At 60.7% G+C, this 57,671-nt stretch carries 41 protein-coding genes and 1 tRNA gene (1 of these 42 only partly in view); 30 read left to right on the forward strand and 12 right to left on the reverse strand.

The genetic code is table 11. The annotated features are described in order from the left end of the window. Positions 1–317, reverse strand: partial view of a LysR family transcriptional regulator gene (locus BMY73_RS05610; protein ID WP_092405643.1) — the 5' end (the start) only. The gene continues 631 nt to the left of window position 1, outside the view; 317 of the gene's 948 nt are visible here — the first part of the coding sequence; its start codon is at positions 315–317; its stop codon lies off the left edge, out of view. A 192-nt stretch (positions 318–509) separates the two neighbouring features. On the opposite strand from BMY73_RS05610, the gene BMY73_RS05615 reads away from it, so the two are divergent. Then, positions 510–1,742 carry an acyl-CoA dehydrogenase gene (locus BMY73_RS05615; protein WP_092405645.1) on the forward strand — a complete coding sequence of 411 codons (1,233 nt, stop codon included), beginning with the start codon at positions 510–512 and terminating at the stop codon, positions 1,740–1,742. A 150-nt stretch (positions 1,743–1,892) separates the two neighbouring features. Here the strand turns inward: BMY73_RS05615 and xthA are convergent, their stop codons facing one another. After that, complete coding sequence (xthA, locus tag BMY73_RS05620) at positions 1,893–2,705, reverse strand: exodeoxyribonuclease III (protein ID WP_092405647.1); 813 nt, start codon at positions 2,703–2,705, stop codon at positions 1,893–1,895. A gap of 213 nt (positions 2,706–2,918) precedes the next feature. On the opposite strand from xthA, the gene BMY73_RS05625 reads away from it, so the two are divergent. The 9 genes from BMY73_RS05625 to BMY73_RS05665 all read left to right on the forward strand — a co-directional run bounded on the left by BMY73_RS05625 (position 2,919) and on the right by BMY73_RS05665 (position 19,933). After that, positions 2,919–3,569 carry a GNAT family N-acetyltransferase gene (locus BMY73_RS05625; RefSeq protein WP_062381755.1) on the forward strand — a complete coding sequence of 217 codons (651 nt, stop codon included), beginning with the start codon at positions 2,919–2,921 and terminating at the stop codon, positions 3,567–3,569. Between the two features lie 67 nt (positions 3,570–3,636). After that, on the forward strand, positions 3,637–5,367 hold the full coding sequence (locus BMY73_RS05630) for an autotransporter assembly complex protein TamA (RefSeq protein WP_092405649.1): 1,731 nt from the start codon (positions 3,637–3,639) through the stop codon (positions 5,365–5,367). A 14-nt stretch (positions 5,368–5,381) separates the two neighbouring features. Then, positions 5,382–9,056: a translocation/assembly module TamB domain-containing protein gene (locus BMY73_RS05635; RefSeq protein ID WP_092405651.1), complete on the forward strand. Its 3,675-nt coding sequence runs from the start codon at positions 5,382–5,384 to the stop codon at positions 9,054–9,056. Positions 9,057–9,165: 109 nt separating this feature from the next. Further along, complete coding sequence (gene tpx / locus BMY73_RS05640) at positions 9,166–9,666, forward strand: thiol peroxidase (protein ID WP_062381750.1); 501 nt, start codon at positions 9,166–9,168, stop codon at positions 9,664–9,666. 195 nt (positions 9,667–9,861) lie between these two features. Then, positions 9,862–11,208, forward strand: a complete 1,347-nt coding sequence (locus BMY73_RS05645) for an MdtA/MuxA family multidrug efflux RND transporter periplasmic adaptor subunit (RefSeq protein ID WP_092405799.1) — start codon at positions 9,862–9,864, stop codon at positions 11,206–11,208. Then, a complete protein-coding gene (locus tag BMY73_RS05650) occupies positions 11,205–14,300 on the forward strand; it encodes an MdtB/MuxB family multidrug efflux RND transporter permease subunit (RefSeq protein ID WP_092405653.1) in 3,096 nt (1,031 codons plus the stop codon). The genes BMY73_RS05645 and BMY73_RS05650 overlap by 4 nt, the downstream gene beginning before the upstream one ends. Before the next feature lie 106 nt (positions 14,301–14,406). Next, entirely contained in the window at positions 14,407–17,514 is a 3,108-nt protein-coding gene (locus BMY73_RS05655; RefSeq protein WP_092405655.1) for an efflux RND transporter permease subunit, read from the forward strand. A gap of 77 nt (positions 17,515–17,591) precedes the next feature. Beyond that, positions 17,592–19,001 carry an efflux transporter outer membrane subunit gene (locus BMY73_RS05660; RefSeq protein ID WP_371914951.1) on the forward strand — a complete coding sequence of 470 codons (1,410 nt, stop codon included), beginning with the start codon at positions 17,592–17,594 and terminating at the stop codon, positions 18,999–19,001. 185 nt (positions 19,002–19,186) lie between these two features. After that, positions 19,187–19,933, forward strand: coding sequence for an SDR family oxidoreductase (locus BMY73_RS05665; RefSeq protein ID WP_062381739.1), 747 nt, complete (start codon positions 19,187–19,189; stop codon positions 19,931–19,933). Between the two features lie 32 nt (positions 19,934–19,965). On the opposite strand, the gene mapR is transcribed toward BMY73_RS05665, so the two are convergent. Together mapR and BMY73_RS05675 are read right to left on the reverse strand one after the other, a co-directional pair. Continuing rightward, positions 19,966–21,417, reverse strand: coding sequence for a GntR family transcriptional regulator MpaR (gene mapR, locus BMY73_RS05670; RefSeq protein ID WP_092405659.1), 1,452 nt, complete (start codon positions 21,415–21,417; stop codon positions 19,966–19,968). A 121-nt stretch (positions 21,418–21,538) separates the two neighbouring features. Continuing rightward, complete coding sequence (locus BMY73_RS05675) at positions 21,539–21,787, reverse strand: DUF3203 family protein (protein ID WP_092405661.1); 249 nt, start codon at positions 21,785–21,787, stop codon at positions 21,539–21,541. Positions 21,788–22,207: 420 nt separating this feature from the next. Here BMY73_RS05675 and BMY73_RS05680 point away from each other — a divergent pair, with 420 nt between their 5' ends. Then, positions 22,208–22,753: an MgtC/SapB family protein gene (locus tag BMY73_RS05680; protein WP_092405663.1), complete on the forward strand. Its 546-nt coding sequence runs from the start codon at positions 22,208–22,210 to the stop codon at positions 22,751–22,753. Between the two features lie 77 nt (positions 22,754–22,830). On the opposite strand, the gene BMY73_RS28255 is transcribed toward BMY73_RS05680, so the two are convergent. Then, positions 22,831–23,007, reverse strand: coding sequence for a hypothetical protein (locus BMY73_RS28255; RefSeq protein WP_175500137.1), 177 nt, complete (start codon positions 23,005–23,007; stop codon positions 22,831–22,833). Between the two features lie 331 nt (positions 23,008–23,338). Here BMY73_RS28255 and BMY73_RS05690 point away from each other — a divergent pair, with 331 nt between their 5' ends. The 11 genes from BMY73_RS05690 (at position 23,339) to BMY73_RS05745 (ending at position 41,836) form a co-directional block, all read left to right on the forward strand. Further along, on the forward strand, positions 23,339–25,375 hold the full coding sequence (locus BMY73_RS05690) for an alpha-1,4-glucan--maltose-1-phosphate maltosyltransferase (protein WP_092405665.1): 2,037 nt from the start codon (positions 23,339–23,341) through the stop codon (positions 25,373–25,375). Positions 25,376–25,391: 16 nt separating this feature from the next. Beyond that, on the forward strand, positions 25,392–28,712 hold the full coding sequence (gene treS, locus BMY73_RS05695; RefSeq protein ID WP_092405667.1) for a maltose alpha-D-glucosyltransferase: 3,321 nt from the start codon (positions 25,392–25,394) through the stop codon (positions 28,710–28,712). A 2-nt stretch (positions 28,713–28,714) separates the two neighbouring features. Continuing rightward, positions 28,715–30,952, forward strand: a complete 2,238-nt coding sequence (gene glgB, locus BMY73_RS05700) for a 1,4-alpha-glucan branching protein GlgB (protein ID WP_092405669.1) — start codon at positions 28,715–28,717, stop codon at positions 30,950–30,952. Positions 30,953–31,357: 405 nt separating this feature from the next. Continuing rightward, positions 31,358–34,423 carry a formate dehydrogenase-N subunit alpha gene (fdnG, locus tag BMY73_RS05710; protein WP_139214111.1) on the forward strand — a complete coding sequence of 1,022 codons (3,066 nt, stop codon included), beginning with the start codon at positions 31,358–31,360 and terminating at the stop codon, positions 34,421–34,423. Continuing rightward, positions 34,423–35,370, forward strand: a complete 948-nt coding sequence (gene fdxH, locus BMY73_RS05715) for a formate dehydrogenase subunit beta (protein ID WP_092405673.1) — start codon at positions 34,423–34,425, stop codon at positions 35,368–35,370. The genes fdnG and fdxH overlap by 1 nt, the downstream gene beginning before the upstream one ends. After that, on the forward strand, positions 35,367–36,047 hold the full coding sequence (locus BMY73_RS05720; RefSeq protein ID WP_092405675.1) for a formate dehydrogenase subunit gamma: 681 nt from the start codon (positions 35,367–35,369) through the stop codon (positions 36,045–36,047). The genes fdxH and BMY73_RS05720 overlap by 4 nt, the downstream gene beginning before the upstream one ends. A 4-nt stretch (positions 36,048–36,051) precedes the next feature. Continuing rightward, positions 36,052–36,984, forward strand: coding sequence for a formate dehydrogenase accessory protein FdhE (gene fdhE / locus BMY73_RS05725; RefSeq protein ID WP_092405677.1), 933 nt, complete (start codon positions 36,052–36,054; stop codon positions 36,982–36,984). Positions 36,985–37,178: 194 nt separating this feature from the next. Next, a complete protein-coding gene (selA, locus tag BMY73_RS05730) occupies positions 37,179–38,609 on the forward strand; it encodes an L-seryl-tRNA(Sec) selenium transferase (protein ID WP_092405679.1) in 1,431 nt (476 codons plus the stop codon). Continuing rightward, complete coding sequence (selB, locus tag BMY73_RS05735; protein WP_092405681.1) at positions 38,606–40,537, forward strand: selenocysteine-specific translation elongation factor; 1,932 nt, start codon at positions 38,606–38,608, stop codon at positions 40,535–40,537. The genes selA and selB overlap by 4 nt, the downstream gene beginning before the upstream one ends. A gap of 28 nt (positions 40,538–40,565) precedes the next feature. After that, a tRNA-Sec gene (locus BMY73_RS05740) sits at positions 40,566–40,661 on the forward strand. 497 nt (positions 40,662–41,158) lie between these two features. Then, the gene (locus BMY73_RS05745) at positions 41,159–41,836 is read left to right on the forward strand and encodes a TIGR04211 family SH3 domain-containing protein (RefSeq protein WP_062381708.1); all 678 of its coding nucleotides are present in this window, start codon (positions 41,159–41,161) and stop codon (positions 41,834–41,836) included. Positions 41,837–41,896: 60 nt separating this feature from the next. Here the strand turns inward: BMY73_RS05745 and BMY73_RS05750 are convergent, their stop codons facing one another. After that, positions 41,897–43,111 carry an MFS transporter gene (locus tag BMY73_RS05750; protein WP_092405800.1) on the reverse strand — a complete coding sequence of 405 codons (1,215 nt, stop codon included), beginning with the start codon at positions 43,109–43,111 and terminating at the stop codon, positions 41,897–41,899. Positions 43,112–43,530: 419 nt separating this feature from the next. On the opposite strand from BMY73_RS05750, the gene ggt reads away from it, so the two are divergent. From ggt to BMY73_RS05765, 3 genes are all read left to right on the forward strand, one after another. After that, complete coding sequence (gene ggt, locus BMY73_RS05755; RefSeq protein ID WP_092405683.1) at positions 43,531–45,258, forward strand: gamma-glutamyltransferase; 1,728 nt, start codon at positions 43,531–43,533, stop codon at positions 45,256–45,258. Positions 45,259–45,417: 159 nt separating this feature from the next. Continuing rightward, entirely contained in the window at positions 45,418–46,356 is a 939-nt protein-coding gene (gene folE2 / locus BMY73_RS05760; protein WP_092405685.1) for a GTP cyclohydrolase FolE2, read from the forward strand. Continuing rightward, positions 46,353–47,576 (forward strand): acetyltransferase domain-containing protein, encoded by a 1,224-nt coding sequence (locus BMY73_RS05765; protein WP_082060790.1) that lies wholly within the window; start codon positions 46,353–46,355, stop codon positions 47,574–47,576. Before folE2 ends, BMY73_RS05765 begins: the two co-directional genes overlap by 4 nt. A gap of 30 nt (positions 47,577–47,606) precedes the next feature. On the opposite strand, the gene BMY73_RS05770 is transcribed toward BMY73_RS05765, so the two are convergent. Then, positions 47,607–48,755, reverse strand: a complete 1,149-nt coding sequence (locus BMY73_RS05770; RefSeq protein WP_092405687.1) for a MalY/PatB family protein — start codon at positions 48,753–48,755, stop codon at positions 47,607–47,609. Between the two features lie 226 nt (positions 48,756–48,981). Between BMY73_RS05770 and BMY73_RS05775 the strand changes: the two genes are divergently transcribed. Together BMY73_RS05775 and BMY73_RS05780 are read left to right on the forward strand one after the other, a co-directional pair. Beyond that, a complete protein-coding gene (locus BMY73_RS05775) occupies positions 48,982–49,614 on the forward strand; it encodes a hypothetical protein (RefSeq protein ID WP_092405689.1) in 633 nt (210 codons plus the stop codon). Next, positions 49,607–50,326 (forward strand): hypothetical protein, encoded by a 720-nt coding sequence (locus tag BMY73_RS05780; protein ID WP_092405691.1) that lies wholly within the window; start codon positions 49,607–49,609, stop codon positions 50,324–50,326. Before BMY73_RS05775 ends, BMY73_RS05780 begins: the two co-directional genes overlap by 8 nt. A 53-nt stretch (positions 50,327–50,379) precedes the next feature. Here BMY73_RS05780 and BMY73_RS05785 read toward each other — a convergent pair whose 3' ends face one another. Next, entirely contained in the window at positions 50,380–51,537 is a 1,158-nt protein-coding gene (locus BMY73_RS05785) for an aminotransferase class V-fold PLP-dependent enzyme (RefSeq protein WP_092405693.1), read from the reverse strand. A 211-nt stretch (positions 51,538–51,748) separates the two neighbouring features. On the opposite strand from BMY73_RS05785, the gene BMY73_RS05790 reads away from it, so the two are divergent. Continuing rightward, positions 51,749–52,225, forward strand: coding sequence for an Lrp/AsnC family transcriptional regulator (locus BMY73_RS05790; RefSeq protein WP_062381694.1), 477 nt, complete (start codon positions 51,749–51,751; stop codon positions 52,223–52,225). A 33-nt stretch (positions 52,226–52,258) separates the two neighbouring features. Here BMY73_RS05790 and pcsA read toward each other — a convergent pair whose 3' ends face one another. Further along, on the reverse strand, positions 52,259–52,978 hold the full coding sequence (pcsA, locus tag BMY73_RS05795) for a phosphatidylcholine synthase (RefSeq protein WP_062381691.1): 720 nt from the start codon (positions 52,976–52,978) through the stop codon (positions 52,259–52,261). A 296-nt stretch (positions 52,979–53,274) separates the two neighbouring features. Here pcsA and BMY73_RS05800 point away from each other — a divergent pair, with 296 nt between their 5' ends. Beyond that, a complete protein-coding gene (locus BMY73_RS05800) occupies positions 53,275–53,604 on the forward strand; it encodes a hypothetical protein (RefSeq protein ID WP_092405695.1) in 330 nt (109 codons plus the stop codon). A gap of 35 nt (positions 53,605–53,639) precedes the next feature. On the opposite strand, the gene BMY73_RS05805 is transcribed toward BMY73_RS05800, so the two are convergent. From BMY73_RS05805 to BMY73_RS05815, 3 genes are all read right to left on the reverse strand, one after another. Then, complete coding sequence (locus BMY73_RS05805; RefSeq protein ID WP_092405697.1) at positions 53,640–54,209, reverse strand: GNAT family N-acetyltransferase; 570 nt, start codon at positions 54,207–54,209, stop codon at positions 53,640–53,642. A gap of 144 nt (positions 54,210–54,353) precedes the next feature. Continuing rightward, a complete protein-coding gene (locus tag BMY73_RS05810; RefSeq protein WP_092405802.1) occupies positions 54,354–56,348 on the reverse strand; it encodes a peptidase U32 family protein in 1,995 nt (664 codons plus the stop codon). A gap of 121 nt (positions 56,349–56,469) precedes the next feature. Continuing rightward, positions 56,470–56,850 (reverse strand): RidA family protein, encoded by a 381-nt coding sequence (locus tag BMY73_RS05815; protein WP_092405699.1) that lies wholly within the window; start codon positions 56,848–56,850, stop codon positions 56,470–56,472. Between the two features lie 497 nt (positions 56,851–57,347). On the opposite strand from BMY73_RS05815, the gene BMY73_RS05820 reads away from it, so the two are divergent. Beyond that, entirely contained in the window at positions 57,348–57,563 is a 216-nt protein-coding gene (locus tag BMY73_RS05820; RefSeq protein ID WP_062381681.1) for a hypothetical protein, read from the forward strand. Positions 57,564–57,671: the final 108 nt, after the last annotated feature.

The following is a 57,671-nucleotide window of genomic DNA, read 5'->3' on the forward strand; positions in this document are numbered from 1 at the left end:
AGGTCGGTCATGCTGATGCGGTAGTTCTTGTTGGCCTGCAGCGGATTGAAGGTACGACTCTCCTGCACCGAAACCCGTAACAGCGAGAGGGCATTACGCACGGGACCGATGATGTTCTGCGCCATCGGCGTGGGCACCATGCCTTGAGCCGTGCGGACGAACAGAGGGTCATTGAAGGTTTCCCGCAAACGCGCGAGGGCATTGGAAACCGCAGGTTGGGTGATGCCGACGATCTGACCGGCGCGGGTCAGATTGGCTTCCGTATAGATGGCGTCAAACACAATAAAGAGATTGAGATCGACCTTGCTCAGGTTCATTGCTGTGCGCCTCATGCTGCTTTTGTTATAGGTCTGTCGTTTGGTCCCGACTTGGCACTGTCGTTCAAGAAGTGGCGTGATCATATATCGGTTATGAATGTTAATACACGCCGAGAATAGGTTAGATAAATGGAAAGGCCTGCTCTAGCATCGTCCCATGACTTGAATCACCTCATCAGAAGGTAGCTGCCCATGGATTTCGCTTACTCCCCCAAGGTCCAGGAACTGCGCGAGCGCGTGACCGCGTTCATGGACGCACACGTTTACCCGGCCGAACCTGTGTTCGAACGGCAGGTGGCAGAAGGGGACCGTTGGCAGCCGACGGCGATCATGGAGGAGCTCAAGGCGCGGGCAAAAGCCGAAGGGTTGTGGAACCTGTTTCTGCCCGAATCGGAACGGGGTGCCGGGCTGACCAACCTTGAATACGCACCGCTGGCGGAGATCATGGGCCGGTCTTTATTAGGGCCTGAGCCGTTCAACTGCTCGGCGCCCGACACCGGCAACATGGAAGTGCTCGTGCGTTACGCCAGCGAGGCGCAGAAACAGCAATGGCTGGAGCCGTTGCTGCGTGGCGAAATTCGCTCGGCGTTCGCGATGACCGAGCCGGACGTCGCCTCGTCGGACGCCACCAACATGGCGGCCCGTGCGGAGCGCGACGGCGACGAGTGGGTGATCAACGGTCGCAAATGGTGGACGTCGGGCGCCTGCGACCCGCGCTGCAAAATCATGATTTTCATGGGCTTGAGCAACCCTGACGGACCTCGTCATCAGCAGCACTCGATGATTCTGGTGCCCACTGATGCGCCGGGCGTGAAGATCGTGCGGCCGCTGCCGGTGTTCGGCTACGACGACGCGCCCCACGGTCATGCTGAAGTGCTGTTCGATAACGTACGCGTGCCGTACGACAACGTGTTGCTGGGCGAGGGCCGCGGGTTTGAGATCGCTCAAGGGCGTTTAGGCCCTGGGCGGATTCACCACTGCATGCGTTCAATCGGCATGGCTGAGCGTGCACTGGAGTTGATGTGCAAACGGTCGGTTGAGCGTACGGCGTTCGGCCGACCCCTGGCGCGGCTGGGCGGCAACATCGACAAGATTGCCGACTCGCGCATGGAGATCGACATGGCGCGCCTGCTGACGCTGAAAGCGGCGTACATGATGGACACCGTCGGGAACAAAGTCGCCAAAAGCGAAATCGCGCAAATCAAGGTGGTTGCGCCGAATGTGGCGTTGAGGGTTATCGACCGGGCGATCCAGATCCACGGCGGAGCGGGGGTATCTGGCGATTTCCCGCTGGCCTACATGTATGCAATGCAACGCACCCTGCGATTGGCCGACGGCCCGGATGAAGTCCACCGCGCTGCGATCGGTAAATACGAAATCGGCAAGTACGTGCCCAAAGAAATGATGCGCAGCGAGCATCGCTGATCCGGCCAAGCCTTTGGGGCATCAGGGGCCAGGGAGGGCGGAGAACAAGCCTGCGGCGTTACGGCGAGGTGACAGCCACTCACGGGTCAGTGGCTGTTCAGGATGGATGCCGGACGAAGGAGCGCCGCCGAGACTCAGCCCCCACTCAGTTCAACTCAGTTCAAGCCAGATCGGCGCATGATCCGAGGGTTTCTCCATGGCGCGCAGGTCGTAATCCACGCCAGCGGCCTGGATGCGTGGCTGCAGGCCATGGGACGCCAGAATCAGGTCGATGCGCAGGCCGCGCTTGGGCTCGTCTTCGAAGCCGCGGCTGCGGTAATCGAACCAGCTGAACTGGTCCACCACTTCCGGGTACAGATGACGGAAGCTGTCCACCAGCCCCCAGTTCTTGAGCCTGGCCATCCACTCGCGCTCTTCCGGAAGGAAGCTGCACTTGCCGGTTTTCAGCCAGCGCCTGGCGTTGTCCGGACCGATGCCGATGTCGCTGTCTTCTGGCGAAATGTTGACGTCGCCCATGACCACCAGTGGCTGATCGTTGGAGAACCGGGTTTCCAGCAGTTGCTGAAGGTCGGCATAGAACTTGGTCTTTGCCGGAAATTTGGTGGGGTGGTCACGGCTTTCGCCCTGCGGGAAGTAGCCGTTCATGATCGTCACTGGCAGGCCGTTGCGGTCGGCGTAGGTGCCCCAGATGAATCGCCGCTGGGCGTCTTCGTCGTCGGTGTCAAAGCCTTTATGAAGCGACAGAGGCGCCAGGCGAGAGAGCAGGGCAACGCCGTAGTGACCTTTCTGCCCGTGGAAGTGCACGTGGTAGCCCAGCGCTTCGATTTCGGCTTGCGGGAACTGATCGTCCGAGACCTTGGTTTCCTGGAGGCCAATGACGTCAGGCTGGTGTTTTTCAATCAGCGCCGCCAACTGATGCGGGCGGGCACGCAGGCCGTTGATGTTGAAAGACACAATTTTCATAGACGGCAGTCCTGGCAAAAAACAAACAGCGATGCTAGCTGACCTGCCTGCCAACGGCCAGTCTCACGGCCAATCTCCGTCATCGTCGGACTGCTACGCTGTGGGGAATGACTGGAAAGTCGTTGGAACTGTCATCACGGCCCACCACTCGAACGCTTGGTACCATGAACCCGCCCTTACGTGGCGGGTCGTCATCGAAAGGGACACGATTACATGCCTGAATCAGCGAATGCACCGGCCGACATCCGTCAACTGGACAGCGGTTATTCCCGCGAAGCTCGGTCGTTGCTGTACCAGGCGTACCGGCATGAGCCGAGCTTCGGTTATTTGTTCGAATCGGGCCGGCCCGGGTATGAACACCGGGTGCGCGCAACCGTTCGCGAATTGGTGAAGCAGCACTTCCTGCAGGACATGCCGGCACTTGGGCTGTTTGTCGAGGACCGGCTGGTGGGCGTGGCCCTCATTGCGCCGCCGCAACGGCGTCTGGGCATCACCGAAAGCTGGGCGTGGCGGCTGCGGATGGTGATGAGCACCGGACTTCGTTGTACCCAACGATACCTGGAGTATTACCAGGCCGTACTGGCGTGCCTGCCTTCCGATGCCGTTCACGTCCTTCCACTGCTCGGCATTCACCCCGATTTCCAGGGTCAGCACTACGGTGAGCAATTGCTGCAAGCGCTGCACGACTGGTGCGCCGTGGACGAGCACTCAAAGGGGATCGTGCTGGACACCGGCAATGAACATTATCTGGCGTTCTACAAACGACAGGGTTATGAGGAAATTGGAGAAGTGGCTGTAGGACCTATCCGAGAGCACGTCTTTTTTCACCCAAATCCTCAAGTTTCAATGGCTTCCATGGCCTGACCGCGAATCTTTTGTCCACCCCTGCGGGTTCCAGAAGCACCCGCCGCTCGTGTTAGCATCCGCGCCTATGAAGTTTCCCGGTCGATTCACCAGTGGTTTTATCCTCATGTTTTCCAGCTGTGCGGCGTTCGCTAATGCTCAGCTGGATGTGCGGATCAAACCGTCCAATTCCGAGCTCAAGTCCAACATTGAAGGGTACGTGGGCAGCCTCGGCGAGCGTGATGAACAGGCGCTCGAGCGTTTTAGCGTAGGCGCTGTCGAGCAGGCGCAGAAAGCCGCCCAGGCACTGGGTTACTACCAGGCGCAGATCGACAGCCAGGTCAAACGCATCGACAAGGATCTGCACCTGGTCCTGACGGTGGAGCCCGGCGAGCCGGTGCATTTGCGTAACGTTACGGTTCGGATCGAAGGCGACGCGCGTCATCTCAAGGCCTTCAAGGTGCCCAAGAGCGACGCGCTCAGGTCGGGGGCGGTGCTCAATCACGGACGCTATGAGGACGCCAAGCGCCTGATCCAGAATCAGGCTGCGCGCTACGGATTTTTCAAAGGCCGGTTCGTGGTTCAACGCCTGTCCGTTGACCCTCGCGCCGGTGTCGCTGACATCGATCTGGTGTACGACAGCGGACCCCGGTTCTCCCTCGGTAAAGTCACGTTCAGTGGCGATGCGCCGTTCGATGAAGACCTGCTCAAACGCATGGTGCCCTTCAAGGAAGACACGCCGTACGATTCCCAACTCATCGCCGACCTCAATCAGGCCATGCAATCGAGCGGGTACTTCGAGGGCGTTCGTGTCGATGCTTCACCCACCGACGCACAAGGTCAGGTGATCCCGGTCGATGTCCAGCTGCAAACCCGCAAGCCGCGCACCATGGGGCTGGGAGTCGGCTACTCGACCGACGTTGGCCCGCGCGTAAAAGCCAACTGGACCCGGCACTGGGTCAATCCGCAAGGCCACAGCTACGGCATCGAATCGGAACTGTCGGCGCCGCGCCAGAACGTCGGCCTGTTTTATGACATCCCGCTCGACCCGCCGCTCACCGATAAGCTGCGATTCGCCGGCGGTTATCAATACGAAGAGATCGCGGACACCGACAGCCTCAGCAAACTGCTGACGGTAGGTCCTGAATGGCACAGTAAATTGCCCAGCGGTTGGGAACGGGTCATTTCCCTCAAATGGCAGCGCGAAGAGTACCGGCTGGGCGACGATGAGGGCTTGAGTACCTTGTTGATGCCCGGCATCAGCTATTCCTATCTGCGCAGCGACAACCGGATTGACCCGCACCACGGTTACCGTTTGCAGTTCGAAACCGAGGTGGCGAAGGAAGGCCTGGGCTCGGACGCCAACGTGTTGCACGGCACCGCCCTGGTCAAGGGCTTGACCACGGTCGCGCAGAACCATCGATTTCTGGGCCGCGTACAAGTGGGCGGTACAGCCACCAACGGTTACAAATCCATTCCGCCTTCGTTGCGATTCTTTGCCGGTGGCGACCAGAGCGTCCGGGGTTACGACTATCAGTCACTGTCCCCGGAAAACTCCGACGGCGACAAGATCGGTGGCCGCTACATGATTGCCGGCAGTGCCGAATACCAGTACTCGATCGCTGAGAAGTGGCGCGTTGCGGCGTTTGTCGATCAAGGCAACTCGTTCAACTCGCTGGACTTCCCAAGCCTCAAGACCGGTGTCGGTATCGGCATTCGCTGGGTTTCACCGGTGGGACCGCTGCGTCTGGATCTGGCGCACGCGCTGGATGATGACGGCGGCATTCGCCTGCATTTCTCAATGGGGCCTGAACTGTGACAAAGGCGGCACTGTTGAAGCGTGTTTCACTTATTTTCGCGGCCAGTGTTCTCACACTGTTGGTTCTGGTGGTGATCGCACTGGGATTGGTGCTCGGGACACAGTCCGGCAGTCGCTGGGCGCTGGCGTGGGTACCGGGCTTGCAGGTCCAGCATTTTTCCGGCCGTCTGGGCGGCGCGTGGCGGGCCGATTCGCTGGTCTGGCAGCAAGGCGAGAGCAAGGTCGAGGTGGACGCGCCCGCATTCGAGTGGTCTCCGTCCTGCCTGATGCGGATGACGCTGTGCATCGACACCTTGAAAACTGCGGATATTCGCCTGCACTTTGCACCGTCCACCCACGAAGACACCAGCGGCCCGATCACGTTGCCTGCGCTCAAGTTACCGGTGGCCATCGAACTGGGCGAAGTGCAGATCGGCAGCCTGCACCTGGACGGGACCGAGCAAGTGCGGGACGTGCAGCTTGCGGCCCATTGGACGGCAGACGGCCTGAAGATCGATTCCGTACACGCGCAACGCGACGACATCGTGCTGGACCTGACCGGTCTGCTGAACCCCGTGGGGGACTGGCCACTGACGGCGCAAGGTCAGGTCAAGCTTCCCGATATCAGTGGTCAACCGTTGTCCTTGACGCTGAATGCCCAGGGCGACCTGCTCAAGACGCTTAACGTGAACGCTCAGACCATCGGCTACATCGACGCGAAGCTGGTGGGGCAGTTACAGCCGCTGGTGGAGAATTTGCCAGCGGAAATCGCGATCACCAGCGATGGTTTCAAGGCCAGCAAGGACCTGCCCGATACGCTGCAACTCAACCAGCTGACGCTGAACGCCAAGGGTGATCTGGCGCAGGGTTACACCGTGCTCGGGAACGCAAGCCTGCCCGCCGAACAGGGGCCGGTGACCTTGGCGTTGCAGGGCCGGGTCGATGCCAAAGGCGCGCAGATCACCACGCTGGACCTCACTGCCAGTCCCGAGCAGCGCCTGAAACTCAGCGGATCGCTGGATTGGCAAAAGGGCTTGACCGCCGACGCCAGGGTCGACTGGCTCGATTTCCCCTGGCACCGGCTGTATCCGGCGATTGACGAGCCTCAAGTCAGCATTCATACGTTCAATGGAGAGGTTTCCTATACAGACGGCAAGTACCTGGGTCATTTCGTCGGTGACCTCAAAGGCCCAGCGGGGCCGTTCAGCCTGCAAAGTCCGTTCAGTGGGGATTTACAGCAGGTTTTTCTGCCGCAGGTCGAGCTGGTGGCGGGGCAAGGCAAAGCCAGTGGTCACCTTAACGTGCAGTTCGCCGACGGAGTCGCCTGGGACACCGCGCTGGATTTGAGCGCAATCGACCCTTCGTTCTGGGTGGCCGAACTACCGGGCTCCCTCGCAGGTCCGCTGCGCAGCAAGGGATCCTTCAAGGATCAACGCCTGAATCTGAACGCCGATCTTGACCTCAAGGGACGACTGCGGGGGCAGCCAGCGGTGATGCAAGCCAAAGCGGATGGAGCAGGGGACACATGGAATGTCAGCGCTTTGAACATTCGCCTGGGCGACAACCGGATTCAGGGCTCCGGCAGCCTGCAACAGAAGCTGGCCGCACAACTGGACCTGAACCTGCCGCGCCTTGGTCAGCTATGGCCGCGTCTGCAGGGGCAGGTCAAGGGCCGTGTCGACCTGACGGGCACGCCACAGGCGCCCCAAGGCCAATTGGGCCTGCAAGGTACGCAACTGGTGTACGAGCGCAACAAGCTGCAAAGCCTGAACCTGTCGGCGAAGCTGGACACTGCGCAACGCGCCACCCTCGATCTGAAAACCAGCGGCATTCAGGTCGGTGACACCGCGCTGGGCACGCTCGTCGTGAACGGCCAGGGCGACATCAAGCGGCAGCAGGTCAAGCTGGACCTGCAGGGGCCATTGCTCAAGTTGGCGTTGGCACTGGACGGCACGCTCGACAAGGGCAACTGGCGCGGCCGTCTGGCCACTGGTGATGTGCAGACGGGGGGACAGGACTGGAAGCTCCAGCAACCGGCAAAACTCGAACGCCTCGCTGACGGCAAGATCAATTTTGGCGCGCATTGCTGGCGGTCAGGACCGGCAAGTCTGTGTGGGGAAGACCAACGCCTGATGCCCGACCCTCGCTTGCGTTATCACCTCAAGCAGTTCCCGCTGGACAGTCTCGCCCAATGGTTGCCCAAGGATTTCGCGTGGAAAGGTGCCTTGAATGCTGACGTTCAACTCGACCTTCCGGCATCCGGGCCCAACGGTCAGGTGGTCATCGACGCCAGTGGCGGCACGTTGCGGGTCCGAGACAAAAAACAGTGGCTGGACTTCCCTTACCAGACGCTCAAGGTCACGAGCAGCCTGACGCCTAAAAAAGTGGACACGACTCTGGATTTTCGGGGCGCCAGACTGGGTGACTTGCAGGCGCGCTTGAGCATTGATCCCGTGGCGAAGAACAAACCGGTCAACGGCGAGTTCAATCTCACCGGGCTCGACGTGTCAGTGGCACGGCCCTTCGTCACCGTGGTAGAAAAGCTCAACGGCAAGCTGAACGGCAGTGGACGCATTTCGGGTGGTCTATTGGCGCCGCAGGTCAATGGCAACGTCATGTTGAGCGATGGCGAAGTGTCCGGGCCGGACTTGCCGATTACGCTTGAAAAACTCAACGTGCAAGCCTTGATCGCGGGTGAAAACGTGCAGTTGAAGGGCAACTGGCGCAGCGGTGCGGCGGGCCAGGGCAGCCTTGGCGGCCACATTGCCTGGGCGGACACGCTGGACGTGGATGTCAATTTGCAAGGCTCGCATCTGCCGATCACCGTGGAACCCTACGCCAGGCTCGAAGCCGCACCCGACCTGAAGATCAGCCTGCAGGGCGATCGGCTCGCGGTATCGGGGAAGGTACTGATTCCGAAAGGCGAAATCACGGTGCGCCAATTGCCGCCGTCCACCGTCAAAGTGTCCGATGACACGGTGATCGTTGGCGCGCAGACCGAGGCGGGCAAGCCACCCATGGCCATCGCGATGGACATCAACGTCGAAGTCGGTCAGGAAAAGCTGAGCTTCACCGGCTTTGGTCTGACAGCCAACCTCGCGGGGCATGTCCATATCGGCGACAACCTCGATACCCGAGGCGAGCTGAACCTCAACGACGGCCGCTACCGCGCCTATGGCCAGCGCCTGACCATTCGCAAGGCGCGACTGCTGTTCGCAGGGCCCGTGGACCAGCCGTATCTGGACATCGAAGCGATTCGCCAGACCGATGACGTGATTGCCGGTATTCGTCTGAGTGGCAGTGCCGAACAGCCGACGACAACGGTGTTTTCCGAGCCCGCGATGAGTCAGGAACAGGCGTTGTCCTACCTGGTCCTGGGGCGACCTTTGGCCACCAACGGCGAGGACAACAACATGGTGGCTCAGGCCGCGCTCGCCCTTGGGTTGGCGGGCGGTTCCTCGACGGCGGGCAAACTGGCCTCGGATCTCGGGATCAAGGATTTCGACCTGGACACCTCCGGCAGCGGTAACTCCACCGCCGTGGTTGCCAGCGGCAAGATCACCGACAAGCTCAGCCTCCGATACGGAGTCGGGGTGTTCGAGCCCGCCAATACGATCGCGCTACGGTACCTGTTGAGCAAAAAGGTGTACATCGAGGCCGCTAGTGGCGTCGCCAGCTCACTGGATATTTTCTACAAACGGGATTTTTAACGGGCGTAGGCATCAACGACAACAAAGTGATGCCCGCCAGTAGGTCGTCAGGCCGAATCGTGGTTAACTTCCTGTCTTTCCCGCAACCCTCAAAATAAGGACTCAGCTCATGGCTCAAGTGACTCGTAGAGGCTCCCCGGTACAAATCAGCGGCGAACTGCCAAAGGTCGGCAGCAAGGCGCCTGCTTTCACCCTGGTCGGTGGTGATCTGTCTGACGTGACGCTGGAAAATTTTGCCGGCAAGCGCAAAGTGCTGAACATTTTCCCAAGCGTTGACACCCCGACCTGCGCCACTTCGGTACGCAAATTCAACGCTCAGGCCAACGATCTGAACAACGCCGTGGTCCTGTGCATCTCGGCCGATCTGCCATTCGCGCAAGCGCGGTTCTGCGGCGCTGAAGGCCTGGAAAACGTTAAAAACCTGTCCACCATGCGCGGTGCTGACTTCATGGAAACCTATGGTGTGGCAATCGCCGACGGTCCTATGGTTGGTCTGACCACTCGTGCCGTCGTCGTTCTGGACGAGGACAACAACGTCCTGTACAGCGAACTGGTGCCAGAGATCGGTCAGGAGCCGAACTACGACGCCGCACTGGCAGTGCTCAAGTAAGTTGCTCGTTGCGTATCGCCGGATTCATCACGGCAATACCTCGCAACACAAAGCGGCCTGAATCGATCAGGCCGTTTTTATTTGCAGGTCAACACCTTATTCCAAGTAAGCACTAGGTAAATTGCCGGTAAAGGCCCTTTGCTTGGCACGTAACTATGCTTATTGTTCAGCCTCCCGAAGACGCTCACGCGCACACTGGTTGACTTATTCATGCAATCGTCTGGTTCCCGAAACTCCCGTCGCTGGCTGCTCAGCCTTCTGGTTCTATTGATTGTCGCAGGTATCTGTTGGCGGTACTGGCCGGGTTCGTCACCCAAGACGGAGGCCACCGCGCAGTCAACCGGTCAGGCCCACAAGGGCGCCAGCGGCAGGGGCGGCGCGGGAAAAGTGACTGGGCAGCGGCCGGGCTTCGGCGGTTCCACCGGCCCGGTTCCGGTGCGCGTGGCGTCGGCGACTACCGGTGACTTTCCGATCTACTACAAGGCGCTGGGCACCGTCACCGCGATGAACACCATCAATGTGCGCAGCCGGGTGGCCGGTGAACTGGTCAAGATCAACTTCCAGGAAGGCCAATTGGTCAAGGCCGGCGATCTGCTGGCTGTCATCGACCCACGCAGCTATCAGATCGCCCTGCAACAGGCTGAAGGCACGCTGATGCAGAACCAGGCGTTGCTGAAGAATGCGCAAATCGATGTACAGCGTTATCGGGACCTGTACAAAGAAGACAGCATCGCCAAGCAGACACTCGACACCGCGGAGTCTCTGGTCGGCCAGTACCAAGGGACGATCAAGACCAATCAGGCGGCGGTCGGCGACGCCAGACTCAATCTGGATTTCACGCAGATCCGCGCGCCCATTTCCGGCCGTATCGGCCTGCGGCAACTGGACGTCGGTAACCTGGTCGCGGCCAACGACACCATCGCCCTGGCGGTTATCACCCAGACCAAACCCATCACCGTCAATTTCACCTTGCCGGAAAAGGACCTGGCGGACGTGATCAGTCGTTACCGCAGCGGTGACAAGCTGCCGGTTGAGGCCTGGGACCGTGCCGACGTGAAGCTACAGGCCAAGGGCGTGCTGGCGAGTATCGACAACCAGATCGATATCACCACAGGCACCCTGAAGTTCAAGGCCCGCTTCGATAACGATAACGAAGTGCTGTTCCCCAACCAGTTCGTCAATGCACGGCTTCTGGCCAATACCCTGAAAAATGTGGTCCTGGTGCCTTCGGCGGCCATTCAGTTCGGCGTCAATGGCACGTTTGTGTACGTGATGGACGGTGACAAAAAGGTCCGCATTCGCTCGCTGAAAACCGGGCCGGGTGATGAAAATGTCACGGTGGTGACCGAAGGCCTGGCCGCGGGTGATCGCGTGGTGCTGGAAGGTACTGACCGCCTGAAGGACGGCAGCGAAGTCGATATTGTCAACGACAGCAAGGACGTGCCGGTCACGCCCGGCGGCAAGTTGCAGGGCCAGCCGGCCAAGGACAAGGAAACCGGTGAGTCGGCCGACGCCGCCCCCGTGAGAAAAGGCAACGTATGAACCTGTCACGCCTGTTCATCCTCAGGCCCGTCGCGACCACGCTGAGCATGCTGGCCATTGTCCTGGCCGGTCTGATCGCTTACACCTTGCTGCCGGTGTCGGCGTTGCCGCAAGTGGATTATCCGACCATTCGGGTGATGACGCTGTACCCCGGTGCCAGCCCGCAAGTGATGACCAGTGCCGTGACCGCGCCGCTGGAGCGCCAGTTCGGGCAGATGCCTGGCCTGACGCAAATGGCATCGACCAGCTCGGGCGGGGCTTCGGTGATCACCTTGCGCTTCAGCCTGGACATCAACATGGATGTCGCCGAGCAGGAAGTGCAGGCTGCCATCAATGGCGCCACCAACCTGTTACCGAACGATCTGCCGGCGCCGCCGACCTATAACAAGGTCAACCCCGCCGACACGCCCGTGCTGACGTTGGCGATCACCTCCAAAACCATGCTGTTGCCCAAACTCAACGACCTGGTCGACACGCGCATGGCACAGAAGATCGCGCAGATCAGCGGCGTCGGGATGGTCAGCATCGCGGGCGGCCAGCGTCAGGCCGTGCGGATCAAGGTCAACCCGGAGGCCTTGGCGGCCAACGGCTTGAACCTGTCGGACGTGCGCACGCTGGTCACCGCGTCCAACGTCAACACGCCCAAAGGTAACTTCGACGGCCCGACCCGGGTGTCGATGCTGGACGCCAACGATCAGCTCAAGTCCCCCGAGGAATACGCCAACCTGATTCTGGCCTACAACAACGGCGGCCCGCTGAGGCTCAAGGACGTTGCACAGATCGTCGACGGCGCGGAAAACGAACGGCTGGCCGCGTGGGCCAACGAGAATCAGGCGGTCCTGCTCAACATCCAGCGTCAGCCCGGCGCCAACGTCATCGACGTGGTCGACCGGATCAAAGCCTTGTTGCCCAGCATCACCGACAACCTGCCCGCCGGCCTGGACGTGGTGGTGCTGACCGACCGCACTCAAACCATCCGTGCGTCGGTCAGTGACGTGCAACATGAACTGCTGATTTCCATTGTCCTGGTGGTGCTGGTCACCTTCCTGTTTCTACGCCGCCTCAGCGCCACCATCATTCCTTCCGTGGCCGTGCCGCTGTCGCTGGTGGGCACCTTCGGTGTCATGTACCTCGCCGGCTTTTCGGTCAACAACCTGACCTTGATGGCCATGACCATTGCCACCGGTTTCGTGGTCGACGATGCCATCGTGATGCTGGAAAACATTTCCCGGCACCTGGAGGAGGGTGAGACACCGTTGCAGGCCGCGCTCAAAGGCGCGCGGCAGATCGGGTTTACCTTGATTTCGCTGACCATCTCGTTGATTGCGGTTCTGATCCCGCTGCTGTTCATGGCGGACGTGGTCGGCCGGCTGTTCCGGGAGTTTGCCATCACGCTGGCGGTGGCGATCCTGATTTCGCTGGTGGTGTCGCTGACCCTGACGCCGATGATGTGTGCCCGCTTGCTCAAGCGTGAACCCAAGGAAGCGGAGCAGGGACGTTTCTATCGCGCCAGTGGTGCCTGGATCGATTGGCTGATCGGCGCCTATGGTCGCAAGCTGCAGTGGGTGCTCAAGCATCAGCCGCTGACCCTGCTGGTCGCGATCGCGACATTGGGCATTACCGTGTTGCTGTACCTGGCGGTGCCGAAGGGTTTCTTTCCCGTGCAGGACACCGGGGTGATCCAGGGGATTTCCGAAGCGCCGCAATCGGTGTCGTTCGCCTCCATGAGCGAGCGGCAGCAGGCACTGGCGAAGATCATTCTGCAAGATCCGGCGGTGGCCAGTCTGTCGTCTTACATCGGCGTCGACGGCGATAACGCGACACTGAACAGCGGTCGCATGTTGATCAACCTCAAACCCCATGGCCAGCGCGACCTGACCGCGACGCAGGTGATTCAGCGCCTTCAGCCGCAGGTCGATCAGCTGTCCGACATCCGCCTGTTCATGCAGCCGGTGCAGGACCTGACCATCGAAGACCGCATCAGCCGCACGCAGTACCAGTTCAGCATGTCTTCGCCGGACGCCGAACTGTTGAGTCTGTGGAGCAACAGGCTGGTGGAAGCGCTGGCCGAGCGTCCCGAGTTGACGGACGTCGCCAGTGATCTTCAGGACAGGGGCTTGCAGGTGTACCTGAACATCGACCGCGACGCCGCCAGCCGTTTGGGCGTGACGGTGGCGAACATAACCGACGCGTTGTACGACGCGTTCGGCCAGCGGCAGATCTCCACGATCTACACCCAGGCCAGTCAGTACCGGGTCGTGTTGCAGGCGGCCGCGGCGAGTGAACTCGGTCCCGAGGCGCTGGACCAGATTCACGTCAAGACCGCCGACGGGGGGCAGGTCAAGCTGTCGAGTCTGGCAAAGGTCGAGCAGCGTCAGGCCCAGCTTGCCATCACGCATATCGGTCAGTTTCCCGCCGTGATGATGTCGTTCAACCTGGCGCCCGGCGTGGCGCTGGGACAGGCCGTGGACGTGATCGAGCAGGTGCAGAAAGACATCGGCATGCCGATCGGCGTACAGACCGAGTTCCAGGGGGCGGCGGAAGCCTTCCAGGCCTCGCTGTCCAGCACGCTGCTGCTGGTGTTGGCCGCGGTTGTAACCATGTACATCGTGCTGGGCGTGCTCTACGAGAGCTACATTCACCCGATCACCATTCTTTCAACCCTGCCGTCGGCCGCGATTGGCGCCTTGCTGGCGCTGATCCTCAGCGGCAATGACCTGGGCATGATCGCGATCATTGGCATCATCCTGCTCATCGGCATCGTGAAAAAGAACGCGATCATGATGATCGACTTTGCACTCGACGCTGAGCGCAACCGCGGAGTCGATCCTCAGACGGCCATTTACGAAGCGGCCCTGCTGCGGTTCCGGCCGATCCTGATGACTACATTGGCGGCATTGTTCGGGGCGATTCCGCTGATGTTCGCCACCGGGTCCGGCGCCGAGCTGCGCCAGCCCTTGGGGCTGGTGATGGTCGGCGGCCTGCTGGTCAGTCAGGTGCTGACGCTGTTCACCACGCCGGTCATTTATCTGTACTTCGATCGCCTGGGACGCCGCTTCCGTCGTTCGGGCAAGACCGAGGTGGCGGTATGACGGGGCAGCCGCACGCTTCAAGCTTCAAGCGGCAAGTGAGAAGCGGGACCGCGCACGCCGGGGCTTTTGCGGGTGACTGGCAGCTTGCCGCCCGGAGCTGTACCCCATGAACCTCTCCGCTCCTTTCATCCGCAGGCCGGTGGCGACCATGCTGCTGAGCCTGGCGATCATGCTGTTGGGCGGCATGAGCTTCGGCTTGCTGCCCGTATCACCGCTGCCGAACATGGATTTCCCGGTGATCGTGGTCACGGCCTCGCTGCCCGGCGCCAGCCCTGAAATCATGGCGTCAAGCGTGGCGACACCGCTGGAACGATCCCTGGGTACCATTGCCGGGGTCAACACCATGAGCAGTCGGTCGAGTCAGGGCACCACCCGGGTGATCTTGCAGTTCGACATGGACCGCGACATCAACGGCGCGGCGCGGGAAGTGCAGGCGGCGATCAACGCCTCGCGCAACCTGCTGCCGAGCGGCATGCGCAGCATGCCGACCTACAAGAAGGTCAATCCGTCGCAGGCGCCGATCATGGTGCTGTCGCTGACCTCGGACGTGCTGGAGAAAGGCCAGCTGTATGACCTGGCGTCGACGATTCTGTCGCAGAGTCTGTCCCAGGTGAACGGCGTCGGCGAAGTGCAGATTGGCGGCAGCTCGTTGCCTGCGGTACGGGTCGAGCTCCAACCCAAATTGCTGGATCAGTACGGCGTGTCGCTGGACGAGGTGCGGACGACGATTTCCGGTTCCAACGTGCGCCGCCCCAAAGGGTTCGTCGAGAACGCCGATCACAACTGGCAGGTGCAGGCCAACGATCAACTGGAAAAAGCCAAGGATTATGAATCGCTGATCATTCGTTATCAGAACGGTGCCGCCTTGCGGCTCAAAGACGTGGCGAAGGTCCAGGACTCGGTCGAGGACCGCTTCAACAGCGGTTTCTTCAACAAAAAGTCTGCGGTGCTGTTGGTCATCAACCGTCAGGCCGGCGCCAACATCATCGAGACGGTCGCGGCGATCAAGGCTCAGTTGCCCGCGTTGCAGGCCGTGCTCCCGGCAAGCGTCAAACTGGATCTGGCGATGGACCGTTCGCCGGTGATCAAGGCCACCCTGCACGAAGCCGAAATGACGCTGCTCATTGCCGTGGTGCTGGTGATCATCGTGGTGTTCCTCTTCCTGGGCAACTTCCGCGCCTCGCTGATCCCGACGCTGGCAGTGCCGGTTTCCCTGGTGGGCACGTTCGCAATCATGTACCTGTTCGGGTTCTCGCTGAACAATCTGTCGCTGATGGCGCTGATCCTCGCCACGGGACTGGTGGTGGACGATGCCATTGTGGTGCTGGAGAACATTTCCCGCCACATCGATGAAGGCGTCCCGCCCATGAAGGCCGCGTATCTCGGGGCGCAGGAGGTCGGCTTCACCCTGCTCTCGATGAACGTCTCACTGGTCGCCGTGTTCATCTCGATCCTGTTCATGGGCGGGTTGGTGGAAAGCCTGTTCCGGGAGTTCTCTATCACGCTGTCGGCGTCGATCGTGGTGTCACTGATCGTCTCGCTGACGCTGACGCCCATGCTCTGTGCCCGCTGGCTCAAGCCCCATGTGCCCGGGACGGAAAACCGGTTGCAGCGCTGGAGCCAGCGCGTCAACGACCGCATGGTTGCGCACTATGACCGCAGCCTCGGCTGGGCGCTGCGTCATCGTCGTCTCACCTTGCTGACCCTGCTGGTCACCATTGGTGTGAACATCGCGCTCTACGTCGTCGTGCCGAAGACGTTTCTGCCGCAACAGGACACCGGCCAGTTGATGGGGTTTGTGCGCGGTGACGATGGCCTGTCATTTTCCGTCATGCAGCCAAAGCTGGACGTGTTCCGCAATGCGATCCTCAAAGACCCGGCGGTTGAAAGCGTCGCCGGCTTCATCGGCGGCAACGGCGGCACAGGCAACGCCTTCATCATCGTGCGCCTGAAACCGATTGCCGAGCGCAAGATCGGCGCCGAGCAAGTGGTCGAGCGGCTGCGCAAGGAGATGCCTCAGGTGCCGGGCGGACGCCTGTTTCTGCAACCGGACCAGGACCTGCAACTGGGGGGCGGTCGCGAGCAGACTTCCTCGCAATACCAATACATTCTGCAGAGCGGTGATCTGGAAAGCCTGCGTCTGTGGTACCCGAAAGTGGTCACCGCGTTGAAGTCGCTCAAGGAACTGACGGCCATCGATGCGCACGACGGTGGCGGGACACAGCAGGTGACGCTGATGGTCGACCGCGATGCGGCCAAGCGTCTGGGCATCGACATGGACATGGTCACCACGGTGCTGAACAACGCCTACAGCCAGCGTCAGGTGTCGACCATCTATGACCCGCTGAACCAGTATCGGGTGGTGATGGAGGTCAGCCCCAAGTACGCGACCGACCCGGTGACCCTGGAACAGGTTCAGGTGATCACCGCCCAGGGCGCGCGCGTTCCGCTGTCGACCATTGCCCACTACGAACGCAGCCTTGAGGATGACCGGGTCACCCACGACGGTCAGTTTGCCTCGGACAACATCTCATTCGACCTGGCCGATGGCGTGACGCTGGACCAGGCCACAGCGGCCATCGAACGAGCTGTCGCGGCGGTGGGCTTGCCTGAAGACGTCATTGCGAAAATGGCGGGCACCGCCGACGCCTTTGCCGCGACTCAGAAGAGCCAGCCGTGGATGATTCTCGGCGCCCTGGTTGCGGTGTATCTCGTCCTCGGCATTCTGTACGAGAGTTATGTCCACCCACTGACGATTTTGTCGACGCTGCCCTCGGCAGGCGTCGGGGCGTTGCTCAGCATCTACCTCACCGGCGGGCAGTTCAGCCTGATCTCGCTGCTGGGGCTGTTCCTGTTGATTGGCGTGGTGAAAAAGAACGCCATTCTGATGATCGACCTTGCCTTGCAACTGGAACGGGGTAGCGGCATGTCGCCGCTGGAATCCATCCGCAATGCGTGTCTGCAGCGTCTTCGCCCGATTCTGATGACCACGCTGGCGGCGATCCTCGGTGCCGTGCCGTTGCTGCTGAGCAGTGCCGAAGGCGCCGAAATGCGCCGGCCGCTAGGTCTGACCATTATCGGTGGCTTGATCCTCAGCCAGATTCTGACGCTGTACACCACGCCCGTGGTTTACCTTTATCTCGACCGTTTGCGTCATCGTGTCAATCAATGGCGCGGCGTACGAACGGATGCTGCCCTGGAAACCCCGCTATGACCCATCGCCAGAACGTTTCTGTCCCCCTGCGTGTGTTGCCCTTTCAGCGCACGGTGGGCGCGGCCTTGTGCGCGCTGATGCTCAGCGCATGTGCGGTGGGCCCGGACTACAAGCAGCCGGACATACAAACGCCCGCGCATTTCAAATACGCCGAAGGCTGGACCCAGGCCAATCCGAGCGACGCGATTGCGCGCGGCGCGTGGTGGGAACTGTACGGCGACGCAGAACTGAACGGTCTGGTGGAGAAGCTCAACACCTCAAACCAGACGGTTGCTCAGTACGAAGCGCAATACCGTCAGGCCGCCGCATTGGTGCGAAGCGCGCGGGGCGCATTCTTCCCGACGCTGGACCTGACCACGAGCAAGAACCGCTCAAGCCAGGGCAGAGGCAGCAGTAGCTCCAGCCTGAGCAGCTCCAGCAGCGGGATTCGTGACACCTACAACGCGCAACTGGGCGTGAGCTGGGAGGCGGATATCTGGGGCAAGCTGCGACGCGGGCTGGAGGCGGACAAGGCCAACGCGCAGGCAAGCCTGGCCGACCTGGCCTCGATGCAGTTGAGTCTGCAATCGCAACTGGTGCAAAACTACCTGCAACTGCGCGTGCTCGACGAACAAAAGCGTCTGCTGGAAGCCACGGTGGATACCTACGAGCGCTCGCTAAAACTGACGCAAAACCAGTACCGGGCCGGTGTGTCGGGGCGCGATGCGGTGGCTCAGGCGCAGACACAACTGAAGAGCACGCAGGCTGACCTGATCGATCTGGCCTGGCAACGGGCCCAGTTTGAAAGCGCGATCGCGGTGTTGATGGGGCAGGCGCCTGCCGACTTCAGCCTGGCGCCGACCACCCGGATCCCGGCGCTGCCGCAGATTCCGGTGCAGTTACCTTCGCAGTTGCTTGAACGCCGTCCGGATATTGCGGCGGCCGAGCGTTCGGTCATGGCGGCGAATGCCAACATCGGCGTGGCGAAAGCGGCGTATTACCCGGACCTGACACTGAGCATGAACGGTGGCTACAGCAGCAGTACCTTCAGCAACTGGATCAGTCTGCCGAACCGTTTCTGGTCGGTCGGCCCGCAACTGGCCATGACCCTGTTCGACGGCGGTCGGCGCGCGGCCGAGGTGGATCGCACCGAAGCCGTCTACGATCAAACCGTCGCGCAATACCGTCAGACGGTGCTGGATGGCTTCAAGGAAGTCGAAGACTACCTGGCGCAACTGCGCGTGTACGAGCAGGAAGCCGGGGTGCGCAAAGAGGCACTGGACGCGGCCCGCGATTCGCTGCGTCTGACCAGTAACCAGTACAAGGCCGGATTGATTGGCTATCTGGATGTCGTGAACGTGCAGACCACCGCATTGAGTAATGAACGCAGTGTGCTGACACTGTTGCAAAGTCGGCTGATTGCCAGTGTTCAATTGATCGCGGCATTAGGGGGCGGCTGGCAGGCCGAAACCGGTTTGACGCGTGAGCCGGAGGTGTCCACACGCTGATCAGCAGAGGTTTCTGACCCGTCCGGGTTGTGAGTCATTGCAGGGGTATCTACTGGGGCATCCATTGCCAGCGGACCGCTTCATGGCAGATATTAGCGCGGCGAAGAAACGCGTAGCCGAGCACATACTTTGACGTTTCACGCTTTGCACAACACTAAAAGCAAGAGCATAGAGTCGGACACCCCATGGACAAAAACCTCCTCATCACTGGCGGCTCCAGAGGTATTGGCGCAGCCACGGCAGTTCTGGCGGCATCGCAGGGTTATCGCGTCTGCATCAATTACCTTTCGGACCATACATCGGCCGAGCGCGTTTGCGCGCAGATTCGCGAGTCCGGCGGATACGCCATCGCGGTTCAGGCCGACGTCAGCAACGAAGACGAAATCATTCGCCTGTATTCCCGCGTGGATGCCGAGATGGGGCGTTTGACGGCACTGGTCAACAACGCCGGGACGGTGGGCGAGACGTCGCGCGTTGAGTCCATGTCCGAATTCCGCCTGCTCAAGATCATGATGAGCAATGTGGTAGGACCGATGCTGTGCAGCAAGCACGCATTGCTGCGCATGTTGCCGCGCCACGGCGGGCTGGGTGGTAGCATCGTCAACGTGTCATCGGTGGCCGCGCGGCTGGGTTCGCCGGGCGAATACGTTGATTACGCCGCCTCCAAAGGTGCGCTCGACACCTTCACTTTAGGTCTGGCGAAGGAAGTCGCGGGCGAGGGCGTTCGCGTGAATGCCGTGCGTCCGGGCTACATCTTCACCGAGTTCCATGCCTTGAGCGGTGATCCGCAACGGGTCAGCAAGCTCGAACCGACCATTCCAATGGGACGAGGCGGCCTGGCCGATGAAGTGGCCGAGGCTATCTTGTGGCTGCTGTCGGAAAAGGCGTCCTATTCGACCGGGACGTTTATTGATCTGGGTGGCGGTCGTTAGGCCATACGGCTAATGTCAGACAGGCTTCGCGCTTAAACCACGCTGATCGACCGAATGATCTTGCCCAGGGTTTCCATTGCCCGCTCCGAGGTTTCATTCCACGGGCTGCCGTAGTTCAGGCGGATGCAATTCTTGAAACGCCGGGTCGGCGAGAACATCGGGCCCGGCGCAATGCTGATGCCCTGGGCGAGCGCTGCCTGAAACACCTTCAACGAATCGACCTGTTCCGGCAGTTCCAACCACAGGAAATACCCGCCTGATGGCTGGCTGACGCGGGTCTGCGGTGGGAAATAACGCGCAACGGCACCCAGCATGGCCCGCAGTTGGTCTTCCAGGCTATTGCGCAATTTGCGCAGATGGCGGTCATAGCCACCGTGTTGCAGGTAATCGGCAATGGCGGCTTGTGCGGGCATCGACGCACACAATGAGGTCATCAGCTTCAATCGCTCGACCTTTTGCGCGTAACGCCCGGCGGCTACCCAACCCACGCGATAACCCGGTGCCAGGCTCTTGGCGAACGAGCCGCAATGCAGCACCAGTCCCTCGGTGTCAAACGCCTTGGCGGGTTTTGGCGCATGCTGGCCGTAATACAACTCGGCGTAGACATCGTCCTCGATCAGCGGCACTTCATGCCTGCGCAGCAGTTCGACGAGTTCGCGCTTGCGTGATTCCGATACTGTCGCACCGGTCGGGTTCTGAAAGCTGGTCATGCTCCAGCAGGCCTTGACCGGATAGCGTTCGAGCGTCTGCTCGAGGACGGCCAGATCGATGCCGGTCTGCGGATGCACAGGGATTTCGACGGCCTTGAGCTTCAGTCGTTCGAGTACCTGCAGACAGGCATAGAACGCAGGGGCTTCGATGGCCACCAGATCGCCGGGTTCGGTCACGGCCTGCAAGCACAGGTTCAAGGCCTCCAGCGCGCCATTGGTAATCAGCAGTTCCTCCATGGGCAGCATTTGACCCGCTACCATGTAACGCAAGGCAATCTGTCGCCGCAGTGTCGGATTCCCTGGAGACAGGTCGCTGACCACCATACTCGGGTCCATGTCCCGTGTGGCGCTGGCCAATGAGCGCGCAAGGCGCTGCAGTGGAAAGAGGCTGGCGCTCGGGAAGGCGGAGCCGAAAGGGACCGTGTGGGGGTCTTTGATCGATTCGAGGACCGAGAACACCAGCTCACTGACATCGACTTCCGTGGATTCGCTGACGTGGGGCGTCTCTGATGGCTCGACGGGAGGGGGCAGTTCGAAGCGCTGCGCCGCGAAGGTTTCGCGGGCAAAACTGTCGTTGACGAAATAACCGGAGCGCGGCCGTGCGCGGATCAGGCCTCGTCGCTCCAGCAGGTAATAGGCCTGGAACACCGTGGAAGGACTGATGCCATGCGTCTGGCTGGCGTAGCGCACGGACGGCACGCGTTGGCCTGCGGCAAGCACACCCGAGCGGATCAGCTCAGCGATATCGTCGGCAAACTTTTCATAACGCTTCATTGAGGGCTCACGGCTGGACAGTCAAGCCTGCGGTGCAGCAATGGCCGCAGGGTCGGGATGACCAGACTATGCGCGTGAAAGCCGTATCAGTACAGGTGCAGATTTTTCGATAAAAAGCAGATCAGATCACTGGTGAGTCTTCACCCGGTTCCACACCAACGGTGTGATGGCGCATGTCTTTCGCTTTATAGACGGTCAACGCATCGGCTTCCGCTTCGGTGATAGGGACCTTCCTGCCGTCGATTTCCGCTTCGGACATATGCGTCGCGTCATTGGTGGTGATGACGACGTCGATCACAGCGCTGCGGTAGGTCGTGCCGTCGACTATCGCTGAGCAGTATTGATGGCTGCTGTCGAAATCCAGAGGCATGGTCGTACTCCTTCACGGGGTGTGAAGGTGTGACTGCGGGGACAATCGAATCGTTTCCCGATTCCGACAGCGGGTAGGCCTGTGCAATGTAGAGAACGCCGGAGGTTACGAGGGCAGCGAACGCGGTGGGTCAGCGACGAATGAATTTGCTGATTCACCATATTCGTCGGAATGCCGCCCAGAGCAAGCTCGCTCCCACAGGTCCCAGGCCTGGACTCAGATTCGTGCGTCAACCCGGACCCTGTAGGAGCCGTCCGAGGTTACGAGGGCCGCGAATGCGGTAGGTCATTCACAATCGACACCCCGGTCGGCGGCATGCGTGAGCAAACGGAGTATGAGGGGAACGAGGCGAACGAGCCGATAGCGGCGCGGTCCATTAATGTGCCCGCGAAGAGGCACTGAATAAACAGGAGTCGCTCAATGAATGCCTGGTGGCAAGAAGTCGTCGAGACGCTGCGCTCCGAATTTTCCGATATCACCGATGCATCCCAACTGACCCGGGTCACCATTCGTTTGGTGATCGCTGCGTTGCTGGGCGGCATTCTGGGTTTCGAGCGCGAGCACAAGGGCAAGGCGGCCGGGGTGCGGACGCACATGCTGGTGTGTATGGGTGCAGCGTTGTTCGTGTTGGTCCCACGTCTGGCTGGTGCCGACGATGCGGCGGTGAGCCGGGTGGTGCAGGGGATCGTCGCCGGGATCGGCTTTCTCGGCGCAGGGACCATCCTCAAAGGCGACCACCTCAATACGCATCAAGTCAAAGGGCTGACCACTGCGGCGGGCCTGTGGATGACCGCCGCCATTGGAATTGCGGCCGGCATGGGGAGGGAAATGACGGCGGTGCTCAGCACGATTCTGGCCCTGGGGATTTTCAGCCTCATGCCGATGATCGTCGAACGATTCGATCCGCCAGAGGAAAAAGCGAAGGACCCGGATCGAAACACCGGAGGCGACTCGCACCAACCCTGAGCACGCCGAGGTGTTCGGCGTGCCCGGTTCGCCCAGATCCAGGTGTCGTCATTCGAGCTCAGCCTGTCGACGGCCCCTTACTCGGGAAAATCCTCACCGAGAATCGCTGGCGGTTCCTGCGAGGGCGGATCGCCTTTAGGGGGCTCGATCACCGGCGGCATGGTCGGTGGAGGCGGTTCTTCAGGTTCAGGGACCGGCAATTCCGGGTCGTCGATATTCGGATCGGGCGTTTCTGCGGGAATGGGAATGTTCATTGCTTCACCTTCCTTCAGCGCAGGTTCGAACAGGCAGTAGTGCCGCATTTCAACGCGCTCGCAGGCTTCGACAGCGGGGCCGTTCGAATGATTCAGCGCAATGTTTCCGTGTTTTTTTCAACGGTTCAACCGCGCAAGGCTACGCTGGCAATGGATCGATTTTCAGCCGCACAAGCTCTTTGAACTTTTCCCCTGGACTGGCGTTCGGAACCTATGCTGCCACGTCGGGATGCGTTCGGTCCGGTGGCTCCCTTTCTGTATTGATGGACAAGACGTTCTCGCAACGGATTGTTAACACGGAGCGTCCCTGGGGCGTGAGGAGTGATGCTCGATGAATGTGACTGCTGATCAGCCATACGGCCCTGATTCTTTGGCCACCGATGTACCGCACCCAACCCAACCTTTACCCCTGACTCAGGCCTTGCAGCTCCCGCGCATTGTCATTGAAGACACGCAGCCAGTGATCGAGTCCGGGCTGCTTGCGGCCAAGGCCATCATTGGTCAGCCGATGACCGTCACCAGCAAGGTGTTTGCCGACGGTCACGACAAATTGGCCGTGCGCATTCGTTACCGCGCGGCCGACGAGCAGGCGTGGCACGAAGCGCCCATGCGCGATCTGGGCAACGACAGCTGGATCGGCGAATTCACCCCGACCTCGGTGAGCCGTTATGTCTTCCGTCTCGAAGCCTGGATCGATCAGTTCGCCAGCTACCGCTACGAGCTCGAGAAAAAATACGCCGCCGGGGTCGATATCGGCCTGGAGCTGGAAGAAGGGCGGCTTCATCTCATTCATGCGTCTGAGCGCAGCCAGCACGAGCTTCGCGGGCAGATCGACAGCCTGCTGCAACGGCTCGGTCAGAACACCGAACACGAGGCGCAGGTGGCGTTGCTGTTGAACAGCGAGACGGCGACGATCATGTCGCACGCCGATAACCACGCTTTTTTGAGCCGTAGCCTCGAATACCCGCTGGACGTTGAGCGTGAGTTGGCTCAGTTTGCCAGCTGGTACGAACTGTTTCCCCGTTCGATCACCGACGACAAAAACCGTCATGGCACGTTCAATGACGTCCATGGCCGCCTGCCGATGATTCGCGACATGGGATTCGACGTGCTGTATTTCCCGCCGATTCATCCTATCGGTCGCGCCCACCGCAAAGGCCCTAACAACTCGTTGACAGCAGGGCCTGATGATCCCGGCAGTCCGTATGCCATCGGCAGTGCTGACGGGGGGCATGATGCCATCCACCCTCAATTGGGCACCCGTGAAGACTTCCGCAATCTGGTGGCGGCTGCGGCTGAACATGGGCTGGAAATCGCACTGGATTTCGCCATTCAGTGTTCGCAGGACCATCTGTGGCTTAAAGAACATCCAGGCTGGTTTTCGTGGCGTCCGGACGGCACCATTCGCTATGCGGAAAACCCGCCTAAGAAATATCAGGACATCGTCAACGTCGACTTCTATGCGCCCGACGCCATCCCCAGCCTGTGGCTGGAGCTGCGCGACGTTGTACTGGGGTGGGTCGAGGAGGGCGTGAAAATCTTTCGCGTCGATAACCCTCACACCAAGCCGCTGCCGTTCTGGCAATGGATGATTGCGGATATCCGTGCTCAGCACCCCGACGTCATGTTCCTCGCCGAGGCGTTCACCAAACCGGCGATGATGGCCCGACTGGGCAAGGTCGGTTATTCGCAGAGTTACACCTACTTTACCTGGCGCAACACCAAGGCCGAGCTCGCTGAGTACTTTACTCAGCTCAACCAGTCGCCGTGGCGTGAGTGTTACCGGCCGAACTTCTTCGTCAACACGCCCGACATCAATCCGCATTTTCTGCATGACTCGGGTCGGGCCGGCTTTCTGATTCGCGCTGCGCTGGCAACCATGGGTTCCGGGTTGTGGGGCATGTATTCGGGGTTCGAGCTGTGCGAGTCGGCACCTGTCCCCGGCAAAGAGGAATACCTGGACTCGGAGAAATACGAGATTCGTCCTCGTGATTTCACCCAGCCGGGCAACATCATTGCCGAGATCGCGCAGCTTAACCGAATCCGTCGTCAGAACCCGGCCTTGCAGACCCATCTGGGCCTGCGCATCTACAACGCGTGGAACGACAACATTCTGTATTTCGGCAAGCGCAGCGCCGATGGCAGCAACTTCGTGCTGGTCGCCGTCAGCCTCGATCCGCATAACGTTCAAGAAGCGAATTTCGAGCTGCCGCTGTGGGAAATGGGGCTGCCGGACGATGCAGCGACCCTGGGTGAGGATTTGATGACCGGACACACCTGGACCTGGTACGGCAAGACGCAGTTCATGCGCATCGATCCGTCCTACCAGCCGTTTGGTATCTGGCGGATCAGAACCACAAACCCATAATTCGAAGGATGTGGTCATGGCAAAAAAACCTCGCAACGCTGCCTTTATCGAAGACCCGCTCTGGTACAAGGATGCGGTGATCTACCAGGTTCATGTGAAATCGTATTTCGATTCGAATGACGATGGCATCGGAGACTTTCCGGGCCTGATCGCCAAGCTGGATTACATCGCCCAACTGGGCGTCAATACCATCTGGTTACTGCCGTTCTACCCGTCACCGCGCCGCGATGACGGCTATGACATTGCGGATTACCGGGGCGTACACACCGACTACGGAACCATGGCCGACGCGAAGAAGTTCATCGCCGAGGCGCATAAGCGCGGTTTGCGGGTGATCACCGAACTGGTCATCAACCACACATCCGACCAGCACCCCTGGTTCCAGCGAGCGCGGCACGCGAAAAAGGGCTCAAAGGCGCGAGATTTCTATGTCTGGTCCGATGACGACCAGAAGTACGATGGCACGCGGATCATCTTTCTCGACACCGAGAAGTCCAACTGGACCTGGGATCCGGTGGCCGGTCAGTATTTCTGGCACCGGTTCTACTCCCACCAGCCCGACCTGAACTTCGACAACCCGCAGGTCATGAAAGCGGTGCTCGAAGTGATGCGTTACTGGCTGGACATGGGCATCGATGGCCTGCGGCTGGACGCGATCCCGTACTTGATCGAACGTGACGGGACGAACAACGAAAACCTGCAAGAAACACACAACGTGCTCAAGCAGATTCGCGCCGAGATCGATGCGAACTACCCGGATCGCATGCTGCTGGCCGAGGCCAACCAGTGGCCGGAAGACACGCAGCTGTATTTTGGCGATCGCAAGGGCAAGGACGGTGATGAATGCCACATGGCGTTCCACTTTCCGCTGATGCCCAGGATGTACATGGCGGTGGCGCAAGAGGACCGTTTCCCGATCACCGATATCCTGCGTCAGACCCCGGAAATTCCGGAAAACTGCCAGTGGGCGATTTTCCTGCGCAACCACGATGAGTTGACCCTCGAAATGGTCACTGACCGTGAGCGCGATTATTTGTGGAACTACTACGCCTCCGACCGCCGTGCGCGAATCAACCTCGGCATCCGTCGCCGTCTGGCGCCTTTGCTGGAACGCGACCGTCGTCGCGTCGAGCTCCTCAACAGCATGTTGCTGTCCATGCCCGGCACACCGACCCTGTATTACGGTGACGAAATCGGCATGGGTGACAACATTTATCTCGGCGACCGCGACGGCGTGCGCACACCGATGCAATGGTCCATCGACCGCAATGGCGGTTTTTCACGGGCCAACCCCGCGAGTCTGGTACTCCCGCCTATCATGGACCCGCTTTACGGCTTTCAGTCAGTCAACGTCGAGGCGCAGGACCACGACCCGCATTCGCTGCTGAACTGGACGCGTCGCATGCTTGCCGTGCGTAAACAACAAAAGGCTTTCGGTCGCGGCACCCTGAAAATGCTCTCGCCGAGTAACCGGCGGATTCTGGCGTACACCCGTGAGTACACCGGCCCTGACGGCAAGAGCGAAATCATTTTGTGTGTCGCCAACGTTTCGTCAGCCTCCCAGGCGGCGGAACTGGAGCTTTCTCAATACGCCGGCACCGTGCCGGTGGAGATGCTCGGCGGCAGCGCTTTCCCACCCATTGGCCAGCTCAACTACCTGCTGACGTTGCCGCCCTACGGCTTCTACTGGTTCCTGCTGGCCGCGGAGAATCAAATGCCCAGTTGGCACGTCGAACCCGCCGAGAGCATGCCGGACTTCCCGACCCTGGTGCTCAAACAACGTCTGGAAGAATTGCTGGATCAACCGTTGCGCCAGACGCTGGAGCAGACGTCGCTGTCGGTTTACTTGCCCAAGCGTCGCTGGTTCGCTGGCAAAGGGACGGCCATCGACAATGTTCATATCAGCTACGGTGTGCGTTTCGGCTCCGCCCAGCGCCCTGTGATGCTCAGCGAAATCGAAGTCACGGCAGGCGGCGACGTCGCGCGTTATCAATTGCCGTTCGGTTTCCTCGCCGAAGACGATTTCAGCAGCGCCTTGCCGCAGCAGTTGGCCCTTGCCCGCGTCCGCCGCGGACGACAGGTCGGGTTGATCACCGACGCGTTTACGCTTGAGCCATTCATTCGTGCCGTCATCAAGGGCATGCAGGACCAGACGGTTCTTGCCACCAATGACGGAGAATTGCGCTTTCAGCAGACATCGAAACTGGCGCCGCTGGGGCTGAACGACGAGTCCGAAGTGCGCTACCTGTCGGCCGAGCAATCCAACAGCTCGGTAGTCATTGGCAGCAGTGTGGTGTTGAAGATGATTCGCCGGGTCGCTGCTGGCACTCACCCCGAGCTGGAAATGGGCGCGTACCTCACCGAGGCCGGGTATCAACACATCTCGCCGTTGCTGGGTGCTGTGGTCCGGGTGGACGGTGAGGGAGAGAGCAATCTGCTGATGATCGCCCAGGGGTATCTGAGCAATCAGGGCGACGCCTGGGAATGGACGCAGAACAACCTTGAGCGTGCCGTGCGGGACGAAATGGCTCACGGCCATTCGAACGTGGAACAGCACGCCAATGCACTGTTGGAACTCAAGGACTTTGCCGGTCTGCTGGGACAGCGTCTGGGTGAAATGCATGTCGTGCTCAGTACGCCGACTGACAACCCGGACTTCAAAACCGAGGTCACCAGCGTCAAGGACAGTCAGGCCTCGGCGAAAAGCGTCTCGGCACAGGTCGAGCGGGCGCTGAATCTACTGGAGCAACATCGCGACAGTCTGGAACCCGGCGATCAGCAACTGGTCAGTGAACTGCTTGGCAAACGCAAAACGCTGCTGGCGCAGGTTCAGAGCCTGGCGAAACGATCGGTTGGCGGCTTGCGCATGCGGGTCCACGGTGACTTGCACCTGGGGCAGATGCTGGTGGTCAAGGGTGATGCCTATCTGATTGACTTTGAAGGGGAACCGGCACGTCCGCTGCAAGAACGACGCGCCAAGTACAGCCCGTTCAAGGATGTCAGCGGTGTACTGCGATCGTTCGACTACGCTGCCGCCATGGCCATGCGCAACGCGCAAGCGGCAGACACCTCGCCTGAGGCTTCGGCCGCACGTCAACATGTCGCTGAGACGTATTTGATACAGGCACGCGCTGCATTTCTTGATGGCTATAAGAAAGCCACCGATGGCATCGCGCACGCCTGGAAAGATGCCAAGGGAGAGGCCGCTGCACTGGCGTTGTTCACCTTGGAAAAAGCCGCTTATGAAGTGGCCTACGAGGCCGAGAATCGGCCGACCTGGTTGTCGGTTCCGCTTCAAGGCTTGCGCGGGCTGTTGAACTTGTCTGATGGAGAATGAAAATGAAAGCGTCTGACCAATTCGGCGATGGCAACCATAAGTTGCTGCCCAACGCCGGCGATATGGACGCGTTGATCCGCGCCGAACACCGTGATCCGTTCTCCATGCTCGGCCCTCACAGTGATGGCAAGGACGGGCAGGTGATCCGCGCCTATCTGCCCAATGCGCTGGGTGTGCGGGTCTTGTCTCGCGATGGCGAGCGTGACCTTGGCGAACTGACCATGAGTGAAAAGCCTGGCTTCTTCGCCGGGCATTTTCCGGTGCGCGAACCGTACCTGCTGAAAATCAACTGGGCGACCGGCGAGCAGATTACCGAAGACCCTTACAGCTTCGGCGAGCTGCTGGGTGAAATGGACTTGTACCTGTTTGCCGAAGGCAACCACCGGGACCTGAGCAGCGCGATGGGGGCTCAGGTGAAAACCGTCGACGGCGTCGAGGGTGTGCGTTTCTCGGTATGGGCGCCTAACGCGCGTCGTGTGTCGGTGGTGGGCGACTTCAACAGCTGGGACGGTCGGCGGCATCCGATGCGCGTGCGCTATCCGTCCGGGGTATGGGAGATTTTCATTCCGCGCATCGGGCCGGGCGAAGCCTATAAATACGAGATTCTCGGGCAGCACGGCGTGCTTCCTCTGAAGGCTGACCCGATGGCGTTGGCGACCCAGCGGCCGCCGGACACCGCGTCAAAAGTGGCTGCGCCGCTGAGCTTTGACTGGCAGGACAATGACTGGATGCAGTCGCGCGGCGACAAACACGACATTCACAAGCCGTTGTCGATTTATGAATTGCACGCCGGCTCCTGGAAATGGCATCACGGCGGGGAAGACGAGCCTGATCGTCCTTTCAACTGGCACGAACTGGCGGCCGAGTTAATCCCCTACATCAAGGAACTGGGTTTCACCCACATCGAACTGATGCCGATCATGGAACACCCGTTTGGCGGTTCATGGGGGTATCAGTTGTTGTCGCAGTTCGCCCCCAGCGCGCGATACGGCACGCCGGAGGATTTCGCAGCGTTCGTCAACGCTTGTCACCAGAACGACATTGGCGTGATCCTTGACTGGGTCCCCGCACATTTTCCGACCGATACCCACGGGCTGGCGCAGTTCGATGGCACTGCGCTGTATGAATACGGCAATCCGCAGGAAGGGTTTCATCAAGACTGGGACACGCTGATCTACAACCTCGGTCGCACGGAAGTGCACGGGTTCATGATTGCCTCGGGTCTGCACTGGCTGAAGAATTTCCACGTCGACGGCCTGCGTGTCGATGCCGTGGCCTCGATGCTCTACCGCGATTATTCGCGCAAGGCCGGAGAGTGGGTGCCCAACCGCTACGGCGGCCGTGAGAACCTGGAAGCGATCGACTTCCTTCGTCACCTCAATGATGTGGTTTCGGTGGAAGCGCCCGGTGCGTTGGTGATCGCCGAGGAGTCCACGTCATGGCCGGGTGTGACTCAGTCCACTCAACAGGGCGGGCTCGGGTTTTCCTACAAGTGGAACATGGGCTGGATGCATGACACGCTGCATTACATCGAGCAGGATCCGATTCATCGTCAGCATCACCACAACGAACTGAGCTTTGGCCTGGTTTACGCATGGTCAGAACGTTTCATCCTGCCGATTTCCCACGATGAAGTGGTGCACGGCAAGCATTCGCTGATCGACAAGATGCCGGGCGACCGCTGGCAGAAGTTCGCCAACCTGCGCGCTTACCTGACGTTCATGTGGACGCACCCCGGCAAGAAGCTGCTGTTCATGGGCTGTGAGTTCGGGCAGTGGCGTGAGTGGAACCACGACACGGAGCTGGACTGGCATTTCCTGCAGTACGCCGAGCACAAAGGTGTTCATACGCTGGTTGCGGACCTGAACCGGTTGTATCGATCAGAGAAGGCGTTGCATGAACAGGATTGCCAGCCACAGGGTTTCCAGTGGGTGATTGGTGATGACGCGGGCAACAGCGTGTATGCCTATCTGCGTTGGAGTAAGGAAGGCGAGCCGCTGTTGGTGGTGGCCAACCTCACGCCCGTGCCGCGCCATGGGTATCGGGTGGGAGTGCCGTTCAGTGGCAAGTGGGCTGAGCTGCTCAATAGTGATGCGGGTGTGTATTCCGGTTCCAATCTGGGCAATGGTGGTGGCGTGGTGGCGGAAGAAATCAAGAGCCATGGTCAGCCGGTGTCGTTGCAACTGGAGCTGCCGCCGCTGGGTGTGGTGATTCTCAAGCCGGTCGGGAATCAGCCGTAATGCTGCTGTTGTAGGCGCCGGCTGGCTGGCGATCGCGGTGGGTCAAACGACATTGAGGTCGCTGACCCACTGCATTCGCCAGCAAGCCGGCTCCCACAGGTCCGAGGTCTGGGCACCGGTTCGTGCGTCAAACCGGACCCTGTAGGAGCCGTCCGAGGTTACGAGGGTCTGGGCCGCACTCGGACGAAGGCGGTGTGTCAGTCACCCTTGATGGACCTGACCCACTGCTTCTCCACCGCCGCAGGTGGTCTACGACGGGCCCGATGATCTGATTTTCCTGGCGATGCTGGCATTATGGGCTAGAGTTTTTGAGGTCGGCTTTTTTGCCGACACCGCGTTCAAAACCCGTGATTGAAAAGAGTCCCGACAACGTATCGGGACTTTCCCCCTGATCAGGAGTGCACGATGGACCTCAACCGCCGGCAATTCTTCAAGGTCGCCGCTGTTGGCCTTGGAGGCTCGAGCCTGGCGGCGTTGGGCATGGCCCCAACGCCCGCGTTTGCCGAGCAGATACGCCACTTCAAGCTCACCCACACCCATGAAACCCGCAACACTTGTCCGTATTGCTCGGTGGGCTGCGGATTGATCATGTACAGCCAGGGCGATGCTGCGAAAAACGTCGCGCAGAACATCATTCACATCGAAGGCGATGCGGATCACCCGGTCAACCGGGGCACCCTGTGCCCGAAAGGCGCGGGGCTTCTGGATTTCATCCACAGCCCCAGTCGCCTCAAATACCCTCAGGTGCGCAAACCGGGCAGTAACGAATGGACCCGCATTTCCTGGGATGAAGCCCTGGACCGTGTGGCTGACCTGATGAAGGCCGACCGCGATGCCAACTTCATCGAGAAGAACGACAAGGGTCAGACCGTCAACCGTTGGCTGACCACGGGCTTTCTTGCAGCGTCCGCGGCGTCCAACGAAGCCGGTTACATGACGCACAAAGTCATTCGCGCAACCGGCATGCTGGGGTTCGATAACCAGGCACGTGTCTGACATGGCCCGACGGTGGCAAGTCTTGCCCCGACGTACGGCCGTGGAGCCATGACCAATACCTGGACCGATATCGCCAACGCGAATCTGATCCTGGTGATGGGCGGCAACGCAGCAGAAGCACACCCCTGTGGATTCAAGTGGGTGACCGAAGCCAAGGCGCACAACAAGGCACGCTTGATCGTGGTCGACCCACGTTTCACGCGGACGGCCTCCGTGGCCGACTATTACGCGCCGATCCGTACCGGCAGCGATATCGCGTTCATGGGCGGGTTGATCAATTACCTGCTGACCCAGGACAAGATTCAGCACGAATACGTGCGCAACTACACCGACGTGTCCTTCATCGTCAAAGCCGGCTATGGCTTTGAAGATGGCATTTTCAGTGGTTACGACGCGACCAAGCGGCTCTACACCGACAAATCGGGTTGGGGCTACGAACTGGGCGAGGACGGCTTCGTCAAAGTCGATCCGACCCTCCAGGATCCGCGTTGCGTTTACCAACTGATGAAACAGCACTACAGCCGCTACACCCCGGAAATCGCCAGCCTGACCTGCGGCATGCCTCAGGACCAGATGATGAAAATCTGGGAAGAGATCGCCACCTGCTCGGCACCGGGCAAGACCATGACGATTCTCTATGCGCTGGGCTGGACGCAGCACTCCATCGGTTCGCAGATCATTCGCAGCGCGGCGATGGTGCAACTGCTGCTGGGCAACGTCGGCATGCCCGGCGGGGGCGTGAACGCCTTGCGCGGTCACTCGAATATTCAGGGCCTCACTGACCTCGGGCTGCTCTCCAACGCACTGCCCGGCTACCTGACCTTGCCGTCCGATGCGGAGCAGGATTACGACGCCTACATCACCAAACGCACGCAAATGCCGCTGCGCCCAGGGCAACTGTCCTACTGGCAGAACTACAGCAAATTTCACGTCAGCCTCATGAAGTCCTGGTATGGCGCCAATGCCACGGCCGAGAACAAATGGGGTTATGACTGGCTGCCCAAGCTGGATATTCCCAACTACGACATTCTGAAAATGTTCGACATGATGGGCAAAGGGCAGGTTAACGGTTATATCTGCCAGGGGTTCAATCCCATCGCCGCATTGCCGGACAAGAACCGGGTGATGAAGGCGCTCGCCAAGCTTAAATGGCTGGTGATCATGGACCCGCTGGCGACGGAAACCTCTGAGTTCTGGCATAAGGTCGGGCCGTATAACGATGTCCAGACCGACGCGATCCAGACCGAGGTCATTCGCCTGCCCACCACCTGCTTTGCCGAGGAAGACGGCTCGCTGGTCAACAGCAGCCGCTGGCTGCAGTGGCACTTCAAAGGCGCAGACGGTCCCGGCGAAGCGACCACCGACATCCGCATCATGAGCGAACTGTACCTGCGCCTGCGCAAGCGGTATCAGGAGCAGGGCGGTGCGTTTGCCGAGCCGCTGCTGAAGCTGAACTGGCCCTACAAAGTGCCTGAGGAGCCATCGCCTGAAGAGATCGCCAAGGAGATCAATGGCGCCGCCACCACCGATTTCACGGATTTCTCGGGCGCGGCCATCAAGGGTGGCGCGCAACTGAGCGGGTTCGCCCAGCTCAAGGACGATGGCAGTACGGCGTCAGGCTGCTGGATCTTCTGCGGCAGCTGGACCGAAGCCGGCAACCAGATGGCACGACGGGACAACAGCGACCCTTATGACATGCATCAGCATCAGGGGTGGGCGTGGGCGTGGCCGAGCAATCGGCGGATTCTGTACAACCGCGCGTCGGCCGACACCCATGGCAAGCCGTGGGATCCGAAGAAACGGCTGATCTGGTGGAACGGCAAGGCCTGGACGGGCACTGATGTGCCGGACTTCGTCACCACCTCCGCCCCGGAAGCCGGGATGAACCCGTTCATCATGAACCCTGAGGGCGTGGCGCGATTCTTTGCCGTCGACAAGATGAACGAGGGGCCTTTCCCGGAACATTACGAGCCTTTTGAAACCCCGATCGGTATCAATCCGCTGCACCCGAACAATAAGAAAGCGACCAGCAATCCGGCTGGCCGGATCTTCGATTCAGTGTGGGACTCATTGGGGGTGGCCAAGGACTTCCCGTACGCGGGCACAAGCTACCGTCTGACCGAACATTTCCATTACTGGAGCAAGCATTGCCGTCTCAACGCAATTGCGCAGCCTGAACAATTTGTCGAGATCGGTGAAGCGCTGGCGAAGGAGAAAGGCATTGTCGCCGGGGATCGGGTGAGGGTCAGCAGCAAACGCGGCTTCATCGAAGCCGTTGCGGTGGTGACCAAGCGGATACGGCCGTTGCAGGTCAACAATCAGGTGGTGCATCAGATCGGCATCCCGATCCACTGGGGGTTCACCGGCACCACGCGCAACGGATACCTGGCCAACACACTGGTGCCGTTCCTGGGTGACGGTAACTCGCAAACCCCGGAATCCAAGTCGTTCCTGGTGAACGTGGAGAAAATCTGATGGCCATTCAAGACATCACTGCGCGTTCAGCCACCACCACGGTGCCCTCGTCGGTCAGGCAACTGGAAGAGGTCGCCAAGCTGATCGACACCACCAAATGCATCGGTTGCAAAGCCTGCCAGGTCGCGTGCTCGGAATGGAACGAGCTGCGCGACGAGGTCGGCCATAACCACGGCACCTACGACAACCCGCAGGACCTGAGCGCAGAGACCTGGACCCTGATGCGCTTCACCGAGCACGAAACGGCCGACAACAACCTGGAGTGGCTGATCCGCAAGGACGGTTGCATGCACTGTGCCGATCCGGGTTGTCTGAAGGCCTGTCCAAGCCCCGGTGCGATCATCAAGCATGCCAACGGCATCGTCGATTTCAATCAGGACCACTGCATCGGTTGCGGTTACTGCATCACCGGGTGCCCGTTCGACATTCCCCGGATCTCGCAAAAGGACCACAAGGCGTACAAATGTACGCTGTGCTCGGACCGCGTCTCGGTGGGGCTGGAGCCAGCGTGCGTGAAGACCTGCCCGACCGGCGCCATCGTCTTCGGCACCAAGGAAGACATGAAGGTGCACGCCGCCGAGCGGGTCGTCGATCTGAAATCCCGCGGTTTTGAGAACGCCGGGCTGTACGACCCTGCCGGCGTCGGGGGCACCCACGTGATGTATGTGCTGCACCATGCCGACGATCCCAAGTTGTACGCCGGCTTGCCGAAGGACCCGGAAATCAGCCCGCTGGTGGGGCTGTGGAAGGGCGTCAGCAAACCGCTGGGCTTGCTTGCGATGGGCGTCGCGGTACTCGCGGGGTTCTTCCATTACGTGCGGGTCGGGCCGCAACGCGAGGAAGACGAGCACGAGCCTGCGAAGGACCCGAGCGTGCACGAGGTCGATCCCGCTGTGCATGTCTACGACCCAGACAAAACGGGACCTGAAGGGGAGCAGCGGCCATGAGCGAACACCGTGAACCCGGCAAGACCATTCTGCGCTACAACGCCAACGAGCGGACCAACCACTGGCTGGTGGCGATTCTGTTCTTCATGGCGGGATTATCCGGCCTGGCCTTGTTTCATCCGGCGATGTTCTGGCTGACCCATTTGTTCGGTGGCGGCCCGTGGACGCGTATTCTGCATCCGTTCATGGGCGTGGCGATGTTCGTGTTTTTCCTAGGGTTGGTGATCCGTTTCTGGCGCGCCAACCTGTTCATCCCCAACGACCGTCTGTGGCTCAAGCGGATCAATCGGGTAATGGTCAATTCAGAGGAGGGCGTGCCGCCGATCGGCAAGTACAACCCCGGTCAGAAGCTGCTGTTCTGGACGTTGTTGCTGTGCATGCTGGCGTTGCTGTTGAGTGGCCTGGTGATCTGGCGGGCCTACTTCAGTGAGTACTTTGGCATCACCGTGATTCGTCTCGGGGCCGTGGTGCACGCCTTGGCCGGCTTCGTGCTGATCACCAGCATCATCGTGCATATTTATGCCGGTATCTGGATCAAGGGCTCAGTGAGCGCCATGCTGCATGGCTGGGTCAGCCGCCGTTGGGCGAAGAAACACCACGCGTTGTGGTATCGCAAGATCGTCGATGAAGAGGGCGCGCCGGTTCAGGCGCAGCCTCGCGCAACCAAGAAAGGATGACGCTTTGAGTCAGACGCTCGAACCCGAAGAAATCCAGGCACAGGCGGGGGCTTACTCCCTGCCGTTCCTGTACCTGCCACCCGCCAACCTGTTTGCACTGCGAGCCGCGCGCCTGGAGCAACTCGCCGAAGATCATCCCCTGGCGGATTATCTGCGTCTGATTGCAGCGCTGTGTCGGGTTCAGCAGGACGTGATCGATCAGCCGCCCAGCGACTGGCTGCCGGACAGTGGGCGTCTGGAGGTGTGCCGGCAACATGGCCTGCCGCCGCTTGCGGCCGACAGTCTGGTCCGCGAAGCGCACTGGCAGCGGTATCTGGATGCCCTCCTGGAACGCTTTCAACCGTTCGCGCACGATCACGTCAGGCAGGCCGTAGTCCAACTGCTCAATGCCGACGAAGGCCAGCGCAAAGCCTGGGCGATTTCGCTGCTCAGCGGTCAGTTCGCGGGTCTGCCAGCGGCGGTGGTGCCGTTTTTGGGGGCAGCCCTGCAGACGGCCTGGAGCCATTGGTTGTTGACCCTGTCCGTGACCGATCTCAAACCCTGCGACAGCCTGGGCCAGTGTCCGGCCTGTGGTTCACCCGCGATGGCGGGCGTCATTCGTCATCGCGGCAAATACAACGGTCTTCGCTACCTCGTGTGTTCGCTGTGTGCCTGTGAATGGCACGTAGTGCGGGTCAAATGCGTGTATTGCGAGCAGAGCAAAGGGCTGAAATACGTCAGCCTGAACGATGACCGCGTGGCGGTGGACAAGGCGCCGCTGAGGGCAGAGATCTGTCCGGCCTGCAATACCTACCTCAAACAGATCTACCTGGAGTGTGACGCCGAAGCCGAGGCCCTCTCGGCGGACCTGGCAAGCCTGATGCTGGACATGCGCCTGGACCTGGAAGGTATCCAGCGCATCGCCCCGAACCTGCTGTTGGCCCCTGGGAGCGAGTGAAAAGGGCGTCTACACTCAGATTCCGCAACACGCTGCAATCTGCTTCTGGCCGAATGCCGTGGAAGCCGGCTTGCTGGCGAAGGCGTCCGCTCAGTCCTATCGATTTTGACTGAACCGACCCTTTCGCCAGCAAGCCGACGCCCACAGACTGAATTGGAGGCAGATGCTCAGGACGCCTTTTTCGGAGTACATGAATGCCCGCAAACCTTGCCTCGATCCCGCCGCGCTTACCCTCAATCGACAGCCTGTTGCGTCATCCCGCCTGCCATCCGCTGATCGACCGCTATGGCCGGGATGCGGTGCTGGCAACCTTGCGCCAACTGCTGGATGACGTGCGGGAGTCGGCCATGACGGGACAGACCAGCGCGGCGGAGCTCGGCAGTGACGTATTGGCGGGGCGGGCGGCGGAGCGTCTGGCGGTCCAGCATCGGAGCAAGGTGCGCCGGGTCTTCAACCTGACGGGCACGGTGCTGCACACCAACCTCGGCCGGGCGCTGTTACCCGAGGAGGCCATCGAGGCCATCCAGACCGCAGCGCGTTACCCGCTGAACCTGGAATTCGATTTGAACAGCGGTAAGCGTGGTGATCGGGATGACCTTATCGAGGGCTTGATTCGTGAGCTGACCGGTGCCGAAGCCGTGACGGTGGTCAACAACAATGCGGCTGCGGTAATGCTGGCGCTCAACAGCCTGGGCGCGCGCAAGGAAGGGATCATTTCTCGCGGCGAGCTGATCGAGATTGGCGGTGCGTTTCGCATTCCCGACATCATGGCCCGTGCCGGCGTGAAGCTGCATGAGATCGGCACCACCAACCGCACCCACGCCAAGGATTATGAGGCGGCGATCAATCCGCGTACGGGCTTGTTGATGCGCGTTCACACCAGCAACTACAGCATCCAGGGCTTCACCACGAGCGTGCCGACCCAGGAACTGGCGCGTATTGCTCATCAGCATGAGCTGCCGCTGCTGGAAGACCTGGGCAGCGGCAGCCTGCTGGACCTGACGCGCTGGGGATTGCCCGCCGAACCGACGGTGCGTCAGACCTTGGCGGAAGGCGCCGACATCGTCACGTTCAGCGGCGACAAACTGCTCGGCGGTCCCCAGGCCGGCCTGATCGTCGGCAGCAAAGCGCTGATTGCGAAAATCAAAAAGAACCCGCTCAAACGCGCACTGCGCGTGGACAAGCTGACCTTGGCCGCCCTGGAAGCGGTGTTGAATCTTTACCGTGATCCGGACCGTCTGGCCGCGCGGTTGCCAAGCCTGCGGCTGTTGACGCGGCCACAAGGTGAAATCCTCGCTCAGGCCGAACGCCTGCGGCCGCTGCTGGCCAGGGTACTCGGCGACGGTTGGGGCGTGGCGGTGCAGCCAAGCCTCGGCATGATCGGCAGCGGCAGCCAACCGGTGGCGCGGCTGCCCAGCGCTTCGCTGTGTTTACGACCGATCGTCTCGAAAAAGCTCCGGGGCCGCCGGCTTCACGCACTGGAGGCGGGGCTGCGCAACTTGCCGATCCCGGTGCTGGGGCGCATCGACGACGACGCGCTCTGGCTCGATCTGCGGCAACTGGATGATGAAGCGGGATGGACGGCCCAACTGAGCCAGTTGCACTGCGAGGGCGAGGCGGGGTGATTGTCGGGACCGCTGGACACATCGATCACGGCAAGACGGCCTTGCTCGAAGCGCTGACCGGGCAGGCGGGCGACCGCCGACGCGAGGAGCGCGAGCGCGGCATCACCATCGACCTGGGTTATCTCTACGCGCCCCTTGCCGCCGACGCGCCCCTGACCGGGTTCATTGACGTGCCCGGCCATGAGCGCTTCATCCACAACATGCTCGCCGGGGCGCAGGGTATCGATCTGGTGCTGCTGGTGGTCGCGGCGGACGACGGCGTGATGCCTCAAACCCGTGAGCACCTGGCCATCGTCGAACTGTTGGGTATCCCTGAGCTGCGGGTGGTGATCAGCAAGTGCGACCGGGTCGAATCGTCCCGCGTGCAGCAGGTCCACACACAGGTTCGTCATCTGCTCGCGCGCGGGCCGTATGCCGATGCGCCGCACTTTGAAGTCTCAAGCCATACCGGCGAGGGCATCGACGCGCTGCGCCAGGCCTTGCTCAGCGCGCAAAACGATGTCCAGGAGCGCAGCGACCGAGGCGGTTTTCGACTGGATATCGACCGGGCGTTCAGTGTGTCCGGTGCCGGTATCGTCGTGACCGGAACCGCGCTGGCCGGAGAAGTGAACATCGGCGACACGCTATTGCTCGGGCAATCAGGCAAGAGCGTGCGCGTCCGGGGTCTGCACGCACAGAACCAGACCGCCACACAGGCCCGTATCGGCCAGCGTGTGGCATTGAACCTGAGTGCTGAAAAGCTTGCCTTGGAACACATTCATCGGGGCGACTGGTTGCTCGCCGAATGGTTGTTTGCACCGACCCGGCGGATCGACATCGACCTGCGGTTGCTGACTAGCGAGACCCGCGCTTTCGAGCATTTCAGCCCGGTCCACGTCCACATTGGCACCCAGGACGTCACCGCGCGCGTTGCCTTGCTTGAAGGTGTCAGCGTTGCCCCCGGTGAGCGCATGTTCGCGCAATTACTGCTCAATGCCCCGGTGCATGCGGTTCACGGGGATCGTTTGGTGGTGCGCGACCAGAGCGCGCAACGCACCTTGGGCGGTGGCCGGGTGCTGGACCCGTTCGCGCCGTCGCGTCAGCGGCGCAGCGCCGAGCGCTTGGCGACGCTGAACATTCTTGCTGGCGCGGCGGACCTGGAGGCCGCTCTGCCCGCGTTGATCGAGCACAGCGAAACCGGCCTCGATCCGCAGCGCCTGGAGCGCCAGTTCAATCGCCTGCGCGCGACGTGGCAATTACCGTCCAATATCCAGGTCGTTGCCACGCGGCAGGGGCAACTGCTGTTCAGCGAAGCGCGATGGCAGGCCCTGCAAAGCGCATTGCTTGAGCATTTGGGGCGGTTTCATGCGCTGGAACCCGACCAGTTGGGGCCTGATCGCGACCGGCTACGGCGTTTCGCGGCGATGCCACTGGAGCGTCCGGCCTTCATCGCGTTGATCGACTCGTTACTCGCCGCAGGCACGATGGCCAGCAGCGGACCGTGGCTGCACCTGCCGGATCATCAGGTACAACTCAGTGACGAAGACGAGCAGTTCTGGCAGCGGTTGTTACCCCTGATGCAGCAGGCGCGCTTCGACCCGCCGTGGGTGCGCGACCTTGCCACGGCGACCGGGCACACCGAAGCTGACACGCGTTTGCTGCTGCGCAAGCTGGCGCGCATCGGGCAGGTGCATCAGGTGGTGCGAGATCTGTTCTATCTGGAGTCCACAATTCGGGAAATGGTGGGTATGCTGTTGCAACTGTCTGCGGCTGACCCGGTGATCCAGGCGGCTGCATTTCGCGACAGGCTGGGCATCGGCCGCAAGCGCAGTATCCAGATTCTCGAGTTTTTCGACCGTATCGGTTTCACCCGGCGTATCGGCGATCAGCGTCAGGTGCGAGCGGACAATGCACTGGCGCAGGTGTCCAGGGCTGACGCTCGGGGCTGAAACGTTCCGCGACGGTCCGTTCGATCATGGAAGGCAATCGCGCCCGGTGGCGCGGCCGGGCTTCAAACCCGGTTGGGGACGGCAGCCGTTCCCGGGCAGGTTCGACTCCCGCTGCCTTCCGCCATTTTTCTTGTGCGTCCACCCTGTGGGAGTGAGCTTGCTCGCGAATGCGCCTAGTCGATCGTTCCCACGCTCTACTGATCATTTCCGCGCTCCGCTGATCGTTCCCACGCTCCGCGTGGGAATGCCTGCCAGGACGCTCTGCGTCCACCTTGACGCAGAGCGTCAGCCACTGCGTTACCACGCGGAGCGCGGGAACAATCAAGGGACCACAGGCGCATGTGCCGCCCCCACCGCGACGAGATTGTTTGCGCCGCTGCGGCATTTCCCGGACGAACGTCACCTCCCTGTAGTGAACCTGACACCGTTTAAACGGTCTGTTGACCACTGCGCGCGCGGTGCTCCGGGTCACGAGGCCCCGGTGTTTTCTGGATTGTCCTGGCGCGCAGTGGCCTTCTTCAGCGGTTGCAGCGCCTTGCTCGTCGCTGCAGATCAGGCTTTTGTCCGTCGCATGCGGCCCGACCGTCCGGCCTTTCTTTTTATTTTTGTCGAAGATCACCCATGTCTCTATCTCGTCCCGTTTCTGCTTCTCTTCCATCTTCTCAGCCGCCGGGCGCGCGACGCCGTTTGCTCTGCGCCGGCCTGCTGGGAAGCCTGCTGACCGTCGGTTTCGCTACCCAAGTGCAAGCCGAGGGCAAGGACCGCTGGGTCACTGACACCTTGAGCACCTACGTCCGCAGCGGGCCGACCGATGGCTATCGCATTGTCGGCACGTTGAAGTCCGGCCAAAAAGTCGAGTTGCTCACCACTCAGGGCGATTACAGCCAAGTGCGCGGCAGTTCCGGTGATAGCGTGTGGATTCCCTCGGCGGATTTGCAGGAAGTGCCTGGTCAGGCTGAACGCCTGCCGCAACTCACCCAGCAAGTGGCCGACCTCAGTGCCCAGTTGAAGACCATCGACGACGACTGGAAAACCAAGGTCCAGGGCATGCAGGAGACGCTCGATTCGCGCAAGAAACTGGTGGATGAACTGGAGGCCCGCACCAAGGACCTCAACGCTCAGTTGACCGATGCCCAATCGGAACTGCGTTCCACCCAGGCCAAACTCGGTGACGAGAACAACCAGGTGCTCATGCGCTACATGGTGTACGGCGGCAGCATCGCTGGCGCCGGGCTGCTGCTCGGCTTGATCCTGCCGGCGCTGACGCGGGGCCGCAAACGTAACGACCGCTGGTTCTGACCGCGCCCACAGGGTGAGCACTGGCGGCGGCCTGCGGCGGCGCTAGACACCGGTCCAGGCTCAGGTGGTCGCCGCAGTTCTGACCCTACGCTGATAACGGAACCAGACCAGCGCCGCCCACAGCCCCGAGGCTGCGCCAATGCCCATGGCCCAACGCGGGCCGAACAGGTCGGCGACCCAGCCCACGATCGGGGCGCCGACTGGTGTGCCACCCAGGGTGGTCGCCAGCAGAATCGCCATCACCCGACCGCGCATCAGTGGATCGGTCGACAGCTGCACCATGCTGTTGGCCGAGGTGGTGAAGGTCTGCGCCGAAATCCCCAGCAGGAACAGCAGGGCCGCGAACACCCAGAAGTTCGACGTCAATGCTGCCAGCACAAAGCATCCGCCAAACAGCGCGCAGGCCCAGAACAGCAGCATGGCACCTGGGCGGGAGCGTCGCGCCGAGAGCAGTGCGCCTGTCACCGAACCCACCGCCATCAGCGACGTCAGCAGGCCGTAATGGCTGGCGTCGGCGTCGAAAACGCTGACGGCCATGGTCGAGATGTAGAGAGGGAAGTTCAGGCCGAAGGTGCCCATGAGAAACAGCATCAGCAGGATGGCTTTCAGATCGGGGCGGGCCCATACGTAGCGGAACCCCTCCGCCAGTTGGCCGCGAACGCGGGGAGGGCGTTCGCGTGCGTGCATCTGGTTTTTCCGCAGGCAGCACAACGAGATGATCATTGCGGCAAATGTCAGTACGTTCAGCAGAAACACCCAGCCATTGCCCACCCATGGGATCAATAATCCTGACACCGCCGGGCCCACCATTCGCGCCACGTTGAACGACAGCGAGTTCAATGCCACGGCGTTGCTGAGGTAGGACTCGTCGACCAGATCGGAGACAAAGGTCTGCCGCGCCGGGGCATCGATCGCGGCAACGCAACCGGACACCAGCGCAAAGAAGTACACATGCCACAGTTGCACATGCCCCGTCACCGTCAGCAGCCCGAGGCCCAGGGCCGAGGCTGCAAACGCCAGTTGCGTGGCGATGAGCAGCTTACGTCGGTCGAAGTGATCGGCCGCATACCCGCTGATGGGCAAAAGCAGCAGCATCGGTCCGAACTGCAAGGCCATGACAATGCCCAGCGCGGTCGCGTTCTGATCGGTGAGCTGGGTGAGCACCAGCCAGTCCTGCGCCGTGCGCTGCATCCAGGTGCCGATGTTGGACACGATCCCGCCCAGGGACCAGACGCGGAAGTTGTAAACGGCCAGCGAACGGAAGGTTCTGGCCATCAGCGATGTGGCTCGGTCGGTCGGATTTTCTTCACCAGGGCAGGCCTTCTCAGCAAGTCGAATGACGTCCTTTGTCGTGGCGTTCGGGGTGGTCGTGATGACTCTCATGGGCCCTGACGCGGGCCTCAGGTTACGCGTATACGCGTTTGTCGTGCAGCACCTGAGGCACCTCTCACGTAACTCACGACCCGTTAAAACCGCGACGGTTCCGTGAAAAATCCTGTCAGGGGTACTAGGTTAGTTCTGCGGTACGCGCTACTTTGGCGCGGCGCCACACGCTGTAGTGGTCCATGAATAACGCTGAAAAATGTGCATCTGCAGTAGCAAGGATGCCGGGCGAATCGCGAAAGGTGCATCCCCATCACGGCTCGACCCGATCAATGCTGTTCCACATTCAAAAAAATAAAGAGAGTCGACACATGAAGTACGAACCCTTGGCCAGGTCGCTGATCGCGACGGCATTTACCCTCGTTTTTTCCTCCACGTACGCGGCTTCCGTTGCCCCGGTCGCTGCCGAAAACGGCATGGTGGTCACGGCGCAACACCTCGCGACCCATGTCGGCGTGGATGTGCTCAAGTCGGGCGGCAACGCCGTCGACGCCGCCGTTGCCGTGGGGTATGCGCTGGCGGTGGTTTACCCGGCAGCGGGCAATCTGGGCGGTGGCGGTTTCATGACCATTCAACTCGCCGATGGCCGCAAGACCTTCCTGGATTTCCGTGAAAAAGCCCCGCTCGCCGCGACTGCCAATATGTACCTGGACAAGGACGGTAACGTGGTTCCCGACTTGAGTTCCAAAGGGCATCTTGCCGTGGGCGTCCCTGGAACGGTGTCCGGCATGGAGCTGGCGTTGAGCAAATACGGCACCAGGAAGCGGGCAGACGTGATTGCGCCTGCGATCAAGCTGGCCGAGGACGGTTTTGTTCTGGAGCAGGGTGACGTCGACCTTCTGCACACCGCGACCGACGAATTCAAGGCGGACGCCAAAGACCTGGGGACGATCTTCCTGAACAGGGGCCAGCCGATGCAGGTGGGCGACAAGCTGGTGCAGAAAGACCTGGCGAAAACCCTCAAGGAGATTTCCGCCAAGGGCAGCGACGGTTTCTACAAAGGCTGGGTGGCCAAGGCCATCGTCGACTCGAGCAAGGCAGGCAAGGGCATCATCGTCCAGGCGGATCTGGATCACTACAAAACCCGCGAACTGGCGCCCATCGAGTGCGATTACCGCGGTTACCACGTGGTCTCGGCACCGCCTCCAAGCTCCGGCGGTGTGGTGATCTGCGAAATCATGAACATCCTCGAAGGCTACCCGATGAAAGAGTTGGGGTACCACTCCGCTCAAGGGATGCACTATCAGATCGAGGCCATGCGTCATGCGTACGTTGACCGCAACAGCTACCTCGGCGACCCGGATTTCGTGAAGAACCCGATCGACCACCTGCTTGATCGTGACTACGCCGCCAAACTGCGCGCCGCCATTGAGCCGCAGAAAGCCGGCGTGTCCCAGGACATCAAACCCGGTGTCCCGCCCCATGAAGGCAACAACACCACTCACTACTCCATCGTCGACAAATGGGGCAATGCGGTGTCTGTCACCTACACGCTCAACGACTGGTTCGGCGCAGGTGTGATGGCGAGCAAGACCGGCGTGATTCTCAACGATGAAATGGACGACTTCACCTCCAAGGTCGGCGTACCGAACATGTACGGCCTGATCCAGGGCGAAGCCAACGCCATCGCCCCGGGCAAGACGCCGCTGTCGTCGATGAGCCCGACCATCGTCACCAAGGATGGCAAGGTGGTCATGGTGGTCGGTACACCGGGCGGTAGCCGGATCATCACCGCCACGCTGCTGACCATGCTCAACGTCATCGACTACGGCATGAACATTCAGGAAGCGGTTGACGCGCCGCGTTTCCACCAGCAATGGATGCCGGAAACCACCAACCTGGAGCGCTTTGCGGTGAGTCCCGACACCCAGAAGATCCTTGAAAGCTGGGGCCATAAATTCGCAGAGCCCCAAGACGCGAATCACCTGGCGGCCATTCTGGTCGGCGCGCCTTCATTGGGTGGCAAACCGGTCGGCAATAACCGTTTCTACGGCGCCAATGATCCACGCCGCAACACCGGCCTGTCGCTGGGCTACTGAGTCGTGAAAACAGGTGGGGCCGCGTTGGCTGCCTCACCGAATGACCCCATCGACGGATTTTTCGTTGCCAGATCAGTCGCACGAAGTGTTATGTTATAACTCTCTGTGACGAGCGCCCGGCGCTCGAATGACTCATGTGCTCCGAGAATCCGTCTTCGTATGAACAGCCCACTTCCCGACGTTGCTTGCTCTGAATTATCCCAAACGCTGCTGCCACTCGATTGGGTCGGCATGCAGGGTATCGACCTTCCGCTGATGCTCGATGAGCCCGGTATCGACGTCGCCGTTCATGCGCGTGCCGATCTGCACGTGGACCTGCCAGTCCCCCAGATCAAGGGCATCCACATGTCCCGGCTGTACACCTTGCTTGACCGGTTCGCAGAGCAACACGCGGTCAGTCCGGCAAGCCTGGCGCTTCTGCTGGAGCGGATGGTCGCCAGCCATGCCGATTGTCATTCTTCGCAAGCGAGGCTGCGCCTGTCGTTTGAATGGCTGTGCAGGCGACCGGCGCTGGTGACCGCGGGCCTGAGCGGCTGGAAGTCTTACCCCACGGTGATCGATGCGCAGTGGCAGCAAGGGCGTCTCGTGCTGGATGCCTGCGTCGAGGTGACCTACGCGTCTACCTGCCCGTGTTCGGCGGCATTGTCCCGGCAACTGCTGGAACAGGCGTTCCATGACCGGTTCGCAACGGGTGTCGTCGACAGCGCCGAGGTGGCCGGCTGGTTACGCCAACACGGCTCCCACGCGACACCGCACAGTCAGCGCAGCGTCGCCGCCGTGCGTGTGCGCATCGACCCGGATGCAGAGCGGATGGGGCTGCTCCATCTGATCGACCGAGTAGAGGATGCCTTGGGCACGCCGGTACAGACCGCCGTGAAGCGCGCGGACGAGCAAGCCTTTGCCCGGTTGAACGGGCAAAACCTGATGTACGTCGAGGACGCCGCGCGCAAGATCCAGCAATCGCTGTCGCCAGATTTTCCGCTCAGCAGCGTCTCGGTCAGGCATCTGGAAAGCCTGCATCCGCACGACGCGGTGGCGTCGGTCTCCAACGAGCTGGCGTTACCGTTCCCGGCGACGGGCGCAGGAGGCTGGGCATGAGCGATATTCTCTCGGGACCGGATCGCGACGCACGACGCGCATCGCCCGCCACTGGCACAGCAGTGTCGCCCGTGGCGCTCCATCGGCCAGCCCGCTTGCAATCGATCGATGCAGTGCGCGGCCTTATCATCGTGTTCATGCTGCTGGATCACGTGCGGGAAACATTTTTTCTGCACCGTCAGGTGTCGGACCCAATGGATGTCACCACCACGGGACTGGATCTTTTTCTCAGCCGCACCCTGGCGCATTTCTGTGCGCCGTTGTTTGTGTTCCTCACCGGTCTGTCCGCGTACCTGTACGGCGAACGCCACGCGGGCAAAGGTCAGGTCGCCCGCTTTCTGTTCAAGCGCGGGTTAGTGTTGATTGCGCTGGAGCTGACGCTGGTCAATTTCGCCTGGACGTTTCAGTTTCCGCCGACGGTGATCTACCTGCAGGTGATCTGGGCCATCGGCCTGAGCATGCTGGCGCTCGCGGCACTGGTGGCCTTGCCCCGGGGATGGATCGCCTCGGTTGGACTGGCCATCATTGCCGGGCACAACCTGCTGGACAATGTGCATTTTACGGCCGACTCGTTCATGCACGTACCGTGGGCGATTCTGCATGACCGGGGCTGGCTCGAGGTGTTCGACGGCCTGCGCCTGCGCACGTCCTACCCGGTGTTGCCGTGGATCGGTGTCATCGCGGTAGGGTATGCGGCCGGCCCCTGGTTCTCCAGCGGCAGTGATCCCGATAAGCGTGAGCTGAATCTGATGGCCTGGGGGTTTGGCATTCTCGCGCTGTTTCTGGCGCTACGCAGCCTCAATGGCTACGGGGAGAAAAGCTGGGTGATGGGCGAAACCACCACGCTGACCGTGATGAGCATCTTCAACATCACAAAATACCCACCGTCCCTGTTGTTTATTAGCCTGACGCTCGGCGTGGGGCTGTTACTGCTCGCGTTTATGGAGCGCAGCAATGGCAAACGGTGGTTGAAGCCGCTGGCGATTTTCGGTGCGGCGCCGATGTTCTTCTATCTGTTGCACTTGTATGTGCTCAAGTGTCTGTACGTACTTGCGATGGCCATCTGGGGGCCGTCGCACGGCAGTTACTATGGCTTCGATTCAATGGCGGCTGTCTGGGCCTGCACCGCCGCGCTGAGCGTGGTGTTGTTTCCCGCAGTTCGCTGGTTCGCCGAGCTCAAGGCCCGGCGCCCCGATATCCGCTGGTTGAAGTACTTCTGACGCCGCTGAACGCGGCCTTGCTGCCTGCGCTCATGATCGACGCAGACTGCGCTCCATTCGGGCCAGCGCTTCTTCCAGCATCGAGCGCGGGCATCCGAAGTTCAGCCGCACGAACTGGCCACAGTCGTCCCCGAACTCATGGCCTGCGCTGAGCGCCACCCTGGCTTCGTTGAGGAAGAACTGCTGAGGATTTTCGATATCCAGTCCCGAGCAATCGAGCCAGGCCAGGTAGGTGCTCTGCGGCAGGTGCATCGAGATACCCGGGAAACGGGTTCTGATCGCGTTCGCCAAATAGTCGCGGTTGTCCTGAAGGTAGGCGATGACCCGTGCCAGCCACGGCGCGCCTTTGCTGTACGCTGCATGCGTGGCATCCAGACCGAGCGCATTGACGCTGTCGACCAGGCCCAGACGACCGGCGTTGAAGCGCAGGCGCAGGTCAGGGTTCTGCACCACGGCAAAGGCGGTTTTCATGCCGGCGATGTTCCAGGCCTTGCTGGCGGACATCAGCGTCACGGTGCGGTCGGCGATGGCCGGGCTCAGGGAGGCAATCGGCGTGTGGCGACGCCCGTCGAAGAGGATGTCGGCATGAATCTCATCGGAAACGATCAGCACATCGTTCTGTACGCAGGCGTCGCCAATGGCGCGCAACTCCTGCGCGTCGAAGACCTTGCCCAGCGGATTGTGCGGATTGCTCAGCAACAGCGCGCGAACCTGGGGCAGGATATGTTCCAGGGCGGCGATGTCGGTCGGGTACTCGCCATTGGCGTCGGCATGGAAGGGCAGGTCGATGCGGGGCAGGCCCCAGTGCCCTGGCGCATCCAGCAGCGGCGCGTAGTTGGGTGTCTGGACCAGCACGCCGCTGCCCTTGGGCACCAACGCATTCAACGCCATGTTCACACCCGGTTCCACACCGGGCAGGAACACCAGTTCCTCAGGCTTGACCTGCCAGTCATAGTGGCGAGCCAGATGCGCCACCAACGTTTGACGTAACGTGTCCTGCGCGACCGAATAACCCAGCAGCGGGTGTTGCAGACGCGCAGTCAGCGCCTGAACGATGGGTTCCGCCACAGGAAAGTCCATGTCGGCCACCCACATCGGCAGCACATCTTCCGGGTATTGGCTCCACTTTTTACTGCCCGTGTGCAAGCGTGGGTGAACGCTGTTCAGGTCCATGGTCATGCTCGTCTCAAAAAAAGCGAGGTGCGATTGTGCCAGAGACCGGGCGCGCCATGAACCGGCCATGCGTGTTGCTTTTGACGTGGTGTCGCAGCCGATGCCGACAGAACCCGACTGACAAAAAAGTAACCTTTAGAGGTTACATTCGCAAAAGTAACCTTTTAAGGTTACATAGCACGGTTTTGCCCTATAGTGAACACCACCTACTGATTCAGACTCAGGACCTACGATGACACTCAAGGCTGTCTTGACCGGCGACCTCATGCACTCGCAGACCGTGTCGGATACCCAGGCGTATCTGGATGGGCTGCAAAGCGTGCTGGCGGCGCTCGGCGCACGTTACGGTTTGAAAACCGATACCTACCGGGGCGATGGCTTTCAAGTGGTGCCCGCACAAGCCATCCACGGATTCGAGTGCGCGCTGGCCATTCGCGCGGGATTGATCGCGGCGAGTCCGGAAGGCGAACGCTGGGACGCTCGCATTGCCATCGGTATCGGCCCGTCGGCATCCGGCCGGCACTACGGTGAGGCGTTCGTGCTGTCCGGCCAGGGGCTGGACGGGATGAAAAAGCTCACCCTGGCGGTGTTCAGTCATGACGCCTCACTGCTACGCGCGGCGGAGCTGGTCACCGAATTCGTCGCCGCCACGGTGGACAAATGGACCGTGGTCGAGGCGCAGGCTTATTACGCGCATCTGCTGGGCACGGGCGACCAACAGACCATCGCCGAGAACCTGGGCAAGTCGCGCGTGGCGATCAACAAGGCGCTGCAGCGCGGTCAGGCCAGGTTGCTTGATCGCTATCTGGCATGTACGCGGGACTGGATCACCGAGTTGTACGCCAGGGAGTCGGCCGATGCGTGATACCTCATTAGTGTTGCTGGTGTTGATACTGCTCAACATGTCCCTGGACTACGGCTATGCCCAATGGCAGGCGCGCAGGCCGGGCCCGGGGCGGGTGAGGGGCATGCTGGTGGCTTTTGCTCAGGGCGCAATGGTTGGCGCGGTGCTGTACGCCTTTGACCGGCATGCCCTGATTGCCGCAGCGGCGGGCGCAACCTTCGCGCTCTGCTGGGGCGTGATTCGCTGGCAGGTTGCCAGGTGGCAATCAGGATTTGCGTTTGTCTTGCGGTTTGCGTTGCAAGTGGTCGCCATCACGGCGGTCTGGCTCAGCGCCGAAGGCTACTGGGGGTGGGCAGGGAATGTGGCCAAAGACGTGTTGAGCACGCACAACCTGCTGGTCGTCCTGGCTTATGCGCTGGTCTTACGTCCCGCGTCGGCGTTGATTGGCGCTGTGCTGACCCCGTGGCTCGCCAGCGTCAGCAGCGAAGGGTCGCTGAAAAGCGCTGGCAAGCTGATTGGCTATCTGGAGCGGGTGCTGATCCTGACCTTCGTCCTGCTGCAGCAATGGGAGGGAATCGGCTTTTTGCTCACCGCCAAAAGCATCCTGCGCTTTAACGACCTGAAAAGCGCCGAGCAGCGGTCACTTAGTGAATATGTGTTGCTCGGGACGTTGGTGAGCTTCGCCGTCAGCATGGCCATCGGATTGGCGGTACTGAAGCTGTCAGGAAAGTAACCTCTGCGGGTTACTTTCACTGATGTAACCTTCAGAGGTTACAGAAGGGAGGGTTACCAGAACGTCGTTGTCCCGGCGTTTAGACGGCCGGTAATGACCGCGATGGCTTTTTCCACGTCTGCCGCCTGGGTGTAGCGTCCCAGGCTCAAGCGCAGGCTGCTGCCGGCCTGTGCCTGACTCAGACCCAGGGCGAGCAACACATGGGAGGCGCCGCTGCTCGCTGAGTTGCACGCCGACGTCGACGACACCGCTAATTCGCTGGACAGACTCATGGCGTTAAAGCCTGGGCTGTCGACGCAAATATTCAGAGTGTGCGGAACGCGCTGGTCTGGATCGCCATTAAGGCTGACGCCCGGCAGGGCCAGCAAACCGTCGCGTAATTGAGCCGACAGTATGCTGATCCGTTGCAGTTCTTCGGCCATCTCGGCGCTGGCCAGGGCATAGGCGGCGCCCATGCCGACAATCTGGTGCGTCGCCAGCGTGCCCGAACGGAAGCCCTGTTCATGACCGCCGCCATGAATTTGTGCTTCCAGCAGCGGACGCGCTCGCTCACCGACGAACAGTGCACCGATGCCTTTGGGGCCATAGGTCTTATGCGCGGAAAAGGACATCAGGTCGACGGGCAATGTGTTCAGATCAATCGCGAGCTTGCCGGCGCCTTGGGCGGCATCGACATGGAACAGAGCGCCTCCATCGTGGACAAGCTGGCCGATGGTGGCGATGTCCGTGACCGTGCCCAATTCGTTATTGACCAGCATCAGCGAGACCAGCAGCGTGTCTTCGCGCAACGCCTGACGCACAGCCTCCGGCTGGATCAAGCCTGTGCTGTCGGGCTCGAGCCAGGTCACGGGGTAACCAGCGTGCTCGAGTTGACGCACCGTATCGATCACCGCCTTGTGTTCGATGCGGCTGGTGATCAGATGTCGGCGCGAACCTTTGGCGCCAGCGGCGATGCCTTTGATCGCCAGGTTATTGGACTCTGTCGCGCCGGAGGTCCAGATCAGCGACTCGGCACTCGCGCCGACCAGTTCGCCAACCTGACGCCTCGCCAGTTCTACCGCCTGGCGGGCCTGATTGCCGTAGGCATGGGAGCTGGAAGCCGGATTGCCGAAGGTGCCTTCACGGCCCAGGCACGTCACCATCGCCTGGATGACGCGATCATCGACAGGGGTGGTGGCTGCGTAGTCGAAATAACAAGGAAGTGAGCTCATGGGAAGAAATCCGCGCTGTCCGTAATGGTGAAAATACTACTCGCGCTGAACCGGAAAAAAATTGATTACTGAACGCTGTTTAACGGCGGAGTTAGATTATTTTTCTCCTTGAAGCATCTTGAAGGGAATATGATTCCCGTTAACAGAAGCTTCAGGTCTATCCTTATCGCCCGAAGCCCTATCATTCCGCTTTTGAAACGGCAGGCACTCAATGGACAAATTTGACCAGGCGATTCTGAGCATCCTGCAGAGCGACTGCACCCGCCCCTTGGCCGAAATCGCCGAAAGCATTGGACTGGGCAGCACGGCCTGCTGGCGACGCGTCCAGAAGCTCGAAGAACAGGGCATGATTCGCGGCCGAGTGGCCTTGCTCGACCCCGCACAGCTCAACGTTGCGGTGACGGTGTTCGCGGCCATGCGCACCAACCAACACAATGCCGAGTGGCTGGGCGGCTTCCATGATCTGGTCGCAACCCTTCCGGAAGTCGTCGAATGCTACCGAATGGCGGGCGACACGGATTACATGCTGCGCATCGTCGTGCCGGACATCGCCGGCTACGACGCCGTATACAAGAAGTTGATTCAGCTGTCGGGCATCACCGACATCAGCTCCAGCTTTGCCATGGAGCAGATCAAGTCGACGACGCAGTTGCCACTGAATTACAGCCACAAAAAAGCAGCCATGTGAAGGCTGCTTTTTGGTCGGGACGCTTGAATGACGTCAGAAGCGTGCCTTGTCGATCCACTCCAGCGAGGTGCGCCAGACACAGATGCCGAGGAAATACGCCGACATGGCGAGCCAGACGCCCAGCACAACAGTACCGTTGTATGGGTGATTGATGACGAGCAGAAAGCTGCACAGAAACCAGACGCTGGTCACGGCAATGTTGATCGGCATGAAGCGACGCACACGGAACGGGTGAAGGAACTTCATCCGGGTCACGGTCAGCAGCGCCAGGCAGATGACGGTAATGAAGGTCAGCCATGGCGCGGGCGAAAGGATGTACACGCACAGCGCGACCACGTTCCAGGCGGCGGGAAAGCCTTGGAAGTAGTTGTCCTTGCTCTTCATCTCGGTGTTGCAGAAGCAGAACAGCGACGACACGAGGATGATCGAAGTGGTCAGCAGCACGGTGTATTCCGGCAGCGGTATATAGCGGTAGATGAACAGCGCCGGGATGAACACATAGGTCAGGTAGTCGATCACCAGGTCCAGTACCGACCCGTCGAAATGCGGCAGTACCGACTGCACGTTGACCTTGCGCGCGAGCGAGCCGTCCACACCGTCGACGATCAGGGCAATGCCCAGCCACAACAGACAGGCCTTGGGCTGATTGTCGAACAGCGCGATGGTGGCGAGGAAGGCGAGGACGACGCCAGTGGCCGTAAAACCATGGGCGCCCCATGCTTTGAGCCAGGCGATGCGTTGAATTGGGATCATGGACGGTCCTTCTGGAAATAAAGCCGGCCTGATCAACGCGCCGGAGCGGTTACCGATCGACCTGGCCGGAGGTGCAACTATCGACCGGTCATCGGTCGATAAGGTTCACCCTCAACTCCTACACGGTAGCAGGCGACGCCGAATTCCGTTACTGAATTGTCAGAATGCCAGCAAGGAAGACGCGCGTTCGCATGTCATTGGTCGCCTGACGGCAAAAAGAGGCAAAGTAGTGGCCCCTGTTTTTTGTAAGTTTCTGCAAAATTCGCCGTCTGTCAGTCAGTTAGGCAAGGATCTGCATGCAATTTCTCAGGGTGGCTTTGGTGTTTTGTTTGGTCGCGGGCGCTTCTTCAGTTGCGTATGCGCGGGATCTGAGCAAGAACGAGCGGGATTTATGCACCTGGGGCGCAGGCATTGCCGCCACGGCGCAGCAATACAAGCTGGCCGGGCTGACCCTGTACGGGGCACGGAACAAGATGCAGGCCAGACGCTTTCCTCAGCAATGGATGCGCATGAGCGCACTGGGCATCACCGAACAGACCTACGACAGTGCCTCACGGATGCGTCCGGAAAGCGTGAAGCAGGTTTATTACGAGGGCTGCACGCGGCACGAACTCGCGCGTCGCTGAGGTCCGAAGGGACCGTCGCAGCCCTTTGCGTTTCTTCAGGAAAGCCGCTGCATCAGGTAGGCCTCGCCGGTCACGCGAATCATCGGGTGGGGCGTGATCTGGCAGGTTTTTATCACCGAAAACCCGTGGCGTTCGTAAAAGCGTCTGGCGCCAGTGTTCTCGGCGTAGTCGATAAGGCTCAGTCCCTTGAGCCCCAGCGCATCGGCTCTTGATTGAGCATGGCGCAGCAACTGACCACCCAATCCCTTGTTCCTCCAGCCTTCATGCAGCGCCAGGCTGGAGATATACAGGGTGTCCGGCACTTCCATGTCCGCATACGGCGCCAGCACAGGGTCAGTGGCTGGCTGAGCATCGGGATCTTCGCGCATGACGTAACTGTGCATCATGCCCACCACTTCGCCATGGGCTTCGGCGATCAGACAGTTCTGGTAGGAAAAATCCACGCCCTCACGGGCATAGCGCTTCTCGCCCACATCGAGCAGATCCTGCCCCGGCTCCGCCAACTGACTCCAGATGTAATCCGACGCACCTTCCGAGGTGATCTGAAACAGGCGGGCGATTTCACGCGCATCCGAACGTCGCGCCGGACGAAATTCGACAGTCATTCTCAAGGCTCCACAAGGCATTGGGCGCCTTTTATAACGTGGAATGTGAGATCGCGGCAGGGCACCGGACGGCAACGTCGCAATCACGCTGGTTGCCGTCGTTTTGGCTGCGGAGCGCGCCGTTGCGGCGCGCCCGGCCATCACTCAATGCGTTGCGCGGGGAATGGTTTTAAGCAGGTCGGCAGGGCTGATGTGTCCCACGACCGGCACGCTGCCAGGTTGTGGCAGGCCGAGGATATTGCCCTTGATCTTGCCGATCACGTGCATTTCGCAGGGCTTGCAGTCGAATTTCAAGGTCAGCACTTCATCACCGTGCACCAGTTGCATTGGCGCAACCTTGGTGCGCACGCCCGTCACACCCTTGGCCTGTTTCGGGCACAGGTTGAAGGAGAACCGCAGGCAATGCTTGGTGATCATCACCGGCACTTCGCCGGTTTCTTCGTGAGCTTCGAACGCCGCGTCGATCAGTTGAACACCATGCCGGTGGTAGAAATCGCGGGCTTTCTGGTTGTAGACGTTGGCCAGGAATGACAGGTGTGATTCCGGGTACACCGGCGGCGGGCTGGTTTCGGCTTTACGACCACCACGAGGATGGGCTGCAACCCGGGCGGCGGTCAGCGCGTCGATGACCTCACGGCGCAAGGCCTTGAGCTGGGAGTTGGGGACGAAGTACGCCTGCGGCGCGTCCAGCTTGACGTCGGTGGCATGGTACTGGGTCGTTCCCAGTTGGCCCAGCAAGTCCCGCAACTGATCCAGTGCCTGTTCAGGTTTGTTCGCGGCGCCAAATGGCCCGTCCAGCGCGACGCTCGCGCTGATCCCTTCCTCGCTGGTGGCCGTCAGTTCCAGACGGTCCTCACGCAGGTGCGCGAGCCAGGAAAGCCCGATGCGACGTTCGGCGGAGGTCTTCTGCAACGCCTGCTGCCAGTTGTGGTCCAGGTTGCGGTTCAGCGGGTGGTGAGGGCGAACCTTGTACAGGTCGGCCGGCATTTCGTTGGGTTCGACGCGGTAGCGATAGCGCTTTTCGCCGTCTTCTTCGAATTCACCCTTGGGCTCGGCGATGTTCGCGCGAAAACCCACCACCTCGCGCTTGATCAGCACATTCAGACCGTCGCCGTTGGTCAACGGGTCATGGGTCACGACCTGCAGGTCACGCTTGCCGACTTTTTCTACGATGCCCACCGGCAGACCGGTGAACGTCGGCGTATCGAACGCGCCGATGTCGATCTTGCGGTCGGTGACGAAGTAGTCGGTGCTGCCTCGGTGGAAGGTTTTCTCTGGATCGGGCAGGAAGAAGTGCGCTGTTCGCCCGCTGGAGGCGCGGGCCAGGTCAGGGCGATCTTCCAGTACGTCGTCCAGACGCTGACGGTAATAGGCCGTGATGTTTTTCACATAGCCCATGTCTTTATAGCGACCCTCGATCTTGAACGAGCGCACACCCGCTTCGACCAGAGCACGGATGTTGGCGCTCTGGTTGTTGTCTTTCATCGACAACAAGTGCTTTTCGAAGGCGACGACGCGGCCCTGATCGTCTTTTAACGTGTACGGCAAACGGCAGGCTTGAGAGCAGTCGCCACGGTTGGCGCTGCGGCCATTCTGGGCGTGGGAGATGTTGCACTGCCCGGAGAAGGCGACGCACAGCGCGCCATGAATGAAAAACTCGATGGCGGCATCGGTTTCATCGGCGATTGCGCGGATTTCCTGAAGGTTCAGCTCGCGGGCCAGCACCAGTTGGGAAAAGCCGGCCTGATCGAGGAACTTCGCTCGCGCCAGGGTACGGATGTCGGTCTGGGTGCTGGCGTGCAGTTCGATGGGGGGAATGTCCAGCTCCATCACGCCGAGGTCTTGAACGATCAACGCGTCGACGCCGGCGTCGTACAGTTCGTGGATCAGCTTGCGAGCCGGTTCCAGCTCGTTGTCGTGCAGGATGGTGTTGATCGTGGTGAACACCCGTGCGTGGTAACGGTGTGCGAATTCAACCAGTTCGGCGATATCGCTCACTTCGTTGCAGGCGTTGTGACGGGCGCCAAAGCTGGGGCCGCCGATATAAATGGCGTCTGCGCCGTGCAGGATGGCCTCGCGCGCGATGGCGGTGTCGCGGGCGGGGCTGAGCAATTCGAGGTGATGCTTAGGTAGGGACATGTTTTTTAGTCGGATCGTCACGGTCAAGTCGCGCATTGTAGCGGCGAAACGCTTGACCGGCATCCATCGACTGCCCGATGGCGGCTACGCGTCAACGAAGCCGCCGATTCAGCGCGATGACTCAGCCCTTGGCAGCCATCGCAGTGACTTCGACACGCATGCCTTCTACCGCCAGTGCGGCGACGCCGACGGCAGCGCGAACCGGCCACGGCCTGGCAAAAAAACGCTTGTACACCTCGTTGAAAGCGGCGCGGTCGGCCATGTCGGTCAAGTAGATGGTGAGGTGCATGACATGGTCCATCGAACTGCCCGCGCGCTCCAATGCCACCTTCAGCGCTTGCAGCGTACATTCGCTCTGCGCTGTGATGTCGCCGAGTTCCAGACTGCCATCTGCGCGTGTCGGCACCTGGGTCGAGACCATGATCCCGCCAAAGGTGGCGACATCGGAAGAAATGGAGTCTGCATCGGGATCGGGAAGAAAGGTGAGGTCGTGAGTCGCCATGAATCATCTCTAGCTAGTGGAGGAAGACAAACAGGCCCCGCGTGAGTCGCTGAACCAAAGGCGGCCATCATAAAGGACAACGCGGGCTTTTGAGTGTCCGGCGGCAAAAGGCCGACCTGAATGGCTCATTCGCGCCGACAGGCTGCATCAAGTGCAGAGGGGACTGGCCGACACCTTAAAACGAACGTCTGTTTTGCAGGACGCGCCTCCCTGGGAGTAGCCCCTGTGAACATCCATTCTGCCGATGACCGACTTCAGGTTTCGGCTTGAGTCAAAGGCTGAGCCGCTGTCCCGAAAGTCGTTCAATGCTTTATTTTGTCCGCATGGGTGCATCCGTTTCGTGTCGCGGACCGTATATATTTTGATGATGCGGGGCGCGATTCAACAACAATGTCGAAAGTGAGATATCTGGTATGTGGATGCGAAAGCGGCGCGATTCTCTTGTGCAGGACTTGTCGGATACCGCCGAGGAACTGCGCTCATTGGGAAACCGGATAATGGAACTCTCGGTGGATCTGGCTCAAAAGAACCTTCCCCGGTCCGCTGAATCAACCGCCAGGATGGTGCTGACGCTGCAACAAAAAGAAGAGCTGCTGCGTCGACATGTCGAACGCCTGACCAAGACCGGAAACCTGGGTCGGCGGGTGACGGACCACATCGCCGAGCGTTCGGCGTCAGCGGCGCACGACCGACCCGACGATCAGCGCGGCTGATCAGACATTGACCTGAAACCGACAACGATGGAGCGCTGTTCAGATGGCTCACTGCACGCCTTCTTCCGGGGAAGGCATCCGGAGCGCGATTGCGACCGAGGCTGACAG

Source organism: Pseudomonas sp. NFACC02 (assembly GCF_900110765.1).
In the GTDB taxonomy this organism is placed as follows: domain Bacteria; phylum Pseudomonadota; class Gammaproteobacteria; order Pseudomonadales; family Pseudomonadaceae; genus Aquipseudomonas.

Bases quoted from the DNA above. Each gene is read 5' to 3' on its own strand.
- BMY73_RS05615 (WP_092405645.1), top strand. From the start codon at position 510: ATGGATTTCGCTTACTCCCCCAAGGTCCAGGAACTGCGCGAGCGCGTG.
- xthA (WP_092405647.1), bottom strand. From the start codon at position 2,705: ATGAAAATTGTGTCTTTCAACATCAACGGCCTGCGTGCCCGCCCGCAT.
- BMY73_RS05625 (WP_062381755.1), top strand. From the start codon at position 2,919: ATGCCTGAATCAGCGAATGCACCGGCCGACATCCGTCAACTGGACAGC.
- BMY73_RS05630 (WP_092405649.1), top strand. From the start codon at position 3,637: ATGAAGTTTCCCGGTCGATTCACCAGTGGTTTTATCCTCATGTTTTCC.
- tpx (WP_062381750.1), top strand. From the start codon at position 9,166: ATGGCTCAAGTGACTCGTAGAGGCTCCCCGGTACAAATCAGCGGCGAA.
- BMY73_RS05650 (WP_092405653.1), top strand. From the start codon at position 11,205: ATGAACCTGTCACGCCTGTTCATCCTCAGGCCCGTCGCGACCACGCTG.
- BMY73_RS05655 (WP_092405655.1), top strand. From the start codon at position 14,407: ATGAACCTCTCCGCTCCTTTCATCCGCAGGCCGGTGGCGACCATGCTG.
- BMY73_RS05660 (WP_371914951.1), top strand. From the start codon at position 17,592: ATGCTCAGCGCATGTGCGGTGGGCCCGGACTACAAGCAGCCGGACATA.
- BMY73_RS05665 (WP_062381739.1), top strand. From the start codon at position 19,187: ATGGACAAAAACCTCCTCATCACTGGCGGCTCCAGAGGTATTGGCGCA.
- mapR (WP_092405659.1), bottom strand. From the start codon at position 21,417: ATGAAGCGTTATGAAAAGTTTGCCGACGATATCGCTGAGCTGATCCGC.
- BMY73_RS05675 (WP_092405661.1), bottom strand. From the start codon at position 21,787: ATGCCTCTGGATTTCGACAGCAGCCATCAATACTGCTCAGCGATAGTC.
- BMY73_RS05680 (WP_092405663.1), top strand. From the start codon at position 22,208: ATGAATGCCTGGTGGCAAGAAGTCGTCGAGACGCTGCGCTCCGAATTT.
- BMY73_RS28255 (WP_175500137.1), bottom strand. From the start codon at position 23,007: ATGAACATTCCCATTCCCGCAGAAACGCCCGATCCGAATATCGACGAC.
- BMY73_RS05690 (WP_092405665.1), top strand. From the start codon at position 23,339: ATGAATGTGACTGCTGATCAGCCATACGGCCCTGATTCTTTGGCCACC.
- treS (WP_092405667.1), top strand. From the start codon at position 25,392: ATGGCAAAAAAACCTCGCAACGCTGCCTTTATCGAAGACCCGCTCTGG.
- glgB (WP_092405669.1), top strand. From the start codon at position 28,715: ATGAAAGCGTCTGACCAATTCGGCGATGGCAACCATAAGTTGCTGCCC.
- fdxH (WP_092405673.1), top strand. From the start codon at position 34,423: ATGGCCATTCAAGACATCACTGCGCGTTCAGCCACCACCACGGTGCCC.
- BMY73_RS05720 (WP_092405675.1), top strand. From the start codon at position 35,367: ATGAGCGAACACCGTGAACCCGGCAAGACCATTCTGCGCTACAACGCC.
- selA (WP_092405679.1), top strand. From the start codon at position 37,179: ATGCCCGCAAACCTTGCCTCGATCCCGCCGCGCTTACCCTCAATCGAC.
- BMY73_RS05745 (WP_062381708.1), top strand. From the start codon at position 41,159: ATGTCTCTATCTCGTCCCGTTTCTGCTTCTCTTCCATCTTCTCAGCCG.
- BMY73_RS05750 (WP_092405800.1), bottom strand. From the start codon at position 43,111: ATGGCCAGAACCTTCCGTTCGCTGGCCGTTTACAACTTCCGCGTCTGG.
- ggt (WP_092405683.1), top strand. From the start codon at position 43,531: ATGAAGTACGAACCCTTGGCCAGGTCGCTGATCGCGACGGCATTTACC.
- folE2 (WP_092405685.1), top strand. From the start codon at position 45,418: ATGAACAGCCCACTTCCCGACGTTGCTTGCTCTGAATTATCCCAAACG.
- BMY73_RS05765 (WP_082060790.1), top strand. From the start codon at position 46,353: ATGAGCGATATTCTCTCGGGACCGGATCGCGACGCACGACGCGCATCG.
- BMY73_RS05770 (WP_092405687.1), bottom strand. From the start codon at position 48,755: ATGACCATGGACCTGAACAGCGTTCACCCACGCTTGCACACGGGCAGT.
- BMY73_RS05775 (WP_092405689.1), top strand. From the start codon at position 48,982: ATGACACTCAAGGCTGTCTTGACCGGCGACCTCATGCACTCGCAGACC.
- BMY73_RS05780 (WP_092405691.1), top strand. From the start codon at position 49,607: ATGCGTGATACCTCATTAGTGTTGCTGGTGTTGATACTGCTCAACATG.
- BMY73_RS05785 (WP_092405693.1), bottom strand. From the start codon at position 51,537: ATGAGCTCACTTCCTTGTTATTTCGACTACGCAGCCACCACCCCTGTC.
- BMY73_RS05790 (WP_062381694.1), top strand. From the start codon at position 51,749: ATGGACAAATTTGACCAGGCGATTCTGAGCATCCTGCAGAGCGACTGC.
- pcsA (WP_062381691.1), bottom strand. From the start codon at position 52,978: ATGATCCCAATTCAACGCATCGCCTGGCTCAAAGCATGGGGCGCCCAT.
- BMY73_RS05800 (WP_092405695.1), top strand. From the start codon at position 53,275: ATGCAATTTCTCAGGGTGGCTTTGGTGTTTTGTTTGGTCGCGGGCGCT.
- BMY73_RS05805 (WP_092405697.1), bottom strand. From the start codon at position 54,209: ATGACTGTCGAATTTCGTCCGGCGCGACGTTCGGATGCGCGTGAAATC.
- BMY73_RS05810 (WP_092405802.1), bottom strand. From the start codon at position 56,348: ATGTCCCTACCTAAGCATCACCTCGAATTGCTCAGCCCCGCCCGCGAC.
- BMY73_RS05815 (WP_092405699.1), bottom strand. From the start codon at position 56,850: ATGGCGACTCACGACCTCACCTTTCTTCCCGATCCCGATGCAGACTCC.
- BMY73_RS05820 (WP_062381681.1), top strand. From the start codon at position 57,348: ATGGAACTCTCGGTGGATCTGGCTCAAAAGAACCTTCCCCGGTCCGCT.